The sequence below is a fragment of the Pseudomonas schmalbachii genome, from assembly GCF_017589465.1.
Lineage (GTDB): Bacteria > Pseudomonadota > Gammaproteobacteria > Pseudomonadales > Pseudomonadaceae > Pseudomonas > Pseudomonas schmalbachii.
Genome location: NZ_JAELYA010000006.1, coordinates 172,473 through 228,945 on the forward strand (window position 1 = coordinate 172,473; position 56,473 = coordinate 228,945).

Annotated in this window: 50 protein-coding genes and 1 pseudogene (2 of these 51 only partly in view); 32 read left to right on the plus strand and 19 right to left on the minus strand. The window is 66.5% G+C overall.

The features are described 5' to 3' along the window. Together JFY56_RS16340 and trmA are read left to right on the plus strand one after the other, a co-directional pair. A protein-coding gene (locus tag JFY56_RS16340) for an NCS2 family permease (protein WP_208314896.1) crosses the window boundary here: on the plus strand, positions 1–503 show its final stretch. 793 nt of this gene lie to the left of the window's left edge; the window shows 503 of its 1,296 coding nt (coding positions 794–1,296); its start codon lies off the left edge, out of view; it ends in the stop codon at positions 501–503. A gap of 188 nt (positions 504–691) precedes the next feature. Further along, positions 692–1,777: a tRNA (uridine(54)-C5)-methyltransferase TrmA gene (gene trmA, locus JFY56_RS16345; protein WP_208314897.1), complete on the plus strand. Its 1,086-nt coding sequence runs from the start codon at positions 692–694 to the stop codon at positions 1,775–1,777. Between the two features lie 221 nt (positions 1,778–1,998). On the opposite strand, the gene JFY56_RS16350 is transcribed toward trmA, so the two are convergent. Continuing rightward, positions 1,999–2,283 carry a DUF1883 domain-containing protein gene (locus JFY56_RS16350; RefSeq protein WP_208314898.1) on the minus strand — a complete coding sequence of 95 codons (285 nt, stop codon included), beginning with the start codon at positions 2,281–2,283 and terminating at the stop codon, positions 1,999–2,001. A 41-nt stretch (positions 2,284–2,324) separates the two neighbouring features. Continuing rightward, positions 2,325–3,845, minus strand: coding sequence for a nitric oxide reductase transcriptional regulator NorR (norR, locus tag JFY56_RS16355; protein WP_208314899.1), 1,521 nt, complete (start codon positions 3,843–3,845; stop codon positions 2,325–2,327). A gap of 154 nt (positions 3,846–3,999) precedes the next feature. Here norR and ytfE point away from each other — a divergent pair, with 154 nt between their 5' ends. Both ytfE and JFY56_RS16365 read left to right on the plus strand, forming a co-directional pair. Continuing rightward, on the plus strand, positions 4,000–4,686 hold the full coding sequence (ytfE, locus tag JFY56_RS16360; protein ID WP_208314900.1) for an iron-sulfur cluster repair protein YtfE: 687 nt from the start codon (positions 4,000–4,002) through the stop codon (positions 4,684–4,686). After that, positions 4,679–6,958, plus strand: coding sequence for a nitric-oxide reductase large subunit (locus JFY56_RS16365; protein ID WP_208314903.1), 2,280 nt, complete (start codon positions 4,679–4,681; stop codon positions 6,956–6,958). The genes ytfE and JFY56_RS16365 overlap by 8 nt, the downstream gene beginning before the upstream one ends. Positions 6,959–7,340: 382 nt before the next feature. Here JFY56_RS16365 and JFY56_RS16370 read toward each other — a convergent pair whose 3' ends face one another. Further along, the gene (locus JFY56_RS16370; protein WP_208314905.1) at positions 7,341–7,691 is read right to left on the minus strand and encodes a hypothetical protein; all 351 of its coding nucleotides are present in this window, start codon (positions 7,689–7,691) and stop codon (positions 7,341–7,343) included. Between the two features lie 177 nt (positions 7,692–7,868). Next, positions 7,869–8,321 (minus strand): DUF4345 family protein, encoded by a 453-nt coding sequence (locus JFY56_RS16375; RefSeq protein ID WP_208314907.1) that lies wholly within the window; start codon positions 8,319–8,321, stop codon positions 7,869–7,871. Between the two features lie 187 nt (positions 8,322–8,508). On the opposite strand from JFY56_RS16375, the gene JFY56_RS16380 reads away from it, so the two are divergent. Next, entirely contained in the window at positions 8,509–8,943 is a 435-nt protein-coding gene (locus tag JFY56_RS16380) for a DUF411 domain-containing protein (RefSeq protein WP_208314909.1), read from the plus strand. A gap of 147 nt (positions 8,944–9,090) precedes the next feature. Here JFY56_RS16380 and alaC read toward each other — a convergent pair whose 3' ends face one another. Further along, complete coding sequence (gene alaC, locus JFY56_RS16385) at positions 9,091–10,293, minus strand: alanine transaminase (protein WP_208314911.1); 1,203 nt, start codon at positions 10,291–10,293, stop codon at positions 9,091–9,093. Positions 10,294–10,525: 232 nt separating this feature from the next. On the opposite strand from alaC, the gene ypfJ reads away from it, so the two are divergent. Then, positions 10,526–11,431 (plus strand): KPN_02809 family neutral zinc metallopeptidase, encoded by a 906-nt coding sequence (gene ypfJ, locus JFY56_RS16390; RefSeq protein ID WP_208314913.1) that lies wholly within the window; start codon positions 10,526–10,528, stop codon positions 11,429–11,431. Positions 11,432–11,881: 450 nt separating this feature from the next. Here the strand turns inward: ypfJ and JFY56_RS16395 are convergent, their stop codons facing one another. Then, entirely contained in the window at positions 11,882–13,777 is a 1,896-nt protein-coding gene (locus tag JFY56_RS16395) for a propionyl-CoA synthetase (RefSeq protein ID WP_208314915.1), read from the minus strand. Positions 13,778–13,868: 91 nt separating this feature from the next. Between JFY56_RS16395 and JFY56_RS24435 the strand changes: the two are divergent. Continuing rightward, positions 13,869–14,118: pseudogene (locus JFY56_RS24435) on the plus strand (hypothetical protein); the annotation flags it as partial. Positions 14,119–14,156: 38 nt separating this feature from the next. After that, positions 14,157–14,351, plus strand: coding sequence for a hypothetical protein (locus JFY56_RS16400; protein ID WP_208314918.1), 195 nt, complete (start codon positions 14,157–14,159; stop codon positions 14,349–14,351). Between the two features lie 6 nt (positions 14,352–14,357). On the opposite strand, the gene JFY56_RS16405 is transcribed toward JFY56_RS16400, so the two are convergent. Next, a complete protein-coding gene (locus tag JFY56_RS16405; RefSeq protein ID WP_208314920.1) occupies positions 14,358–15,533 on the minus strand; it encodes a Bcr/CflA family multidrug efflux MFS transporter in 1,176 nt (391 codons plus the stop codon). 279 nt (positions 15,534–15,812) lie between these two features. Between JFY56_RS16405 and JFY56_RS16410 the strand changes: the two genes are divergently transcribed. The 3 genes from JFY56_RS16410 to JFY56_RS16420 are packed head-to-tail and all read left to right on the plus strand — an operon-like array spanning position 15,813 to position 17,560. Then, positions 15,813–16,157, plus strand: a complete 345-nt coding sequence (locus JFY56_RS16410) for a hypothetical protein (RefSeq protein WP_208314922.1) — start codon at positions 15,813–15,815, stop codon at positions 16,155–16,157. Beyond that, complete coding sequence (locus tag JFY56_RS16415; protein WP_208314924.1) at positions 16,144–17,133, plus strand: glycosyltransferase family 2 protein; 990 nt, start codon at positions 16,144–16,146, stop codon at positions 17,131–17,133. Before JFY56_RS16410 ends, JFY56_RS16415 begins: the two co-directional genes overlap by 14 nt. Continuing rightward, positions 17,123–17,560 (plus strand): GtrA family protein, encoded by a 438-nt coding sequence (locus tag JFY56_RS16420; RefSeq protein ID WP_208314926.1) that lies wholly within the window; start codon positions 17,123–17,125, stop codon positions 17,558–17,560. Before JFY56_RS16415 ends, JFY56_RS16420 begins: the two co-directional genes overlap by 11 nt. Before the next feature lie 22 nt (positions 17,561–17,582). Here the strand turns inward: JFY56_RS16420 and JFY56_RS16425 are convergent, their stop codons facing one another. Then, entirely contained in the window at positions 17,583–20,729 is a 3,147-nt protein-coding gene (locus JFY56_RS16425) for an efflux RND transporter permease subunit (protein WP_328824892.1), read from the minus strand. 16 nt (positions 20,730–20,745) lie between these two features. Next, positions 20,746–21,927 (minus strand): efflux RND transporter periplasmic adaptor subunit, encoded by a 1,182-nt coding sequence (locus tag JFY56_RS16430; RefSeq protein WP_208314928.1) that lies wholly within the window; start codon positions 21,925–21,927, stop codon positions 20,746–20,748. A 148-nt stretch (positions 21,928–22,075) separates the two neighbouring features. Between JFY56_RS16430 and JFY56_RS16435 the strand changes: the two genes are divergently transcribed. After that, positions 22,076–22,702: a TetR family transcriptional regulator gene (locus JFY56_RS16435; RefSeq protein WP_208314930.1), complete on the plus strand. Its 627-nt coding sequence runs from the start codon at positions 22,076–22,078 to the stop codon at positions 22,700–22,702. A gap of 154 nt (positions 22,703–22,856) precedes the next feature. Here JFY56_RS16435 and JFY56_RS16440 read toward each other — a convergent pair whose 3' ends face one another. Beyond that, complete coding sequence (locus JFY56_RS16440; protein WP_208314934.1) at positions 22,857–23,054, minus strand: heavy-metal-associated domain-containing protein; 198 nt, start codon at positions 23,052–23,054, stop codon at positions 22,857–22,859. A 160-nt stretch (positions 23,055–23,214) separates the two neighbouring features. Between JFY56_RS16440 and JFY56_RS16445 the strand changes: the two genes are divergently transcribed. Next, complete coding sequence (locus JFY56_RS16445; protein ID WP_208314935.1) at positions 23,215–25,599, plus strand: heavy metal translocating P-type ATPase; 2,385 nt, start codon at positions 23,215–23,217, stop codon at positions 25,597–25,599. A 107-nt stretch (positions 25,600–25,706) separates the two neighbouring features. Beyond that, entirely contained in the window at positions 25,707–26,108 is a 402-nt protein-coding gene (gene cueR, locus JFY56_RS16450) for a Cu(I)-responsive transcriptional regulator (protein ID WP_208314937.1), read from the plus strand. Between the two features lie 12 nt (positions 26,109–26,120). Here the strand turns inward: cueR and JFY56_RS16455 are convergent, their stop codons facing one another. Together JFY56_RS16455 and JFY56_RS16460 are read right to left on the minus strand one after the other, a co-directional pair. Continuing rightward, positions 26,121–27,020: a PA4780 family RIO1-like protein kinase gene (locus JFY56_RS16455; protein WP_208314939.1), complete on the minus strand. Its 900-nt coding sequence runs from the start codon at positions 27,018–27,020 to the stop codon at positions 26,121–26,123. A gap of 111 nt (positions 27,021–27,131) precedes the next feature. Next, the gene (locus JFY56_RS16460) at positions 27,132–27,323 is read right to left on the minus strand and encodes a hypothetical protein (protein WP_208314941.1); all 192 of its coding nucleotides are present in this window, start codon (positions 27,321–27,323) and stop codon (positions 27,132–27,134) included. A gap of 185 nt (positions 27,324–27,508) precedes the next feature. On the opposite strand from JFY56_RS16460, the gene ada reads away from it, so the two are divergent. The 15 genes from ada to prpD all read left to right on the plus strand — a co-directional run bounded on the left by ada (position 27,509) and on the right by prpD (position 46,025). Beyond that, on the plus strand, positions 27,509–28,555 hold the full coding sequence (gene ada / locus JFY56_RS16465) for a bifunctional DNA-binding transcriptional regulator/O6-methylguanine-DNA methyltransferase Ada (RefSeq protein ID WP_208314944.1): 1,047 nt from the start codon (positions 27,509–27,511) through the stop codon (positions 28,553–28,555). A gap of 61 nt (positions 28,556–28,616) precedes the next feature. Then, a complete protein-coding gene (locus tag JFY56_RS16470; protein WP_208314946.1) occupies positions 28,617–29,252 on the plus strand; it encodes a phosphatase PAP2 family protein in 636 nt (211 codons plus the stop codon). 518 nt (positions 29,253–29,770) lie between these two features. Further along, a complete protein-coding gene (locus JFY56_RS16475) occupies positions 29,771–30,679 on the plus strand; it encodes a glutamate/aspartate ABC transporter substrate-binding protein (protein WP_208314948.1) in 909 nt (302 codons plus the stop codon). A gap of 201 nt (positions 30,680–30,880) precedes the next feature. Next, complete coding sequence (locus tag JFY56_RS16480) at positions 30,881–31,627, plus strand: amino acid ABC transporter permease (RefSeq protein ID WP_208314950.1); 747 nt, start codon at positions 30,881–30,883, stop codon at positions 31,625–31,627. Beyond that, positions 31,624–32,292 (plus strand): amino acid ABC transporter permease, encoded by a 669-nt coding sequence (locus tag JFY56_RS16485; protein ID WP_208314952.1) that lies wholly within the window; start codon positions 31,624–31,626, stop codon positions 32,290–32,292. Before JFY56_RS16480 ends, JFY56_RS16485 begins: the two co-directional genes overlap by 4 nt. Next, positions 32,289–33,023 (plus strand): amino acid ABC transporter ATP-binding protein, encoded by a 735-nt coding sequence (locus tag JFY56_RS16490; RefSeq protein ID WP_208314954.1) that lies wholly within the window; start codon positions 32,289–32,291, stop codon positions 33,021–33,023. Before JFY56_RS16485 ends, JFY56_RS16490 begins: the two co-directional genes overlap by 4 nt. Before the next feature lie 188 nt (positions 33,024–33,211). Next, on the plus strand, positions 33,212–35,101 hold the full coding sequence (locus JFY56_RS16495; RefSeq protein WP_208314956.1) for a sensor histidine kinase: 1,890 nt from the start codon (positions 33,212–33,214) through the stop codon (positions 35,099–35,101). After that, positions 35,098–36,420: a two-component response regulator AauR gene (gene aauR / locus JFY56_RS16500; protein ID WP_208314957.1), complete on the plus strand. Its 1,323-nt coding sequence runs from the start codon at positions 35,098–35,100 to the stop codon at positions 36,418–36,420. The genes JFY56_RS16495 and aauR overlap by 4 nt, the downstream gene beginning before the upstream one ends. 313 nt (positions 36,421–36,733) lie before the next feature. After that, complete coding sequence (locus JFY56_RS16505) at positions 36,734–37,204, plus strand: hypothetical protein (protein WP_236032764.1); 471 nt, start codon at positions 36,734–36,736, stop codon at positions 37,202–37,204. A 350-nt stretch (positions 37,205–37,554) separates the two neighbouring features. After that, positions 37,555–38,259 (plus strand): GntR family transcriptional regulator, encoded by a 705-nt coding sequence (locus tag JFY56_RS16510; protein WP_208314959.1) that lies wholly within the window; start codon positions 37,555–37,557, stop codon positions 38,257–38,259. Next, entirely contained in the window at positions 38,256–39,140 is an 885-nt protein-coding gene (prpB, locus tag JFY56_RS16515; RefSeq protein ID WP_208314961.1) for a methylisocitrate lyase, read from the plus strand. Before JFY56_RS16510 ends, prpB begins: the two co-directional genes overlap by 4 nt. 81 nt (positions 39,141–39,221) lie before the next feature. Continuing rightward, positions 39,222–40,385, plus strand: coding sequence for a bifunctional 2-methylcitrate synthase/citrate synthase (gene prpC / locus JFY56_RS16520; protein ID WP_208314963.1), 1,164 nt, complete (start codon positions 39,222–39,224; stop codon positions 40,383–40,385). A 1-nt stretch (position 40,386) separates the two neighbouring features. After that, positions 40,387–43,008 (plus strand): Fe/S-dependent 2-methylisocitrate dehydratase AcnD, encoded by a 2,622-nt coding sequence (gene acnD, locus JFY56_RS16525; RefSeq protein ID WP_208314965.1) that lies wholly within the window; start codon positions 40,387–40,389, stop codon positions 43,006–43,008. Positions 43,009–43,225: 217 nt separating this feature from the next. Continuing rightward, entirely contained in the window at positions 43,226–44,413 is a 1,188-nt protein-coding gene (gene prpF, locus JFY56_RS16530; protein WP_208314967.1) for a 2-methylaconitate cis-trans isomerase PrpF, read from the plus strand. Between the two features lie 127 nt (positions 44,414–44,540). Continuing rightward, a complete protein-coding gene (gene prpD, locus JFY56_RS16535; protein WP_208314969.1) occupies positions 44,541–46,025 on the plus strand; it encodes a 2-methylcitrate dehydratase in 1,485 nt (494 codons plus the stop codon). 193 nt (positions 46,026–46,218) lie between these two features. Here prpD and JFY56_RS16540 read toward each other — a convergent pair whose 3' ends face one another. From JFY56_RS16540 to JFY56_RS16550, 3 genes are read right to left on the minus strand one after another with little or no spacing between them, the layout of a single operon-like run. Beyond that, positions 46,219–46,809 (minus strand): LON peptidase substrate-binding domain-containing protein, encoded by a 591-nt coding sequence (locus JFY56_RS16540; protein ID WP_208314977.1) that lies wholly within the window; start codon positions 46,807–46,809, stop codon positions 46,219–46,221. Positions 46,810–46,836: 27 nt separating this feature from the next. Beyond that, the gene (locus JFY56_RS16545) at positions 46,837–47,553 is read right to left on the minus strand and encodes an LrgB family protein (RefSeq protein WP_208314979.1); all 717 of its coding nucleotides are present in this window, start codon (positions 47,551–47,553) and stop codon (positions 46,837–46,839) included. Further along, positions 47,550–47,912, minus strand: a complete 363-nt coding sequence (locus JFY56_RS16550; protein WP_208314981.1) for a CidA/LrgA family protein — start codon at positions 47,910–47,912, stop codon at positions 47,550–47,552. The genes JFY56_RS16545 and JFY56_RS16550 overlap by 4 nt, the downstream gene beginning before the upstream one ends. A gap of 176 nt (positions 47,913–48,088) precedes the next feature. Here JFY56_RS16550 and JFY56_RS16555 point away from each other — a divergent pair, with 176 nt between their 5' ends. The 3 genes from JFY56_RS16555 to JFY56_RS16565 all read left to right on the plus strand — a co-directional run bounded on the left by JFY56_RS16555 (position 48,089) and on the right by JFY56_RS16565 (position 51,043). Next, the gene (locus JFY56_RS16555) at positions 48,089–48,544 is read left to right on the plus strand and encodes a MaoC family dehydratase (RefSeq protein WP_208314983.1); all 456 of its coding nucleotides are present in this window, start codon (positions 48,089–48,091) and stop codon (positions 48,542–48,544) included. Between the two features lie 95 nt (positions 48,545–48,639). Next, complete coding sequence (locus JFY56_RS16560; RefSeq protein ID WP_208314985.1) at positions 48,640–50,358, plus strand: C13 family peptidase; 1,719 nt, start codon at positions 48,640–48,642, stop codon at positions 50,356–50,358. 43 nt (positions 50,359–50,401) lie between these two features. Then, positions 50,402–51,043 (plus strand): Rossmann-fold NAD(P)-binding domain-containing protein, encoded by a 642-nt coding sequence (locus tag JFY56_RS16565; RefSeq protein WP_208314987.1) that lies wholly within the window; start codon positions 50,402–50,404, stop codon positions 51,041–51,043. Between the two features lie 37 nt (positions 51,044–51,080). Here JFY56_RS16565 and JFY56_RS16570 read toward each other — a convergent pair whose 3' ends face one another. The 4 genes from JFY56_RS16570 to mpl all read right to left on the minus strand — a co-directional run. After that, positions 51,081–54,410, minus strand: a complete 3,330-nt coding sequence (locus tag JFY56_RS16570; RefSeq protein ID WP_208314989.1) for an autotransporter family protein — start codon at positions 54,408–54,410, stop codon at positions 51,081–51,083. 117 nt (positions 54,411–54,527) lie between these two features. Beyond that, positions 54,528–54,815, minus strand: coding sequence for a YceK/YidQ family lipoprotein (locus tag JFY56_RS16575; RefSeq protein ID WP_208314991.1), 288 nt, complete (start codon positions 54,813–54,815; stop codon positions 54,528–54,530). 58 nt (positions 54,816–54,873) lie between these two features. Next, positions 54,874–55,503, minus strand: coding sequence for a flavin prenyltransferase UbiX (ubiX, locus tag JFY56_RS16580; protein ID WP_208314995.1), 630 nt, complete (start codon positions 55,501–55,503; stop codon positions 54,874–54,876). A gap of 3 nt (positions 55,504–55,506) precedes the next feature. Beyond that, positions 55,507–56,473 carry the 3' portion of a UDP-N-acetylmuramate:L-alanyl-gamma-D-glutamyl-meso-diaminopimelate ligase gene (gene mpl, locus JFY56_RS16585; protein WP_208314997.1) on the minus strand. Its footprint extends 386 nt past the window's final position, so 967 of the gene's 1,353 nt are visible here — the last part of the coding sequence; its start codon lies off the right edge, out of view — the gene reads right to left on this strand; it ends in the stop codon at positions 55,507–55,509.

Genomic DNA, 56,473 nt, shown 5'->3' on the forward strand with positions numbered 1-56,473 from the left:
GCGCCGGGCTGATGGGCAAGGACGGGCACATGCCGAAGATGGGTCGCGCGCTGATCGCCGACAGTACTGCGGCGATGTTCGGCTCGCTGCTCGGCACGTCTACCACCACCAGCTACATCGAATCGGCAGCGGGCGTCAGCGCCGGCGGCCGTACTGGCCTGACCGCCGTGGTGGTCGCCGTGCTGTTCCTGCTGGCGCTGTTCTTCGCCCCGCTGGCGGGCAACGTGCCGGCCTTCGCCACCGCTCCGGCGCTGTTCTTCGTCGCCGTGCTGATGGCCTCGGGCCTCGCCGAAATCGACTGGGACGACCTCACCGTCGCCGCGCCGGTCGTCGTTACCGCGCTGGCCATGCCGCTGACCTTCTCCATCGCCAACGGCATCGCCTTCGGCTTCATCGCCTGGACCGCCGCCAAGCTGCTGGCCGGCCGCTGGCGCGACCTGAACCCGGCGCTGGTGATCCTGTCCGTCCTGTTCGTCATCAAGCTGGGCTGGTTCAACGCCTGATTCCGCCGTCGACACTGCATGGGTATCGCTTCGCTCAACCCATCCTACGACTGGTTCAACGCCTGACCGACGAACTGTAGGTTGCGGCTGAGCCTGCGAAGCCCAACATTGCGTCATGCGTGTTGGGCTTCATTTCGTTCAGCACCAACCTACGGCTCCCTACTGCCTTCGACCGAGTTATCCGCCCCATGAGTAGTCCGCGTTTCGATCCCGCCCAATACGACGCCCAACTGCAGGACAAGGCCGAGCGCCTGCGCGCGCTGCTGGCGCCGTTCGATGCCCCCGAGCCGGAAGTCTTCGATTCGCCGCGCGAACACTACCGCCTGCGTGCCGAGTTCCGCCTGTGGCGCGAGGGCGAGGCGCGCCACTACGCGATGTTCGAGCAGGGCGACAAGCACACGCCGATCCTGCTCGACGACTTCCCCATCGCCAGCCAGCGCATCAACGAGCTGATGCCGCGCCTGAAGGCCGCCTGGGCCGATCCGGCGCTGGGGCACAAGCTGTTCCAGGTGGAGTTCCTCACCACCCTGGCCGGCGACGCGCTGATCACCCTCTGCTATCACCGTCCGCTGGACGATGCCTGGAAAGTCGTGGCGGAGAAGGTCGCGGCGGAGCTGGGCGTGAGCCTGGTCGGGCGTTCGCGCGGCAAGCGCATCGTCATCGGGCGCGACTATGTGAGCGAAGAACTGGTGGTGGCCGGTCGCAGCTTCCGCTATCGCCAGCCGGAAGGCGCCTTCACCCAGCCCAACGGCGCGGTGTGCCAGAAGATGCTCGCCTGGGCCTACGAATCGCTGGGCCAGCGCGACGACGACCTGCTGGAGCTGTATTGCGGCAACGGCAACTTCACCCTGCCGCTGGCCACCCGCGTGCACAAGGCGCTGGCCACCGAGATCAGCAAGACCTCGGTGAACGCCGCTCTGGCTAACCTGGCCGACAACGCCGTGGATAACGTCACCCTGGTGCGTCTCTCCGCCGAGGAGCTGACCCAGGCGCTCAACGAGGTGCGGCCGTTCCGCCGCCTGGCCGGCATCGACCTGAAGAGCTACCAGTTCGGCAGCGTGTTCGTCGACCCGCCGCGCGCCGGCATGGACCCGGACACCTGCGAGCTGACCCGCCGCTTCGACCGCATCCTCTATATCTCCTGCAACCCGGAAACCCTGGCGCAGAACATCGCCCAGCTGCACGACACCCACAAGGTCACCCGCAGCGCGCTGTTCGACCAGTTCCCCTACACCCACCACATGGAAGCGGGCGTGCTGCTGGAGCGGCGCTGAGGTATTCACGGCGGTTGGTGTAGACCGTAGGGTGGAAAACGACGAAGCGGATGGCCGCCCCGCCTTTCCACCATCGAGCGCGGTGCGACGGGGCGGTGGACAAGCTTCGCGTTGTCCACCCTACAAAACGCACCCGTGTTGCCTGTAGGAGCGAGCTCTGCTCGCGAAGTTTTTGAGTTGCCGGCGTTCGCGAGCAGAGCTCGCTCCTACAAAGGCTCGCGCTAGCGGCGGACGATCTTGATCGAGTGGGTCAGGTTGGGCTTGCGGGTGACGCTGATCGCACGGCGGGTCACGGTGTCGATGGTGATGTTCCAGAAACCGGTGCTGGGCGCCACGATCTTCGCCGGGAAGCGGTCGAAGGCGCCGCCGTGGTAGGAGTGGCGGCCGCCGTTCTTGAAGCTGCGGAAGTTGGCGTCGTTCATCAGGCGGATGTTGCACATGCGCGAGCACTCGATGATCACGAGGTCGCCTTCGTTCAGATGTTCGCGCTGGTGTATGAATTTCATCGCCTGCTCCCGCTAAATCAATAAGATAGCACGCCGCCGCGCTACTTCATGCGCAGCCGTCGGGCCAGCTTGTGCAGGTTGCTCGGGTCCAGGTCGAGCAGCCGCGCCGCATTGGCCCAGTTGTTCCCGGTCGCCGCCAGTGCCTGCTGGATGGCCTGCCGCTGGCAGTCGTCGACGCTGTCGCGCAAGGGCCGCAGGCCGACCGCCGGCATCTGCTCCGCCGACTCGCTATCGCGTGACTGGGCGGGCGCGCTGTCCAGATCGAGCAGTTCGGGCTCCAGGGTGAGGATTTCGGTGCGATTGGCGCCGCGGCTGAGCAGCTTCAGGGCCGCCCGGCTGATCACATGCTCCAGTTCGCGCACGTTACCCGGCCAGGAATAGGCCAGCAGCGCGCGCTCCGCCGCCGGAGACAGGCGCACGCTGCGCAGCCCGAGGCGGGCGCGGTTGAGTTCGAGGAAGTGCCCGGCCAGCAGCAGCACGTCGTTGTCGCGCTCGCGCAGCGGCGGGATCGGCACCGGGTAGACGGACAGGCGGTGATAGAGGTCGGCGCGGAAATGTCCGTCGCGGATGCCATCGGGCAGGTTGCGGTTGGTCGCGGCGATGATGCGCACGTCGACGTGACGCGGCTTGTCCTCGCCCAGGCGCTGGATCTCGCCGTTCTGCAGGGTGCGCAGCAGCTTGGCCTGCAGGCTCAGCGGCAGCTCGCCGACCTCGTCGAGGAACAGCGTGCCGCCGTTGGCCGCTTCGAAGCGTCCGCGACGGTCGGCGGTGGCGCCGGAGAAGGCGCCTTTCACGTGGCCGAACAGCTCGCTTTCCGCCAGCGATTCCGGCAGCGCGGCGCAGTTGACCTGCACCAGCGGCTTGTTGCGCCGCCGCGAATGCGCGTGCAGGCGGCGCGCGAACAGCTCCTTGCCCACGCCGGTCTCGCCGAGCAGCAGCACCGGCAGCTCCGAGTCGGCGACGATATCCAGCTCGCCGAGCAACTGGCGGATCACCTGGCTGTGGCCGAGGATGTCGCTGTCCTCCTCGGCCAGGTTGATGCCCTGCACGTCGCTGCGCGCCTGGCGCAGTCCACGGTTCTCCTGCTCCAGGCGGGTCATCCGCACCGCCGCCTCGACCAGCAGGGCGAAGCTCTGCAGCTCGCGCCGCGCCGCCTCGTCGAAGGTGCCGGCGTGCATGGCGTCGAGGGTCAGCGCGCCCCACAGCTGGCCTTCCACATAGAGGCTGATGCCCATGCAGTCGTGTACCGGCAGCGGCTCGCCGGCGTGATCCTCCAGCAATCCGTCGTAGGGGTCGGGCAGGCGGCTGTCCGGCTCGAACCAGGTGGGCTCGCGCGCCGCCATGATCGCCGCCAGCCGCGGATGCTGGGCGACCAGGAAGCGCCGGCCGAGAGCCTCGTGCACCAGCCCGGCAGCGGCCACCGGGCGCAGGGAATCGTCTTCCAGCCGCAGCAGCCCTACCGCGCCGCAATGGAAGTGTTCACGCAGGGCCTGCACCAGGCGCTGCAGGCGGACGGCGCTGGGCAGTTCCGCGCCCAGGTCGGCAAGAGAGAAGGCATACATATGGTCGAATCCACCCTTAACGGTAATTAGAACCCTATTCCTGCAGGGTAAAAAATACAATATAAAATATAAAATCCTTTATTTTCATATAGATACGAATGGCATAGGCGCTGCAAAGGTTCCTACAACCAACACCCCATACAAGGAACCTGCCATGAGCCTGACGTATCTCGATCGATCCCTGGGCGATCTCGCCTGTTCGATTCCGGGCGCGACCCGGATCTTCCATGGATACAAGCTCGACTTCTGCTGCGGCGGACAGAAGAGCCTGCGCGAAGCTGCGGCGCGCAAGGGCATCGACGCCGAGGCGGTCGCCGCCCAACTGGCCGCGCTGCAGGAAAACGGCAGCGACGCGCAGGACTGGCGCGCCGTGCCGGACGAGAAGCTCATCGCACACATCCTCGAGCGCTACCACGAGCGCCATCGCGACCAGTTGCCGGAGCTGATCCGCCTCGCCGCCCGCGTCGAGCACGTGCATGGCGATCGCAGCGACTGCCCGAACGGCCTCGCGGAGCACCTGCGGACCATGCAGCAGGAACTGGAAAGCCACATGCAGAAGGAGGAGCAGGTGCTCTTCCCGATGCTGCTCAACGGCTTCGGCCCCCGCGCCGGCGGGCCGATCTCGGTGATGCGCTTCGAGCACGACCAGCACGGCGACGCGCTGGAGCACCTGCTCGAACTGACCAACCAGATCACCCCGCCGCCCGGCGCCTGCAACACCTGGCAGGCGCTCTACCGCGGGCTGGACGAGCTGCGCAACGACCTGATGCAGCACATCCACCTGGAAAACAACATCCTCTTCGTACAGGCACTGAACCCGCAGGAGTCCAGCCATGGGTGAGTACCGCAAATACTGGTGGACCCTGATCGTGGTCCTCGGCATCACCTTCACCGTGCTCGGCTGGTTCGGCCGCGAGGTCTACCGTCAGGCGCCCCCGATCCCGCAACAGGTGCTCGACGCCAGCGGCCAGGTGCTGTTCACCGAGAGCGACATCCTCGACGGCCAGCAGGCCTGGCAGAGCGTCGGCGGCATGCAGCTAGGCTCGATCTGGGGCCACGGTGCCTACCAGGCGCCGGACTGGAGCGCCGACTGGCTGCACCGCGAGCTGACCGCCTGGCTCGATCTGGCCGCCCGCGAGGAATACGGCCCGCACTATGCCGAACTGGATGAAGCGACCCAGGCGCAGCTGCGCTTCCAGCTGAAGAAGGAGTATCGCGGCAACCAGGTGGACGACCAGAGCCGGCTCAAGCTCTCGGCCCGCCGCGTCGAAGCCATGCAGCAGACCGCCGCCTACTACGACAAGCTGTTCAGTGCCGCGCCGGAACTGCAGTCCAGCCGCGAAAGCTTCGCCATGAAGGAGGACACCCTGCCCGACCCGCAGCACCGGGTGCAGCTCGGCCAGTTCTTCTTCTGGACCGCCTGGGTCGCCGCCACCGAACGTCCTGGCAGCGACGCGACCTACACCAACAACTGGCCGCACGAGCCGCTGATCGGCAACCAGCCCACCGCGGAGAACATCCTCTGGTCCATCGCCAGCGTGGTCTTGCTGATCGCCGGCATCGGCTTCCTGGTCTGGGCCTGGGCCTTCCTGCGCAAGCACGACGAGGAGGAGCCGGCAGCGCCGGCCCACGATCCGCTGACCCTGGTCGCTCTGACGCCGTCGCAGAAGGCGCTCGGCAAGTACCTGTTCCTGGTCGTCGCGCTGTTCAGCTTCCAGGTCATGCTCGGCGGCTTCACCGCGCACTACACGGTGGAAGGCCAGAAGTTCTACGGCGTCGACCTGTCGCAGTGGTTCCCCTACGCCCTCGTGCGTACCTGGCACCTGCAGAGCGCGCTGTTCTGGATCGCCACCGGCTTCCTCGCCGCCGGCCTGTTCCTCGCGCCGCTGATCAACGGCGGCAAGGACCCGAAATACCAGAAACTCGGCGTCGACATCCTGTTCTGGGCGCTGGTCGTGGTGGTGGTCGGCTCGTTCACCGGCAACTACCTGGCGATCGCCCAGGTGATGCCGCCGGAGCTGAACTTCTGGCTCGGCCACCAGGGCTACGAGTACGTCGACCTCGGCCGCCTGTGGCAGATCGGCAAGTTCCTCGGCGTGGCCTTCTGGCTGGTACTGATGCTGCGCGGCGTGGTTCCCGCCCTGCGCAAGCCGGGCGACAAGAACCTGCTGGCGCTGCTCACCGCCTCGGTGGTGGCTATCGGCCTGTTCTACGGCGCCGGCCTGTTCTACGGCGCGCGCACGCACCTGTCGGTGATGGAGTACTGGCGCTGGTGGGTGGTGCACCTGTGGGTGGAAGGCTTCTTCGAAGTGTTCGCCACCACCGCGCTGGCCTTCATCTTCGTCACCATGGGGCTGGTCGGGAAACGCACCGCGTCCGCCGCATCGCTGGCTTCGGCCTCGCTGTTCATGCTCGGCGGCGTGCCGGGAACCTTCCACCACCTGTACTTCGCCGGCACCACCACGCCGGTGATGGCGGTGGGCGCCACCTTCAGTGCGCTGGAAGTGGTGCCGCTGATCGTGCTCGGCTACGAGGCCTGGGAAAACTGGCGTCTGAAGCAGCGCGCTCCGTGGATGGAACAGGTCAAGTGGCCGCTGATGTGCTTCGTCGCCGTGGCCTTCTGGAACATGTTCGGCGCCGGGGTGTTCGGCTTCATGATCAACCCGCCGGTGTCGCTGTACTACGTGCAGGGCCTGAACACCACGGCGGTGCATGCCCACGCGGCACTGTTCGGCGTCTACGGCTTCCTCGCCCTCGGCTTCACCCTGCTGGTGCTGCGCTACGTGCGGCCTGACGCGGCGTTCAGCGATCGGCTGATGCGCATTGGCTTCTGGGGCCTGAACGCCGGCCTGGTGCTGATGATCGCCACCAGCCTGCTGCCGATCGGCATCCTGCAGTTCCACGCCAGCGTCAGCGAAGGCATGTGGTATGCCCGCAGCGAAGCCTTCATGCAGCAGGACCTGCTGGAAACCCTGCGCTGGGTGCGTACCTTCGGCGACGTGGTATTCATCGGCGCCGCCCTGGCGATCGCCACGCAGGTGGTGAAGAACCTCTGGCAACCGCGCGAAACGGTTGGAGAACTGGTGGAGGTGCGCGTCCGCAGCGAACGCTGATCCCTGAAATGACGAAGCCGCGGCGTCCTGATGGACGCCGCGGCTTTTTCTTTTCATTTGGTGGTGGACGTAAAAGGCGACGTCCACCATGCTCGGGTTCGGTGCTCCCGCAGGAGCGCGCCATGCGCACAACATCGGCGCTGCCGGTCTTTCGCGGGCATGGCCCCAACCCCGCGTAGGTTGGTGCTGAACGCAGTGAAGCCCAACGATGGCGATGTTGGGCTTCGCGTTGCTCAGCACCAACCTACGGTGGGGCCCAGCCTCGTAGTTACCTAGGATGCAAGACAGTTGCTCCTACAGGGCTATCCCCTGCAGACGTCCCCGCGAGCACAAAAAAGCGAGGCCCCTTTCGGGGCCTCGCTTGTCTGGGTGAGAAAAAACCTCAGTTCGCCGCACGCAGGCGAATGCCGTCCTTCTCCACCGCCTGCCCTACCTGGAACTCCGCGTTCGGCGAACGCACGGTGCTCTCGCTGCCATCCGCCGCCTTGACCACATAGGCGTTCTGGCTCAGCCCCGTGGCCTCCTGCCCTGCCGATCCGGCCAACAGGCCGACACCCGCACCCACCAGCGCACCGAACGGCCCGCCCAGCCCGCCGCCGACCAGCAGGCCGACGCCCGCGCCAAAACCCGCGCCGACGGTGTTATCCGACTTTTCCGCAACCACCTGGTCGGCGCTCGCCGCCATGCTGGCCAGCAGCGCACCGCCCACAGCCAACAGCCTTGCACCTTTCATGGTTCTCTCCCTTGGCATTGAAATGACAACTCAGTCATTTCACTAACCATGCCAATGAGAGAAGCCTTAAATATCAGTTACTTAAGAAATATACCGGTCATTTTGACCACGTCGCCAAGGGTCATAAGAACCCTTTGCAGGTGATAAATACAACATTTCTTACAGAGACTTCGTGCATCACAAACCGTCGAAATCCGCCTCGCGCGGTTTCTCCGGCTCGGTCGGGACGGTCGTCTGTGGCCTGGCCTGGCGTTCCAGCCAGTACAGCGCGCCGATCGCCAGCAGCGAGATGACGCCCCGGTAGATCACCCCGAACAGCTGCGAGTCCGCTCCCATCCCGCCCTCGTTCCAGGCGATCAGCAGGCGCGACAGGCTGAGGGTGAGCTGGATCAGGATCACCAGGATCAGCGCCGGTCGCACCAGTTGGCTGCGGCGCAGGGCGAACAGCAGGAACAGCGCCAGGGCGAACTGGTGCCCGCCATAGAACACCCGCGCATCGCTGACCGACGACGGCTCCATCAGCAGCATGCCGCTGAGGTTGGCCATTTCGTAGGGGCGTATCCAGTAGAGCAGTCCCAGGCCGCCCCAGATCAGCGCCTGGGCCAGAAGGACGAGACGGGCGAAAAGCATCCGGATTCTCCTTGGGCCGGCGGCCCGGATTCCATGCGCGCTCGGCGCGGCGAACAATCAGGAACAGACCTGCACGATGCGCGACAAGTTCACCGGCGCGGCGTCACATGCCGAAACAGGCGGCCGATTGGGCCGCACAGCGCCCGGGCGTATCCTCGGCGGCATTTCCTTCATCAGGAGTCACGCCATGCGCACACTCGCCCTCCTTCCGCTGCTGTTCGCCGGTGCCGTCCAGGCCGCCGAACCGCTGACCATCGACGTCCATCGCGACGCCAACTGCGGCTGCTGCAAGGACTGGATCGGCCACCTCGAACAGAACGGCTTCAAGGTCAACGACCACGTCGAACCGGACATGAGCGCGGTCAAGACCCGCCTCGGCGTGCCGCACTCCATGGGTTCCTGTCATACCGGGGTGATCGACGGCAAGTTCGTCGAAGGCCACGTGCCGGCCGCCGACATCCTCAAGCTGCGCGAGCGCGCGGACCTGGTCGGCGCGGCGGTGCCAGGCATGCCGGCCGGCTCGCCGGGGATGGAGATGGGCAACCGGCACGATGCGTATCAGGTGGTGGGGTTGAGCAAGACCGGGGAAAAGGTGGTCTTGGCGAATTATCCGGCACACTGACATGTAGGTTGGCGCTGAACGCAGTGAAGCCCAACATCGCGTGACGTTGGGCTTCGCAAGCTCAGCGCCAACCTACCGGATCTGAAGCCCAACATCTGCCGCGTCTGGCACCGTTGGGCTTCACTGCGTTCAGCGCCAACCTACGGGCTACAGCAATCCATCGGCGCGGAACATCGCCTTGATTCCGCGCACTGCCTGGCGCAGGCGGTCGCGGTTTTCGATCAGGGCGAAGCGCACGTGGTCGTCGCCGTAGTCGCCGAAGCCGATGCCCGGCGACACCGAGACCTTGGCGTCCTGCAGCAGCTTCTTGGCGAATTCCAGCGACCCCATATGGGCATACGGCTCGGGAATCTTCGCCCAGATGTACATCGACGCCTTCGGGTTCTCGACCATCCAGCCCAGCTCATGCAGGCCCTTCACCAGCACGTCGCGACGCTTCTGGTACTGATCGGAAATGTCGCGCACGCACTGCTGGTCGCCTTCCAGCGCAGCGATGGCGGCCACCTGCAGCGGGGTGAAGGTGCCGTAGTCGTGGTAGCTCTTGATCCGCGCCAGGGCGCTGACCAGTTCCGGGTTGCCGACCATGAAGCCGATCCGCCAGCCAGCCATGTTGTAGCTCTTCGACAGGGTGAAGAACTCCACGGCAATGTCCTTGGCGCCCGGCACCTGCATGATCGACGGCGCCTTCCAGCCATCGAAGACGATGTCGGCATAGGCCAGGTCGTGCACCACCAGCACGTCGTACTGCTTGGCGAGTGCCACCACGCGCTCGAAGAAGTCCAGCTCGACGCACTGCGCGGTGGGGTTCGACGGGAAGCCGAGGATCATCATCTTCGGTTTCGGGATCGACTCGCGGATCGCCCGCTCCAGCTCGGCGAAGAAGTCGATGCCCGGCACCAGCGGCACCGAACGCACCTGCGCGCCGGCGATCACCGCGCCGTAGATGTGGATCGGGTAGCTCGGGTTCGGCACCAGGATGGTGTCGCCATGGTCGAGGGTGGCCAGCATCAGGTGCGCCAGGCCTTCCTTGGAACCGATGGTGACGATGGCTTCGCTTTCCGGGTCGATCTCCACGTCGTAGCGGTCGCGGTACCAGTGCGAGATGGCCCGGCGCAGACGCGGAATGCCGCGCGAAGTGGAGTAGCCGTGGGTATCCTCGCGCTGGGCGACGGTGCACAGCTTGTCGACGATATGCTGCGGAGTAGCGCCGTCGGGGTTGCCCATGCTCAGGTCGATGATGTCCTCGCCACGGCGGCGGGCGGCCATCTTCAGCTCGGCGGTGATGTTGAAAACGTAGGGGGGAAGACGATCGATGCGCGCAAAGCGGCGCGCGGAACGGCGTTCAGACATGGAGTCCTCTGATGAACGTAAGCGCCCGGAACCGTCCGAGCGACGCCGGCCACTGCTGTGGCCTGGATAGCGCTGACGCTATCCTGTGCCCGAACATATAGATCGCCCGCAGCCATGTCGAGTCCCCGGCGCGGCATTTTTTCGGCGCATCGCGCGCGGAGTGACGACTGGGCTGGCGGCCCGGCCCGCTGCGGACGACACTGAATTACCCTTTTCCAAAGGAGATGCCGCCATGCTGTGGCGCAAAGGAAGACAAAGCGACAACGTAGTGGACGCCCGTGGCCAGACCGGCGCCGGTGGCGGCCTCGGCGGACGCGGCATGCGCGTCGGCGGCCGTGGCCTGGGGCTCGGCGGCATCGCCATCGTGGTGATCGTCGGCCTGCTGATGGGCCAGGACCCGATGCAGATCCTCGGCTCCCTGACCGGCCAGATGGGCAGCACTGGCCAGGCGCCGACCACCACCCAGACCCAGGGACGCCCGGCCACCGGCAGCGACCCGGAGGTGGAGTTCGTCCGGGCGATCCTCGGCGACACCGAGGACACCTGGGGCGAAATCTTCGCCACCAGCAAGGTCCAGTACGAACAGCCGAAGCTGATCCTGTTCAACGGCGGGGTGAACTCGGCCTGCGGCTTCGCCTCCTCGGCGGTCGGCCCGTTCTATTGCCCCGGCGACCATCGGGTCTATCTCGACCTCGCCTTCTTCCGCGAGATGGAGCAGAAATTCTCCGCCGCCGGCGACTTCGCCCAGGCCTACGTGATCGCCCATGAAGTCGGCCACCACGTGCAGAACCTGCTGGGCATCAACAAGCGCGTCGAGACCGCCCGCCAGCGCGGCATGCGCATGGAAGGCGCCAACGGCCTGCTGGTGCGCCAGGAGCTGCAGGCGGACTGCTTCGCCGGCGTCTGGGCCAACCACGCCCAGCGGCGCCTGAACTGGCTGGAACCGGGCGACGTGGAGGAAGCGCTGAACGCCGCCAACTCCATCGGCGACGACACCCTGCAGCGCCAGTCGCGCGGCACGGTGATGCCGGACTCGTTCACCCACGGCAGCTCGGAACAGCGCGTGCGCTGGTTCCGCATGGGCTTCGAGAGCGGGCTGCCGGGCAAGTGCGATACGTTCAAGGCGCAGACGCTTTGATCGCGACTTCGTTTCTGTAGGAGCCAGGGAGACGCCTGGTTCTTGCTGGCGCTCGATGCGTGCCAACCGGGAAGTTGGTGCCGTCTGCAATCCCGGATCGCGGGCATGGCCCGCTCCTACGGTTCGCTCGTGCAGAACGTAGGGTGGAAAACGGCGAAACGGATGGCCGCCCCGCCTTTCCACCATCAGGCAAGCGCGGTGCGGCGGGACGGTGGACAAGCTTCGCGTTGTCCACCGTACAAAAAGCACGCTCGATCGCAAGACAGTTGCTCCTACGGGCTGCAATGCCCACCGTAGGTTGGCGCTGAGCAACGCGAAGCCCAACATCGCCATCGTTGGGCTTCACTGCGTTCAGCACCAACCTACGCGGGTTCTGTCCCAGACAGGTAGGGCGGGTGCAACCTGCCAATCCGGAGGGAGCAGCATGGCGGGTTTCACCCGCCCTACGGACTAGCTCGCCTTCGCCAGCCCCACCCTCTCCAGCCGCTCGGCGATCTCACCGAGAATCGCCGGGTCGTCGATGGTCGATGGCGGCGTGTATTGCTCGCCGTCGGCGATCTTGCGCAGTACCGCGCGGAGGATCTTGCCGGAGCGAGTCTTCGGCAGGCGCTTGACCACCAGCACGCGCTGGAAGCAGGCCAGCGCGCCGATGCGGTCGCGGACCAGGGCGACCAGCGCCTTCTGCAGTTCCTCCTCGCCAACCCGCGCGTCGTCCTTGAGCACCACCAGCCCCAGCGGCACATGGCCCTTCAGGCTGTCCTGCACGGCGATCACCGCGCATTCGGCCACGGCCTCGTGCAGCGCCAGCAGTTCCTCCATCTCGCCGGTGGAGAGGCGGTGGCCGGAGACGTTAATCACGTCGTCGGTGCGGCCCATGATGTAGACGAAGCCGTCCTCGTCGATGTAGCCGCCGTCGCCGGTGTGGTAGTAGCCGGGGAACGCGCGCAGGTAGGACTGCAGGTAGCGCGGGTGGTCGTTCCACAGGGTCTGCGCGCAGCCGGGCGGCAGCGGCAGGGCGATGACGATGGAGCCTTGCTGGTTCGGGCCGAGCGGGTGGCCTTCGTCGTCCAGCACCTGGACGTTGTAGCCGGGCACCGGGCGGTTGGTCGAGCCGGCGCGCATGGCGTGGCCGTCGAGGCCGGTGCAGGGCGCGGTGACCGGCCAGCCGGTCTCGGTCTGCCACCAGTGGTCGTAGACCGGTTTGCCGGTCAGTTCCTCCAGCCAGCGCTGGGTGCTGCTGTCGAGCTTCTCGCCGGCGAGGAACAGGCAGCGCAGCGAGCTCAGGTCATGCTGGCGGCACAGTTCGCCGTTCGGGTCTTCCTTGCGGATCGCGCGGAACGCGGTGGGTGCGCAGAACAGCGCGTTGATCCGGTGCTCCTCGATCATCCGCCAGTAGCTGCCGGCGTCCGGCGTGCGCACCGGCTTGCCCTCGTAGAACACCGTGGTGCAGCCGTTCATCAACGGGCCGTAGACGATCAGCGAGTGGCCGACCACCCAGCCGACGTCGGATACGCCCCACCAGATGTCGCCGGCCTGCATGCCGAAGATATTGCGCAGGGTGAAGTTCAGCGCCACTGCGTGGCCGCCGTTGTCGCGCACGATGCCCTTGGGCTTACCGGTGGTGCCGGAGGTGTACATGATGTACAGCGGATCGCCGCTGGCCAGCTCCACCGGCTCGACCGGCTGCGCACGGGCCACCGTCTCGCGCCAGTCGAGGTCGCGGCCGGCCTGCAGTTCGGCCATCGCCTGCGGACGCTGCAGCACCAGCACATGCTCCGGCTTGTGCTGCGCCAGTTCCAGCGCCTTGTCCACCAGCGGCTTGTATTCGATAACCCGCTCGAACTCCAGGCCGCAGGAAGCGGTGAGCACCAGTTTCGGCCTGGCATCGTCGATGCGCAGCGCCAGCTCGTAGGGCGCGAAGCCGCCGAACACCACCGAGTGCACCGCGCCGATCCGCGCGCAGGCGAGCATCGCCATCGCCGCCTGCGGAACCATCGGCATGTAGATGATCACCCCGTCGCCCTTCTCCACCCCCTGCGCGCGCAGGGCGCCGGCCAGGCGCGCCACTTCGTCGCGCAGCTGGGCGTAGGTGAAGTGCTGCTGGCTGCCGGTCACCGGTGAGTCGTAGATCAGGGCGGTCTGCTCGCCGCGGCCCAGTTCGATCTGCCGGTCGAGGGCGAGGTAGCAGGTGTTCAGCCGGCCATCGGCGAACCAGCGATGGCTGCCGTCCGGAAGGGCTTCGAGAGAGGTCTGCGGGGCGCGGTACCAGTCCACCGTTGCGGCCTGTTCGGCCCAGAAGCTGGCGGGGTCCGCGATGGAACGGTCGTAGCACTGCCGGTAATGCATTATCTGACCCTCGAAAATTGTTTTTATAGGGAGGTCGAACAACGATTATGGACGGGACAAGCCAGTCCGCCATCACCCTTTGGTATACCCTGGCCCGACGCCGATCCGGCACTTCCCGCACCTGAAGATCGAGCACGCCTGCCAGTTGCCGGGACAGCATCGCCCAGGCCGGCGAAGCGCCCGGCCATGACGACGGCGATTACTTTTCAAGACTTTTCAGCAAGGTCATGGGGATATCGCCCAGCGCCTGCCGGCGGCGTCTGGGACAGGGCAAGGGCGGCGCCCGAGCCGATTGTCGGCCCTCCCGCACGGAGCGGCCGCGTCCGTCGAGGCGGGACTAAACTTTGAGCTCCCGCCACCCTGCACAGGATGCCGAACCATGATCATCGCCGTCCGTCCAGTCGACAGTTCGAAGGGCGCCCAGTGGCAGGTCTGCCTCGACCAGCAGGCCATCACCTTCCGCAGCGAGCAGGAAGCCCGCCACTTCGTCGCCACCCTCGAAGCGCGCCTGCAGGCACCCCACGAGTTGCCGCACCACGAGCTGCCGCGCTACGAACCGGAGCTGCGGCCATGAGGCGGCTCACACCGTGCGTTCGGCAATCTGCCCGGTGAACCAGCCGAACAGCGTCGCGGTCACGCCGCACAGGGCGATCACCATCGCCATGGGCAGCGCCGTGCCGTCGTGCAGCACGCCCACCATTGCCGATGCACCCGCCGCCACGCTGAACTGCAGGCTGCCCATCAACGCCGAGGCGCTGCCGGCATGCCGGCCCTGCTTCGCCAGCGCACAGGCCGCCGAGTTGGGCATGAGGAAACCGAGGCTGGCGATGCAGCCGAACAGCGGCAGCAGCAGCGGCCACAATTCCGCCGGCCGGCTCAGGCTGACGGCCAGCAGCGCCACCGCGCAGGCCAGGTAGAGCCACACCGCGCGCCGCAGCCAGAAGCCCGGCCCGCGGTAGCGCAGCAGCCGGCTGTTGACCTGCCCCATGAGGACGAAGCCCGCCGCGTTGCTGCCGAACACCCAGCCGTAATGTTCCGGCGGCACGCCGTAGAGCTGGATCAGCACGAAGGGCGAGCCGGCGATGTAGGCGAACATCCCGGCGATGGCCACCCCGCCGGTCAGCGCGTAGCAGAGGAAGGAGCGGTCGCGGAACAGCCGCAGGTACTGCCCCAGCGCTCCGCGCAGCGGCGGACGCGGGCCGGCCGGAATGGTCTCCGGCAGCCACAGGGCGATGGCCAGCCCGGCCACCGCGCTGAACAGGGTCAGGCAGTAGAAGATCGACTGCCAGCCGGAAATCTCCAGCAGCACCCCGCCGGCCAGCGGCGCAAGAATCGGCGCCAGCCCCATCACCAGCATCAGCTGCGAGAAGGCCCGGGCGGCGGCGACCGGATCGCACAGGTCGCGCACCACCGCCCGCGACACCACCATCCCGGCGCAACCGCCAAGCGCCTGGACGAAGCGCGCGGCGACCAGCCAGTGCAGGCTCGGCGCGAACGCGCAGGCCAGCGACGCCACGGTGAAGATGCTCACCCCCACCAGCAGCGGCACACGCCGGCCGAAACGGTCGGCGAGCGGCCCATAGAGCAGTTGGCCGATGGCCAGGCCGGCGAAGTACACCGAGAGGCTGAGCTGCACCTGCTCGACATCGGTGCCGAAGACATTGGCCAGGGTCGGGAAACTGGGCAGATAGAAGTCGACGGCCATCGGGCCGAAGGCGCTGAGCGCACCGAGGATCAGCAGGATGCGGAGAGTCATTGATCACCTGGATTGCCGGCCGGACGTGCAGTCGGCAATGTCTGCGAAGCATTGGTAGCTGGCTAACGAAAGTGGCAAAGCATAGCAATTCGCCGGCGCCGGGATGCGCGAAAAAGCTGATCGGTTGGATCGAAAAACAGGTAATCCAGTGCACAGCCGGGCTGGATCTCTCGCGCCTGCCGGACAACTAGCGGAAAGGCCCCCGAACAATAGAGGAAATTTCCCAGGCAATGAGCAAGGAAAATCCCCCCGATTGCCCCGACAGACCAACCTCCTGCCATGCCTGCCGCGACCACGCCCCCGTTCCGACATCCAGCCTTCCTCCCGGTCCTCGGGTGCGTTCTCCTCGCCCTGCTGGCAAGCAAGGGCAATGTACTGCTACCCGGATATTCCGCCGACGACTGGCGTTATCCGGCGGCGCTGAAGTCCAGCATGTCCGACCACGGCCACTCGGCCTTCCTCACCCCCTGGGCCATACAGGGGCTGTTCCGCGAAGCGACCGGACACGAACTGGAATGGGTCTATCCCGGGGACGCCGGGCCGGCGCTCTGCCGGGACGCGCCGCCATGGCCCGCAAAAGGTTCGCTCCGGCGCCAGGACGAGGTGATCTATGTCTGCCTCTAGACGCCGGCCGCCGTTCATCTCGCTTGTCGTGCCCTGCTACAACGAAAGCGCCGTGCTGCCGCTGTTCCACGAAACCCTGACGCAAAAGATGGGTGAACTGGACTGCGTCGGCTACGAGATCGTCTTCGTCAACGACGGCAGCCGCGACACGACGCTGGACTACCTGCGCACGCTGGCCACCCTTGATCCGCGCGTGGTGGTGATCGACCTGGCGCGCAATTTCGGCAAGGAAGCGGCACTGACCGCCGGGCTGGACGAGGCGCGCGGCGATGTGGTGATCCCCATGGACGCCGATCTGCAGGACCCGCCCGGGCTGCTGGCGACCTTCCTGCAGAACTGGCGCGACGGCTATGACGTGGTGCTGGCGCGGCGTTGCGACAGGAGCTCCGACAGCTGGCTGAAGCGCACCACGGCTCGCGCCTTCTACAACCTGCACAATCGGCTGGCGGACATTCCGCTGCCACAGGATGTCGGGGACTTCCGGCTGATGGACCGCCATGTGGTCGACGCGCTGAAAGACCTGCCCGAACGCCGGCGCTTCATGAAAGGCCTGTTCGCCTGGGTCGGCCACCGCACCACCATCGTCGACTACACGCGGGACGCGCGGGCCGCCGGCTCCAGCAAGTTCTCCGGCTGGAAGCTGTGGAACCTGGCGCTGGAGGGCATCACCAGCTTTAGCACGCTGCCGCTGCGCGTGTGGACCTATCTCGGCGCGCTGATAGCCCTGCTTTCCATGTCCTATGCCGGCTTCATCGTTGCGCGAACCCTGCTGTTCGGCGTCGACCTGCCCGGGTACGCGTCGTTGCTCACTTCGATCCTGCTGCTGTCCGGCATCCAGCTGATCGGCATCGGCGTGGTGGGCGAGTATGTCGGGCGCATCTATATGGAATCGAAGCAGCGCCCCATCTACCTGGTAGGCGCCCGCTACGGCAGAGGTTCGCTACAGAGTCCGGAAAGTCGTCCGCATGAGGTCTGAACAGCCGTCGCCGGCACGCCGCTTCCTGCTCTTCGCCATCGGCGGCGGGCTAGGTTTCGTGGTCGACAGCCTGGTTCTGCACGGACTTCTGCATCTGGGAGCGAACCTCTACACAGGCCGGCTGCTGTCGTTCCTGTGCGCGGTACTGGCGACCTGGCTGTTCAACCGCAACCGGACCTTCCGGGAGCGCCGGTCGAACCACGGGCTGCTGGGCGAAGCACTGCGCTACCTGCTGGCGATGAGCGCCGGCGGCGCGCTCAATCTGTCCTGCTACGCCCTGTTGGTGCATTACTGGGAGTTGGCCCGCAACTGGCCTGTGCTGGCGGTAGCGGTCGGCTGCCTGGCGGGCATGCTGGTGAATTTCGCCAGTTCCAGCCTGTGGGTGTTCCGAGGCATCGCGGCAGGCGAACCGGGCCGGGATCGTTGAACCCCGGCCCGGCCGCTGCGGATCAATGCTGCGCCGGCTCCACCTCCTCCGTCTTGGCCTTGCGCTTGCCAAGCCTGTCGGAGGCCGACTCCACCAGCATGTAGAACATCGGGATGAGGAAGGTCGCCAGCACGGTCGCCGCGAGCATCCCGCCGATCACCCCGGTGCCGATCGAATGGCGGCTCGCCGAACCGGCGCCGGCGCTGATCGCCAGCGGCACGCAACCGAGGATGAAGGCCAGCGAGGTCATCACGATCGGCCGGAAGCGCAGCTTGGCCGCCTCCAGCGCCGCCTCGAACGGTCCGATACCCTTCTCTTCGCGGATCATCACGGCGAACTCGATGATCAGGATGGCGTTCTTCGCCGCCAGGCCGATCAGGGTCACCAGGCCGACCTGGAAGTACACGTCGTTGTCCAGCCCGCGCAGCCAGATCGCCAGGATCGCGCCGAACACCGCGAAGGGCACCGCGGTGACCACCGCGAGCGGCAGCGTCCAGCGCTCGTACTGGGCGGCGAGGATGAGGAACACCAGGATCAGGCCGAAGACGAACGCCGTACTGCCTGAGCCCTGGGTCTGCAGTTCCTGGTAGGCGGAACCGATCCAGGCCAGCGCGTAGTCCTCGCCGAGCGTTTCGTTGGCCACTTCCTGCATCGCCGCCAGCGCCTGGCCGGAGCTGTAGCCGGGCGCCGGGCCGCCGATCAGCTTGGCCGCCGGGAACACGTTGAAGCGGGAATACAGGGCCGGGCCAAGAATGCGCTGCACGGTGACCAGCGAGGACAGCGGCACCAGCTCGCCGCTGGCCGAACGGACGAAGACCTGGCTCAGGTCTTCCGGCTTGCGGCGGAAGTCCGGTTCGGATTCCAGGGTCACCTGCCAGGTGCGCCCGTACAGCGAGAAGTCGTTGACGTAGTAGCTGCCGAAGGTCGACTGCATCGCCGTGAACACATCGTTGATCGAAACGCCGATGGAGCGCGCCTTGGTGCGGTCGAGGTTGATGTAGTACTGCGGCACGTTGGCGTTGAAGGTACTGTTCACCCCGGCCAGTTCGGGGCGCTTGGCCGCCGCGGCGAGGAACTTCTGGACGGTCTCGCCCAGTTGCTGGATGGTGCCGCCGCTACGGTCCTGGATATACGACTCGAAGCCGCCGGTGGTACTCATGCCGGTGATCGGCGGCGGGTTGAACGACATCACCACGCCATCCTGCTGCACCGCGCCCATGGCCATGAAGGTATGGGTCAGGTTGCGCGCGTCCAGCTCGGGCGTGGTGCGCTCCTTCCAGTCCTTCAATGGCACGAAGGCAACGCCGGCGTTGCTGATCACGCTGTTGGTGAGGATGTCGAGTCCGGCGAACGTCACGACGTCGCGAACCGCCGGGTGCTCCATCAACTTCTTGTCCAGCTCCGAGGTCAGGTCGGTGGTACGGGTGACCGACGCGGCAGGCGGCAGGAAATAGGCATTGATCACATAGCCCTGGTCTTCGTCCGGAACCAGCGAGCTCGGCACCCGGCCGAACAGGACCACCATGATGCCGATCATGCCGGCGAACAATGCCAGGCCGATCCCCACGCGCTTGAGGAAGAACTGCACGCCCGCGCCATAGCCGGCGGTGGCCTTGTCGAACATGCGGTTGAACCAGCGGAACGGCGCCAGAGGCTCCTTGTGCCCGGGCTTGAGGATCAGCGCGCACAGCGCCGGCGACAGCGTCAACGCGACGATCCCGGAGATCACCACCGATACCGCAATGGTGATCGCGAACTGCTTGTACATCTGCCCGGCCAGACCACCGAGGAAGCCGACCGGGATGAACACCGCACAGAGCACCAGCACGATGGCGATGATCGGGCCGGTCACCTCCTCCATCGCCTTGATCGCCGCCTCCCGTGGCGACAGCTTCTCGGTGCTCATCACCCGTTCGACGTTTTCCAGCACCACGATGGCGTCGTCCACCACGATGCCGATCGCCAGCACCATGCCGAACAGCGTCAGCAGGTTGATCGAGAAGCCGAGCAGGTACATGCCGGCGAACGTGCCGACCAGCGAGACAGGAATGGCCAGGATCGGAATCAGCGTGGCGCGCAGGTTCTGCAGGAAGATGAAGACCACCAGCATCACCAGCACCAGCGCCTCGAAGAAGGTGTGCACCACCTCCTCGATGGAGACCTCCACGAACACCGTGGTGTCGTAGGGAATCTTGTAGGTGATGCCCGACGGGAATTTCTTCGCCAGCCGTTCCATGGTGTCGCGCACCGCCTGGGCGGTATCCAGCGCGTTGGCGCCGGGCTGCAGGTAGATGCCGAACGCGGCGTTCTGCTGGCCGTTCAGCGTGGTGACCATCGAGTAGTCCTGGGCGCCCAGCTCGATGCGTGCCACGTCCTTCAGCAACAGGCTGGCGCCGGTGGCGTCGCTGCGCAGGATGACGCTCTCGAACTCCTTGGGATCGCTGAAGCGGCCCTGGGTGGTCACCGTATAGGTGAAGTCCTGCGGCTGCTTCAGCGGTTGCTGGCCGAAGCTGCCGGCGGCGAACTGCGAGTTCTGCTCGCGGATCGCGTTGACCACGTCGGTCGGCGTCAGGTTGTACTGCGCCAGCTTGTCCGGACGCAGCCAGATGCGCATGGCGTAGTCCTTGGCGCCGAACTGGCTGGCATCGCCCACACCGGGGATACGCTTCAGTTCGTCGATGATATTCACCAGCGCATAGTTGCTGATGAACACCGGATCGCGGGAGTTGTCCGGCGAGTAGAGGGTGACCATCTGCAGGATGTCGGAGGACTTCTTCTCCACCTTCACGCCCTGCCGGCGCACTTCCTCCGGCAGCTTGGCCAGCGCCGCCTGTACCCGGTTGTTGACGTTGATGGTGGCCTGGTCCGGATCGGTGCCCACCTGGAAATACACGGTGAGGTTCATGGCACCGCTGGTGTCGGAGTTGGACAGCTGGTAGATCATGCCCTCGACGCCGTTGATCTCCTGTTCCAGCGGCGCCGCCACGGTCTCGGCGATCACCTGCGAGCTGGCGCCCGGGTACATGGCGGTCACGGCCACCTGCGGCGGAAGGATTTCCGGATACTGCGCCACCGGCAGGGCACGCAGCGCCGCCAGCCCGCCAAGCAGGATGACGATGGAAATCACCATGGCGAAGATGGGGCGGTCGATGAAGAAGCGCGAAATCACGATAGGCGCTCCTTGATCACGGATTGGCCGAAGTGGCAGGTGCGACGGTTTCGGCCGGCGTCTCGACGATCTTCACCGGCTGGTCCGGACGGACCTTCGGCAAGCCATCGACGATCACCCGGTCACCCGCGTCGATGCCGGAGTCGATCACCCAGCGTCCGCCTACCATCAACGGTGCGGCCACCTGACGCACGCGGGCGAAGCCATCCTTGTCCACCACATAGACGAACGTGCCGCGCGGCCCCTGGGCCAGGGCGCGTTCCGGGATGGTGATGCCGTCCTTGCGGGTCAGGCCCTTGACCGTCACCCGCACGAACTGCCCGGGAATCAGTTGCCGGTCGGGATTGGGCACCACCGCCCGCGCGTTCACGGTGCCGGTGCCGGAGTTGACGAAACTGTCGGTGAAGTCCACCACGCCATTGATGGAGTATTGGGTTCCGTCACCGAAACGGATCTCGGTACTCAGCTTGCCATCCGGGGGCAACTGCAACCTGCCACTCTTCACCCCCTCGTTCAGTTGCGTCACGTCCGTATCGGGCACGGCGAAGTTGACATACACCGGATCGAGCTGGGTCAGCTTGGTCAGCAGGCTGGAGTTCGGGTCGCTGGCCGCCACCAGGCTGCCTTCCGAGCGGGTTTCCTTGCTGGCGACACCGGAAATCGGCGCGATCACCGTGGTGTAGTTGAGGTCGATCTGCTTGGAGTCGACGTTGGCCTTGGCCGCCTGGACATCCGCCTTGGCCTGCTCGAACGCGGAGATGTAGCGGTCCAGTTCGCTTTCGCTGGCGAAGCCCTTCTTCTGCAGTTCGCGGATACGCTTGAGGTCGCGGTCGGTCTGCCGGTAGCGCGCCTGCGTCTGCGCCAGCGAACCCTTGGCCTGGGCCAGCGCCGCCTGGTACGGACGCGGGTCGATGAGGAACAGCTGCTGGCCCTGCTTGACCGGCCGCCCTTCCTCATAGAAGCGCTTCTGCAGGATGCCGCTGACCTGTGCACGCACTTCCACCTCGCGGAAACCCGCCGTGCGCGCCGAGTATTCGAGTGACAGCGGAATGGAAGCCTTCTGCACCGTTTCCACGGTCACCGAGGGTGCGGGACGCGCCGCCCCGGCTGGCTCCTCCGCAGCCTGCACAGTGGAAACGAACACCGCAGATAAGCCGAAAATTGCAAGCGCAACCGGCAAGCGACGGAAGAACGGCATGTAACCTCTCCATGGAAAATTCAGACGGCAGGGAAAGTGAGCAACGCTGGGCTTCTAGTGGCCCACGACAGTAAAGCACTGTTCATGCATCAAAATCAGTACACTCGCCCGTCAAGTACAGAGCCTAGTCCGTATAACAACGAGTGCCATGCGACGAACAAAAGAAGATTCCGAAAAAACCCGTCAGCGGATTCTGGATTCGGCGGAACATCTGTTCCTGGAGAGAGGCGTGTCGAATACCAGCCTCGAACAGATCGCCAAGGCCGCGGGGGTGACGCGCGGCGCGGTGTACTGGCACTTCCAGAACAAGGCTCACCTGTTCAACGACCTGCTCAACCAGGTCCGCCTGCCGCCGGAACAACTGACGCTGCGTCTTTCCGGATGCGGCGGGCACGATCCGGTGCAGTCACTGTTCGACCTGTGCGTGGAAGTGGTGGAAAACCTCGCCCGCGATGAGCAGCGCCGGCGGGTGTTCACCATCCTCCTGCAGCGCTGCGAATTCACCGATGAGCTGCGCGACGCCGAGCAGCGCCACTCATCCTTCATTCGCCAGTTCATCGACCTCTGCGAGCAACTGTTCGCCCGCGAACCCTGCCGCGAACGCCTGATGCCGGGCGTCACCCCGCGCCTCGCCTCGCGGGCGGTGCACGGCATGATCCTCGGCCTGTTCAGCGACTGGCTGCGCGACCCGGATCTGTTCGACCCATTGCAGGAAACCGCACAGCTCTTCGATCCCCTGTTCCGCGGCCTGATCCGCGATTGGGGCGCTGCGTAAATTGAACGGCTGCGGATGTGGCGGGTTGCACCCGCCCTACCCTGTTCTTCGTAGGATGGAGCACCCCATAGCGACGTAGGTTGGCGCTGAGCGCAGCGAAGCCCAACATCCGCCAAGCTGTCGCACCGTTGGGCTTCGCAAGCTCAGCGCCAACCTACAAAAGCTCCGCCTCGTAGCCTTCCTCGCGGATCGCCTCCAGCACCGACTGATCCTCCAGCCGGCTGGCCACCCGCACCTCGCCGCTGCCCAGGTCCACCTGCACGTCCGCCGCCGCGTCGCGGGCCTGTACGGCCTGGGTGATGGCGCGCACGCAGTGGCCGCAGCTCATGCCTTTTACCTTGAATGCTTGCATCTCGGTCGCTCCTGTTGGCTTATCGATGGCGGGAGTGTCGACCTTGCCATCGTGGCAAGGTCAAGCCCTGATGATCCAGGACAAGCGAGCGCGTCGGAGGGCTTGACCTTACCCTTATGTCAAGGTTGATCCTGTTGGCGAATCAAGGAGGAAATCGTCCATGAGCAGCGCCAACCCAATCGAACTGAACCTGCCGGTCGCCGGCATGACCTGCGCCAGTTGCGCCGGCCGCGTCGAGCGTGCCCTGCGCAAGGTGCCCGGCGTGGTCGACGCCAGCGTCAACCTGGCCAGCGAGCAGGCCCGCGTGCAGGTCGCCGGCCCGGACAGCCTGCCTGCGCTGGTCGCCGCCGTGGAACAGGCCGGCTATCAGGTGCCCAGCCATAGCCTGGAACTGGCTATCGACGGCATGACCTGCGCCAGTTGCGTCGGCCGCGTCGAGCGCGCCCTGCGCAAGGTGCCGGGGGTGCGCGAGGTGAGCGTCAACCTCGCCAGCGAGCGGGCGCATCTCGATCTGCTCGGCCAGGTCGAGCCGGCCGAACTGGTCGCTGCCGTGGAAAAGGCCGGCTACCAGGCCCGCCCGATCGATCTCGAACATCCCGTCGCCGATCCCGCCGAAGCCCGACTGGCCCGTGAGCGCTGGCTGCTGGTGCTGGCCATCGCCCTCGCCCTGCCGCTGGTGCTGCCGATGTTCGCCGAATGGTTCGGCATGCACTGGATGCTGCCGGCCTGGGTGCAATTCCTTCTCGCCACGCCGGTGCAGTTCGTCCTCGGCGCGCGCTTCTATGTTTCCGCGTGGAAGGCGGTGAAATCCGGCAGCGGCAACATGGACCTGCTGGTCGCCCTCGGCACCAGCGCCGGCTACGGCCTGAGCCTCTACCTCTGGCTGACCGCCGCGCCCGGCGCCATGCCACACCTGTACTTCGAAGCCAGCGCGGTGATCATCGCGCTGATCCTGCTCGGCAAATACCTGGAAAGCCGCGCCAAACGGCAGACCGCCGCCGCCATCCGCGCCCTCGAAGCGCTGCGTCCGGAACGCGCCACCCGTCTGCGCGACGGCCGCGAAGAGGATGTCGCCATCGCCGAACTGCGCCTGGGCGACGAGGTGCTGGTGCGCCCCGGCGAGCGTTTCCCGGTGGACGGCGAAGTCCTCGACGGACAGAGCCATGCCGACGAGGCGCTGATCACCGGCGAGAGCCTGCCGGTACCCAAGGCGCCGGGCGACAAGGTCACCGGCGGCGCGATCAACGGCGAAGGCGTACTGCGCATCCGCACCACCGCGCTGGGCGGCGAAACCGTGCTGGCACGGATCATCCGCCTGGTGGAAGACGCCCAGGCGGCCAAGGCGCCGATCCAGAAGCTGGTGGACCGGGTCAGCAACGTGTTCGTGCCGGTGGTGGTCGGCATCGCCCTGATCACCCTGGTCGGCTGGCTGCTGGCCGGCGCCGGGCTGGAGCAGGCGCTGATCAACGCCGTCGCCGTGCTGGTGATCGCCTGCCCGTGCGCCCTCGGCCTGGCCACGCCGACCGCGATCATGGCCGGCACCGGCGTCGCCGCGCGGTACGGCATCCTGATCAAGGACGCCGAGGCGCTGGAAGTCGCCCATGCGGTCGGCGCAGTGGCCTTCGACAAGACCGGCACCCTCACCTCCGGCGAGCCGCGCATCACCAACATGACCAGCATGGATGGCGACAACTCCGCCGCCCTGGCCCTGGCGGGCGCCCTGCAGCGCGGCAGCGAGCACCCGCTGGCCAGGGCGGTGCTGGATGCCTGCGCCGAACGCCAGCTTGACCCAGCCGCCGCAAGCGAAAGCCAGGCCCTGGCCGGACGCGGCATCCAGGGACGGATCGACGGCCGCCTGCTGGCCCTCGGCAACCGCCGCCTGCTCGACGAGCAGGGTCTGCAGCCGGGCCGAATGGAATCCACCGCAACAGACTGGGAAAACCAGGGCCGCACCCTGTCCTGGCTGATCGAGATCGGGCCGCAGCCGCGCATACTCGCCCTCTTCGCCTTCGGCGACACCCTCAAGCCGGGCGCGGCCGAGGCCGTGGAGGAACTGCGCCGGCGCGGCATCGCCAGCCACCTGATCACCGGCGACAACCGCGGCAGCGCGCGGGTGGTGGCCGAAGCCCTGGGGCTGGACGATGTGCACGCCGAAGTGCTGCCCGGCGACAAGGCCACGGTGGTCGGTGCGCTGAAACAGCACGGCGTGGTGGCGATGGTCGGCGACGGTATCAACGACGCCCCGGCGCTGGCCGCCGCCGACGTCGGCATCGCCATGGGTGGCGGCACCGACGTGGCCATGCACGCCGCCGGCATCACCCTGATGCGCGGCGACCCGCGCCTGGTGCCGGCGGCGCTGGATATCTCGCGACGCACCTACGCGAAGATCCGCCAGAACCTGTTCTGGGCCTTCATCTATAACCTGGTCGGCATTCCGCTGGCCGCCTTCGGCCTGCTCAACCCGATGGTCGCCGGCGCCGCGATGGCGGCGTCGAGCGTCAGCGTGGTGAGCAATGCGCTATTGCTCAAGCGCTGGCACCCGTAGGTTGGCGCTGAGCGCAGCGAAGCCCAACATCGGCCCGGCATTGCACCGTTGGGCTTCGCGGGCTCAGCCCAACCTACGTGGCAGCAATCCCACCCTGAGGAAATGCAATGAACATCGGCGAAGCAGCGAAGAACAGCGGGCTTTCCGCGAAGATGATCCGCTACTACGAATCCATCGGTCTGCTCGCACCCGCCGGCCGCAGCGCCAGCGGCTACCGCCACTACAGCGAGCAGGACCTGCATCGCCTGGCGTTCATCCGCCGCGCGCGGGACTTCGGTTTCTCGCTGGAGGAAGTCGGCCGCCTGCTCGCCCTCTGGCAGGACCGCCAGCGCGCCAGCGCCGACGTGAAAGCGCTGGCCGGCCAGCATATCGACGAACTCAACCGGCGCATCGCCGAACTCACCAGCCTGCGCGACACCCTGCAGGAACTGTTCGACCACTGCCACGGCGACCACCGCCCGGATTGCCCGATTCTGAAGGATCTGGAGTCGGGCAAGTGCTGCAGTTGATCCGAACCTGCGTTACGCCTGCATCCACGGCGGCGTAGGCGGCTCGGCGGTCTGTTGCTGCGGGTTTTCCGCCTCGGCGCGGCCGGCCTCGCGGCGTTCCTGCTCGCGCAGGGCCTCGGCGATCTCGCGTAGTACGGAGTCCACGTCCGCCTCGTCCTCCGGATCGTCGAAGTGGCCGGTCAGCGGGGTATCCGGCTGCAGCTTGCCGTCTTCGTACAGCGCCCACATTTCCTTGGCATAGCGGGTGTACTTGAGCTCCGGGGCGAAGCGGCCGAAATAGGCGGCCATGTTGCCGACATCGCGCTCCAGCATGCGGAAGGCGTGGTTGTTGCCGGCCGCGTCCACCGCTTGCGGCAGGTCGATGATCACCGGGCCGTCCGGGCCGAGCAGCACGTTGAATTCGGACAGGTCGCCGTGCACCAGGCCAGTGCAGAGCATCAGGACGATCTGGCGGATCAGGAAGGCGTGGTACTCGCGCGCCTGCTCCGGCTCCAGCACCACGTCGTTGAGGCGCGGCGCGGCGTCGCCGTATTCGTCCGCCACCAGCTCCATGAGCAGCACGCCATCGAGGAAGTCATACGGCTTGGGTACCCGCACGCCAGCATTGGCGAGGCGGAACAGCGCGGCCACTTCGGCGTTCTGCCAGGCCTCTTCCTGCTCCCGGCGGCCGTATTTCGAGCCCTTGGCCATGGCCCGCGCCTGGCGGCTGTTGCGCACCTTGCGGCCTTCCTGGTACTCGGCGGCCTGGCGGAAGCTGCGCTTGTTGGCTTCCTTGTAGACCTTGGCGCAGCGCAGTGTGTCGCCACAACGCACTACATAAACGGCTGCTTCCTTGCCACTCATCAGGGGCCGCAACACTTCGTCGACCATTCCGTCTTCGATCAGCGGCTCAATACGTTTGGGTGCCTTCATCGGGTATATCGTGTTTCCTCAATCCGGCCGGAGCGACCGCAACCGTTCCTTATACGGCAATCGGCCCGTGGCGCCCAGCATCCGGCCGATCTGCCGACGGACGTAACCGCTTCAGGGCCGGTGCGGCGACAGCTCGATATTCTCCGCCACCGCCTCTTCCAGCCGCTGCAACTCCAGTTCCAGCACTTCATCGTCGTCGGCGTGGCGCTCGGCGATGAGGGCGAAGTCGTCGGCCACTTCGGCGAACGCCTCGACCACCTGCGGATCGAACTGGCTGCCGCTGCCGGCGAGGATGCGCAGCACCGCCTCGGCGTGCGGCTGCGGGGTGTGGTAGATGCGCCGGGCAAGCGGATAGATCTGAACTCGGCGAACCTCCCCTAAGCGTAGTCCGCCACGGACCGCGAGTTTGAAAACGCGATGCGGATTGCCGGGGCCTGCCGCCGCGCCGACAATTTCCCCATCGACCACTGTTGTGCTGGAGAACCGCCATGGATGCCGACCGCTGCTGGCAGGCCGTCTGCGAACGCGATGCGAACTTCGATGGGCGCTTCGTGTTCAGCGTGCGCTCCACCGGCATCTATTGCCGCCCGAGCTGCCCGGCGCGGCGGCCGAACCGCGCCAATGTGCAATTCCATGCCGATCCGGGTGCCGCCGAGGCCGCCGGCTTCCGCCCGTGCAAGCGCTGCTCGCCGCAGGGCGCCAGCCCGAAGGAGCAGCTCGATGCGCTGGTCGCCGCCGCCTGCGAGCTGCTCGACGCCGCCGGCAAACCGCCGACCCTCGGCGAGCTGGCCGCGCGCATCGGCTTGTCGCCGTCGCACCTGGCGCGCGCCTTCAAGACCCGCACTGGCCTGACGCCCCGCGCCTGGGCCGAGGCGCGCCGCCAGCAGCGCCTGGCCGCCGCGCTGCCGCAGTCGCGCTCGGTGCTGGATGCGGCGCTGGAGGCCGGTTACTCCGGCACCCGCGCGCTGTACGAAGGCGCGTCCAGCGTCAGTCCCGCGCGTCTGCGGCAGAAAGGCGCCGGCGAACGCCTGCGCTATGCCATCGCCCCCTGCCCGCTGGGCCGCGTGCTGCTCGCCGCCACCGACAGGGGCGTCTGCGCCCTGCTCTTCGGCGATGACGAAGCGCAGCTGGAGAACGAACTGGAGCAGCGCTTCAGCGCCGCCGAACGCCTGCGCGACGATGACGGGCTGGGTGACTGGCTGGGCCGGGTGCTGACCCAGCTGGACGAACCGGCGCAAACCGCCGGCCTGCCGCTGGACCTGCACGGCAGCGCCTTCCAGCTGCGCGTCTGGCGCGCCCTGACCGGGATTCCCAGCGGGCAGACGCGCCGCTACGGCGAGCTGGCCGAGCAGTTGCGCAGCCATCCGCGCGCCATCGCCCGCGCCTGCGCCAGTAACGCCGTCGGCCTGCTGGTGCCCTGCCACCGGGTGGTCGGCGCCGACGGCTCGACCGGCGGCTATCGCTGGGGCGTGCCGCGCAAGGTGGAGCTGCTGCGCCGCGAAGGGGCCGCCAGTCGGGATGGCGAGGACGGTTGACGGCCGCCCGTCGGCGTCTGTGTTAAGGTCTTCGCCCTTTCAAGGACTGCCCTACCGCCCCATGGATATCTGGAACGCCATCACCCGCCTCGGCGACAGCTCGCTGCTGCTGCCGGTCGCCGTATTCATCTTCTTCTGGCTGCTGCTGCGCCGCGAAAAGGCCAAGGCCGGCGCCTGGCTGCTGCTGTTTGGCCTGGCGGCGAGCCTGGTGGTGGCGTCGAAGCTGGCCTTCATGGGCTGGGGGATCGGCATCCCCGAGTGGGATTTCACCGGTATCTCCGGGCACAGCATGATGGCCGCCAGCGTGCTGCCGGTGCTCGCCGCCCTGCTGTCGCGTTCCCGCCGCCTGGCGCTGGTGCTGGCCGGATTCGGCGCGCTGCTGGCGGTGCTGGTGGGCGTATCCCGCGTCGCCATCGGCGTGCACTCCCCCGCCGAGGTCTACGCCGGCCTGGCGGTCGGCCTGGCCGCCAGCGCCAGTTGCCTGGCCCTGGTGCGCGGCTCCCTGCCGCAACTGCCGCCGCTGCTGCTCGGCCTGGTGCTGACGCTGTCCGCCGCGCAGGCGCTGACCGGCACCCGCGCGCCGACCCACCAGATGCTCGAACGCATCGCCGCCGAGCTCGCCGGCCGCGAGCATCCGTTCAAGCGCGGCCAGTGGGCGAACCCCGCGCCAGCCGTACCGACCCGGCCGGACGTGTAAACGATTGTGTCAGCCCCTGGCGTGAAGCGGCTGGGCTGGTCGACCTGCCCCGGGAGCTCCACGAGACGGCGCGGTTGATGCTGTATCGGAATGTAATGTGCAGACGGATTGAGAGCATCGCGGGCATGGCCCGCTTACGGTCGGACGCGGGGCGTATTCCTGTAGGAGCGAGCTCTGCTCGCGAAGCTTTTGCGGGGCCGATGTTCGCGAGCAGAGCTCGCTCCTACAAAAACATCATCGGCGGCAAGACACGGTTGACCATCGACTGTAGGGCCATGCCCGCGAATGTCGTTCGGATTTCCGAACGAACCAACAGCCGAAAATCCGAACGACCGAACGAAGCCGCTCTTCTCCACGCCCGAAAAAACAAATTTATTCTTTTAAATTCAATAACTTAAATAAATAACAGAATACTGGCACAGTCCCTGCTCTATCTACCTCGAACATGCACCGGACAGGGGTGAGACACGCCCGGTGCAGGACTGAACAACAAACAGAAACCAGTCGAGGTAGATTTCATGCGTTTCGCTCCCCGAGTGCTGGGTGCCGCCATCGTTGCCGCCCTGATCGCCGCTCCCGCCGTCGCCGAAGAACTCACCGGTACCCTGAAGAAGATCAAGGAAACCGGCACCATCACCCTCGGTCACCGCGACGCCTCCATTCCCTTCTCCTACCTCGCGACCGATCCGCGCCAGCCGGAGGGCTACTCCCACGATCTGCAGCTGAAGGTGGTCGATGCCGTGAAGCAGCAGCTCGGCCTGCCGGAGTTGAAGGTCCGCTACAACCTGGTCACCTCGCAGACCCGCATCCCGCTGGTACAGAACGGCACCGTCGACATCGAGTGCGGTTCCACCACCAACAACGTCGAGCGCCAGAAGCAGGTCGACTTCTCCGTCGGCATCTTCGAGGTGGGCACCCGCCTGCTGACCAGGAAGACTTCCGGCGTCGCCGACTTCGCCGACCTGAAAGGCAAGAACGTGGTGACCACCGCCGGCACCACGTCCGAGCGCCTGCTCAAGTCGATGAACGCCGAGCAGAAGATGGGCATGAACATCATCAGCGCCAAGGACCACGGCGAGTCCTTCCTGATGCTCGAATCCGGCCGCGCCGTCGCCTTCATGATGGACGACGCCCTGCTCTACGGCGAAATGGCCAAGGCCAAGAAGCCGGACGACTGGGTCGTGGTCGGCAAGCCGCAGTCCTTCGAGATCTACGGCTGCATGGTGCGCAAGGGTGACGAGGCGTTCAAGAAAGTGGTCGACAAGGCCATCGCCGACACCTTCGCCTCGGGCGAGATCAACGGCATCTACGACAAGTGGTTCATGCAGCCGGTCCCGCCGAAGAGCCTGAACCTCAACTTCCCGATGAGCGACGAGCTGAAGAAGCTGATCGCCACGCCTACCGACAAGTCTGCCGAGCAGATCTGACGGTGCACCGTCCCGGCTCCACAAGAGCCGGGGCGGGACCGTAGGGCGGGTGCAACCCGCCACCGCCGGTCGATCTGGCGGGTTGCACCCGCCCTACTCCTTCCTCCCTGCCGATCCCGGAAACATCCGCCACAAGCGGATGAGGGCCACCGTTCGCCCGCTTCCGGCCTCGAATACCGATTACCTGAGGGGAAACCCGACATGAACTACAACTGGGACTGGGGCGTGTTCTTCAAGTCCACCGGGATCGGCGACGAGCGCTACCTCGACTGGTTCGTCACCGGCCTGGGCTGGACCATCGCCGTGGCGCTGGCCGCCTGGATCGTCGCCCTCGCGCTCGGCGCCGTGCTGGGCGTGATGCGCACCGTGCCGAACCGCTGGGTGTCCGGCATCGCCACCACCTACGTGGAAATCTTCCGCAACGTGCCGCTGCTGGTGCAACTGTTCCTCTGGTACTTCCTGGTCCCCGACCTGCTGCCGCAACCGGCGCAGGACTGGTTCAAGCTGGGCCTGGCGCCGGAAACCTCGGCCTACATCAGCGTGGTGGTGTGCCTTGGCCTGTTCACCGCCGCGCGCGTCTGCGAGCAGGTGCGCACCGGCATCCAGGCGCTGCCCAGGGGCCAGCTCTCGGCGGCCCGCGCCATGGGCTTCCGCCTGCCGCAGATCTACCGCTACGTCCTGCTGCCGCAGGCGTTCCGCATCATCATCCCGCCGCTGACGTCCGAGTTCCTCAACATCTTCAAGAACTCCTCGGTGGCCTCGCTGATCGGCCTGATGGAGCTGCTCGCGCAGACCAAGCAGACCGCCGAGTTCAGCGCCAACCTGTTCGAGGCCTTCACCCTGGCCACGCTGATCTACTTCACCCTGAACATGAGCCTGATGCTGTTCATGCGCCTGGTCGAGAAGAAGGTCGCCGTGCCCGGCCTGATTTCCGTGGGAGGCAAATGATGGACTTCAGCCAGATCGTCCCAGCGCTGCCGGGCCTGTGGGACGGCATGCTCACCACCCTGCAGCTGCTCGCCCTCGGCGTGTTCGGCGGGGTCGCGCTGGGCACCGTGCTCGCCCTGATGCGCCTGTCGCACAACCGCACGCTGTCGAACCTCGCGGGCCTGTACGTCAACTACTTCCGCTCGATCCCGCTGCTGCTGGTGATCACCTGGTTCTACTTCGCGGTGCCGTTCCTGCTGCGCGCCATCACCGGCGAGGACACCCCGGTCGGCGCGTTCACCAGTTGCCTGGTGGCCTTCATGATGTTCGAGGCGGCGTACTTCTGCGAGATCGTCCGCGCCGGCATCCAGGCCATACCCAAGGGCCAGATGGGCGCCGCGCAGGCGCTGGGCATGACCTACGGCCAGTGCATGCGCCTGATCATCCTGCCGCAGGCGTTCCGCAAGATGACTCCGCTGCTGCTGCAGCAGAGCATCATCCTGTTCCAGGACACCTCCCTCGTTTACACCGTCGGCCTGATGGACTTCCTCAACGCATCGCGCTCGCGCGGCGACATCACCGGCCTGCCCCATGAGTTCCTGATCTTCGCCGGACTCGTCTACTTCACCATCAGCTTCTCCGCGTCCTTCGCGGTCAAGCGTTTGCAGAAAGGCCTAGCCCTATGATCTCGATCCAGAACGTCAGCAAATGGTACGGCGACTTCCAGGTCCTCACCGAGTGCACGACCCAGGTCGCCAAGGGTGAAGTGGTGGTGGTCTGCGGCCCGTCCGGTTCCGGCAAATCCACCCTGATCAAGTGCGTGAACGCGCTGGAGCCGTTCCAGCAGGGCGACATCGTGGTCGACCAGACCTCCATCGCCAGCCCGAAGACCGACCTGCCGAAGCTGCGCTCGCGGGTGGGCATGGTGTTCCAGCACTTCGAGCTGTTCCCGCACCTGTCGATCACCGACAACCTGACCATCGCGCAGATCAAGGTGCTCGGCCGCGGCAAGGAAGAAGCCACCGAGAAAGGACTGGCCCTGCTCGACCGTGTCGGCCTCAAAGCCCACGCGCACAAGCACCCCGGCCAGCTTTCCGGCGGCCAGCAGCAACGCGTCGCCATCGCCCGCGCGCTGGCGATGGACCCGGTGGTGATGCTGTTCGACGAGCCGACCTCGGCGCTCGACCCGGAGATGGTCAACGAGGTGCTCGACGTGATGGTCCAGCTCGCCCAGGAAGGCATGACCATGATGTGCGTGACCCACGAGATGGGCTTCGCGCGCAAGGTCGCCGACCGCGTGATCTTCATGGACCGCGGGCAGATCGTCGAGGACTGCCACAAGGACGAGTTCTTCGGCGACATCAACGCACGGTCGGACCGCGCACAGCAGTTCCTGGCGAAGATCCTCTCGCATTGACTCCGTCCTCGTAGGGCGGGTGCAACCCGCCGCAATGCCGCCACGGACCGGCGGGTTGCACCCGCCCTACGAAGCTGACGTCTACCCGACCTGCACTCTGTAGGAGCGAGCTTGCTCGCGAACCCCGCCCCACGGATGTTCCCCGTCGCTTGCCCGGCCGCCGGGCTGGCCCGTCCCCGGTGACTGTGATGCAATGCCGCAATTCCCCCGTGCCGCCATCGCTGACCGTGAAGCCGAGCCGCCTGCGCAACCTGCTGCTGCCAATCCTGCTGATCCTGCTGACCCTGGGCTTCGGCTATGGCGGCTATCTGGTCAGCCTCGGCGCCGGCACCCGCACGTTGATCGACAACGGCGAACGCCAGCTGGAGCTGCACGCTCGCGGGGTGGAAAGCGAGATCGACCGCTACACCTACCTGCCCAGCCTGCTTGAGCTGGAAAGCGGCGTCAGCCATCTGCTCCTCGAACCGAGCGCGGCCCGCCGCGAGCGGGTCAACGCCTACCTCGAAGGACTCAACCGGCGCAGCGGCAGCCGCGCCATTTATCTGCTCGACACCTCCGGCCGGGTGGTCGCCACCAGCAACTGGCAGGACGCCGACAGCTATCTCGGCGAAGACCTGTCCTTCCGCGCCTATTTCCAGGACGCCGTGCGCGGCAAGCCCGGGCGCTTCTACGGCATCGGCAGCACCACCGGCGAACCCGGCTACTACCTGGCGCACGGGCTGGTGCATGGCGGACGCATCGTCGGCGTGGCGGTGGTCAAGGTGCGCCTCGACGCCATCGAGCAACGCTGGGAGAAGGCCCGCCTGCATGCCTTCGTCAGCGACGAGAACGGCATCATCATCCTCTCCAGCGATCCGGCCCTGCGCCTGAAGGCGGTGCGTCCGCTCAGCGCCGACGACAAGGAGCGCCTGGCGCGCAGCATGCAGTACTACTGGTGGGCGCTGGACGAATGGCAGCCGCTGGCGCGCGAAGCGCTGGCGGAAAACATCGAGACCCTGACCTTCCCCGCCAGCGAAGCCGGGCATCGCGACGCGGTCAGCTACCTGTCGCAGACCCGCAAGCTGGCCGACACGCCGTGGAACTTCACCCTGTTCACCCCGCTCGCCGAGTTGCGCCGCGAAGCCATGATCCACGGCATCCTCGCCGCCGTCGGCTTCGCCCTGCTGGCGTTCCTGCTGATCGCCTGGAACGAACGGCGCAAGGTGCTCGCCACCCGCCTCGCCGCCCGCGAGGCGCTGGAGCAGGCGAACAACGAACTGGAGCGCCGGATCGCCGAGCGCACCGCCGACCTGCGTGCCAGCAACCAGCACCTGCGCGGGCAGATCCGCGAACGCCGGCAGGCCGAGGAAACCCTGCGCAAGGCCCAGGACCGACTGGTGCAGGCCGGCAAGCTGGCGGTGATCGGGCAGATGTCCACCAGCATCGCCCACGAACTCAACCAGCCGCTGGCGGCGCTGCGCACCCTCTCCGGCAACACCGTGCGCTTCCTCCAGCGCGGCAATCTCAACGTAGCCAGCAGCAACCTCGAAGCGATCAACGAGATGGTCGACCGCATGGGCCGCATCACCGCCAGCCTGCGCGCCTTCGCCCGGCGCGCCGACGATCACGGCCAGGCGCGGCTGGGCAAGGCGGTGGACGCTGCCCTGCTGGTGCTGCAGGTACGCCTGAAGAACGTGCCGCTGACCCTGCACCGCGACCATGCCGACGTCTGCCTGGCCATCGACCAGACGCGCCTCGAACAGATCCTGGTCAACCTGATCGCCAACGCCCTCGACGCCATGAGCGCCCAGGACGACCGCCAGCTCTGGCTCAGCGGCCGCGAGGAAGCCGGCCAGTACCACCTGACCGTGCGCGACAACGGCCCGGGCATTCCGCCGGACGCCCGCGTGCACCTGTTCGAACCCTTCTTCACCACCAAGCCCGGCGAACACGGACTCGGCCTTGGCCTTACCCTCTCGGCCAGCCTCGCCACCGCCGCCGGCGGCAGCCTCGGCGTGGCCCATCCGGAAGGCGGCGGTACCGCCTTCGAACTGATCCTGCCGCTGTTGCCGGCCCCTGCCGCGAGTAACGCCTCATGAGCGAAGCGCTGCGCGTCCTGATCGTCGAGGACGACCCGCACATCCTGCTGGGCTGCCAGCAGGCCCTGAGCCTGGAAGACATCGACAGCGACGGCGTCGCCAGCGCCGAGGAAGCGCTGAAGCGGATCGACGCCGACTTCCCCGGCATCGTCGTCAGCGACATCCGCCTGCCCGGCATGGACGGGCTGCAACTGCTGGCGAAGCTGAAGGAAAAGGACCCGAGCCTGCCGGTGGTGCTGATCACCGGCCACGGCGACATCGCCATGGCGGTGCAGGCCATGCGTGACGGCGCCTACGACTTCATGGAAAAACCCTTCTCGCCGGAACGCCTGGTCGACACCGCCCGCCGCGCCCTCGCCCAGCGCGGGCTGAGCCGTGAGGTCAGCCACCTGCGCCGCCAACTGGCCGGTCGCCAGGCGCTGGAAAGCCGGCTGATCGGCCGTTCGCCGCAGATGCAGGCGCTGCGCGAACTGATCGCCAACGTTGCCGACACCTCGGCCAACGTGCTGATCGAAGGCGAAACCGGCACCGGCAAGGAACTGGTCGCGCAATGCCTGCACGACTACAGCCGGCGCCAGCCCAGAGCCTTCGTCGCGCTGAACTGCGGCGGCCTGCCGGAAAGCCTGATCGACAGCGAAATCTTCGGCCACGAGGCCCACGCCTTCACCGGCGCCGGCAAGCGGCGGATCGGCAAGATCGAGCATGCCGACGGCGGCACGCTGTTCCTCGACGAGATCGAGAGCATGCCGCTGAACCTGCAGGTCAAGCTGCTGCGGGTGCTGCAGGAGCACACGCTGGAGCGCCTCGGCTCGAACCAGTTGATCCCGGTGGACTGCCGGGTGATCGCCGCGACCAAGTCCGACCTCGCCGCCATGGGCCGCGACGGCAGCTTCCGCAGCGACCTCTACTACCGGCTCAACGTGGTCACCCTGCAACTGCCGCCGCTGCGCGAACGGCGCGAGGACATCCTCATGCTGTTCGAGCATTTCCTGCAGCAGTCATCCCTGCGCTTCGACCGCCCGGCGCCGCAGATCGACAACGCCACCGCCGCCAGCCTGATGGCCCACGACTGGCCGGGCAACGTGCGCGAACTGCGCAACGTCGCCGAACGTTTCGCCCTCGGCCTGCCGGTGCTGGGCAAGAGCGGCCTCGGCCCGGACGCCAGCGAACCGCGCTTCGTGGAGGCGGTGGAAGCCTTCGAGCGCAGCCTGCTGATGACGGCGCTGGAACGCCACGGCGGCAACCTCAGCCAGGCCAGCCTGGCGCTGGGGATGGCCAAGACGACGCTGTTCGACAAGGTGAAGAAGTATGGGTTGTAGTGGAGGGTTCCAAAGAGCCCCTCACCCCAGCCCTCTCCCAGAGGGAGAGGGGGCACCACGGCAGAACGCGGAGCTCCGAGTTTCCCGGCGACTTCGAACAGTCCCCTCTCCCTCTGGGAGAGGGTTAGGGTGAGGGCGCCACGCAACCAGGAACACCCAGGTAATCGCCAACACCCCCGGTTTTCCCGCAGGAGCGGGCCATGCCCGCGAATCGCGCGCATGGCGCGCTCCTACATGGGCCTCAACGCCGGCCATTGCCCTCGCCCCGCCCAACCCGGAAACTAGTCCCCCTCACCATACCCCGGAGGCCATCATGGCCAGCAAAGACCACCCCGCCGCCCGCGAGGCCTTCTGGCAGCAGCTCTGCGCAGACAGCAACCTCGACCCGCAGAAGCGCCTGGCCGCGCGCAAGGCCATCCTCGCCCATGCCGACGCCCAGGACTGCAGCCTCTACCGCCCCGACGAGAACGATCCGGATGCGGAGGAAATGGACCTCGGCGACGCCCGGATCGTCGTCACCGGCCCGTTCCAGGCGCCCGCCGAATGGAGCGCCGAGGAACGCGAGGAGTATTTCGGCGATGCCGATCCCGCGTCCTTCGTCAGTGCCTTCATCGAATGCGAGGCGGAGCCCGGTTCGCGCGAGTTCTTCCAGCCGGATGTCGGCGACTACGTGGCGGTCATGCCGACCCCGGATGCCGTGGTGATGTACTACCTGCACGACTGGTACGAGGACGACAACGGCCGCGACTGCGTGCTGATCCTCGACGACCAGGACCTCGACTGACTCCCTTCCCGTAGGGCGGGCGCAGCCCGCCTTGCCGATGTGGCGGGTTGCACCCGCCCTACGATCCATTGCCTCGGCAATGGATTGTCGACACTTCCCCCGCCCCTACCTCTGAAGAGGCCGCAATACCGTCCGGTTGTGGTATTGCCCGGTCATCCCTGAGCGCCGATTCTCGGTAATCCTGCTCCACCGGGCCGCGCGGCCCACCGACCACCTGTCGCATGAATGCAGACGCATACGGCATAAATCGGCCCTCTATTAGACGATTGTCGACAATCCTCCAAAACTTCATTGACCTTACGCTTTGTGGTGGGTAAATTTCGCCCCACAACGAGAACATTGTCGACACCATGAACGAACTCATTACCCTGCCCACCTCCCCGGAGGACGAAAGCGAGACCCTTGCGGAGCACGTCTTCCGCAAGATCCAGTCCGCCATCGTCAAGGGTGAGATCGCCCCCGGCAGCAAGATCTCCGAGCCGGAACTGGCGCGCACCTACGGCATCAGCCGCGGTCCGCTGCGCGAGGCGATCCACCGTCTGGAAGGCCAGAAGCTGCTGGTGCGCGTGCCGCACGTGGGCGCACGGGTGGTGTCGCTGAGTCTCGCAGAGCTGGTCGAGCTCTATGAAATCCGCGAATCCCTCGAAGGCATGGCCTGCCGGCTGGCCGCCGAGCGCATGAGCCAGGCGGAAATCGACGAGCTGCGCCGGGTGCTCGATACCCACGAGCGCGACGAGGCCTTCCAGGCCGGCCGCGGCTACTACCAGCAGGAAGGCGACTACGACTTCCACTACCGGATCATCCAGGGCAGCGGCAACACGACCTTGACCCGCATGCTCTGCAACGAGCTGTACCAGCTGGTGCGCATGTACCGGCTGCAGTACTCGGCAACGCCCAACCGGCCGCGCCAGGCCTTCAACGAGCACCACCGCATTCTCGACGCCATCGCCGATCGCGATGGAGAGATGGCCGAGCTGTTGATGCGCCGTCACATCGGCGCCTCGCGGCGCATCATCCAAAGCCAGATAGCCCAGAACAAACGAGGTGAAGCATGACCTACAAGACCCCCGGCCAGCGTTTCCGCGATGCCCTCGCCGAGGAATCCCCGCTGCAGGTAATTGGCGCGATCAACGCCAACCACGCCCTGCTGGCCAAACGTGCCGGCTTCAAGGCCATCTACCTGTCCGGTGGCGGTGTGGCCGCTGGCTCCCTGGGCCTGCCGGATCTGGGTATCAACACCCTGGATGACGTGCTCACCGACGTACGCCGCATCACCGACGTCTGCGACCTGCCGCTGCTGGTCGACATCGACACCGGCTTCGGTCCGAGCGCCTTCAACATCGAGCGTACCGTCAAGAACCTGATCAAGGCCGGCGCCGCCGCTGCCCACATCGAAGACCAGGTCGGCGCCAAGCGTTGCGGCCACCGTCCGGGCAAGGAAATCGTCTCCACCGAGGAGATGGTTGACCGCGTGAAAGCCGCCGCCGATGCCAAGACCGACCCGAACTTCTTCCTGATCGCCCGTACCGACGCCATCCAGGCCGAAGGTGTGGACGCGGCCATCGAGCGCTGCCTGCGCTACGTCGAGGCCGGCGCCGACTGCATCTTCGCCGAGGCCGCCTACGACCTGCCGACCTACGAGCGCTTCGTCAAGGAAGTGAACGTACCGATCCTGGCCAACATCACCGAGTTCGGCGCCACCCCGCTGTTCTCCCGTGAAGAACTGGCCTCCGTCGGCGTCGCCATCCAGCTGTACCCGCTGTCCGCCTTCCGCGCCGCCAACAAGGCTGCCGAGGCCGTGTACACCTCGATCCGCCAGAACGGCCACCAGCGCGACGTCATCGAGATCATGCAGACCCGCGCGGAGCTGTACGACCGCATCGGCTACCACGCCTTCGAGAACAAACTCGACGCGCTGTTCGCCGCCAAGAAGTAACCGGCACGCGGGCCGGCTCGAATCCCGGGCCGGTCTGCGTAGAAGAAGCACAATCCAACCGGATCAATTGAGGAGATAGTCATGACTGCTTCCGTAGAAACCACCACTCCTGGCTTCAAGCCGAAGAAATCCGTCGCCCTGAGCGGCACCGCCGCCGGCAACACCGCACTCTGCACCGTCGGCCGTACCGGTAACGACCTGCACTACCGTGGCTATGACGTTCTCGACTTCGCCAACCGCTGCGAATTCGAAGAAATCGCCCACCTGCTGGTCCACGGCAAACTGCCGAACGTTGCCGAACTGGCTGGCTACAAGGCCAAACTGAAAGCCCTGCGCGGCATCCCGGCCTCCCTCAAGGCTTCCCTTGAGCAACTGCCGCCGTCCGCTCACCCGATGGACGTGATGCGCACCGCCGTGTCCGTACTGGGCTGCGTTTCGCCGGAGAAGGAAGACCACAACCACCCGGGCGCCCGCGACATCGCCGACAAGCTGATGGCCTCCCTGGGTTCGGCCCTGCTGTACTGGTACCACTTCAGCCACAACGGCAAGCGCATCGACGTGGAAACCGACGATGACTCCATCGGCGGCCACTTCCTGCACCTGCTGCACGGCGAGAAGCCGCGCGAGTCGTGGGTTCGCGCCATGCACACCTCGCTGAACCTGTACGCCGAGCACGAGTTCAACGCCTCCACCTTCACCTCCCGCGTGATCGCTGGCACCGGCTCCGACATGTTCTCCTGCATCGCCGGCGCCATTGGCGCGCTGCGTGGTCCGAAGCACGGCGGCGCCAACGAAGTGGCCTTCGAGATCCAGAAGCGCTACGACAATCCGGACGAAGCTGAAGCCGACATCCGCGCCCGCGTCGAGAAGAAGGAAGTCGTCATCGGCTTCGGTCACCCGGTCTACACCGTTGCCGACCCGCGCAACAAGGTGATCAAGGAAGTCGCTCGCGAGCTGTCCAACGAGCAGTCCAACACCAAGATGTTCGACATCGCCGAGCGTCTGGAAACCATCATGTGGGACATCAAGAAGATGTTCCCGAACCTCGACTGGTTCAGCGCCGTCAGCTACCACATGATGGGCGTGCCCACCGCCATGTTCACCCCGCTGTTCGTGATCGCCCGTACCGCCGGCTGGTCCTCCCACGTCATCGAGCAGCGCATCGACGGCAAGATCATCCGCCCGAGCGCCAACTACGTCGGCCCGGAAGACCTGAAGTTCGTAGAACTCAAGGACCGCAAATAAGATGAACAGCAATTACCGTAAAAGCCTGCCCGGCACACAGCTGGACTACTTCGACGCCCGCGCGGCCGTCGAAGAGATCCAGTCTGGTGCCTGGGAAAAACTGCCGTACACCTCGCGCGTGCTCGCCGAGCAGCTGGTGCGCCGCTGCGACCCGGCGGACCTGACCGCTTCGCTGGAACAGCTGGTCTACCGCAAGCGCGACCTGGACTTCCCCTGGTACCCGGCACGCGTGGTCTGCCACGACATCCTCGGCCAGACTGCGCTGGTCGACCTGGCCGGCCTGCGCGACGCCATCGCCGACCAGGGCGGTGATCCGTCCAAGGTCAACCCGGTGGTTCCGACCCAGCTGATCGTCGACCACTCGCTGGCCGTGGAAGCCCCGGGCTTCGACCCGGACGCCTTCGAGAAGAACCGCGCCATCGAGGACCGTCGTAACGAGGACCGCTTCCACTTCATCGAGTGGACCAAGACCGCGTTCAAGAACGTCGACGTGATCCCGGCCGGCAACGGCATCATGCACCAGATCAACCTGGAGAAAATGAGCCCGGTGATCCAGGCGCGTGGCGGCGTGGCCTACCCCGACACCTGCGTCGGCACCGACTCGCACACTCCGCACGTCGATGCGCTGGGTGTGATCGCCATCGGCGTAGGTGGTCTGGAAGCGGAAACCGTGATGCTCGGCCATCCGTCCATGATGCGTCTGCCCGACATCGTCGGCGTCGAGCTGACCGGCAAGCGCCAGCCTGGCATCACCGCCACCGACATCGTCCTGGCCCTGACCGAGTTCCTGCGCAAGGAACGCGTGGTGGGTGCCTACGTCGAGTTCTTCGGCGAGGGTGCTGACAGCCTGTCCATCGGCGACCGCGCGACCATCTCCAACATGTGCCCGGAATACGGCGCCACCGCCTCGATGTTCTACATCGACGGTCAGACCATCGACTACCTCAAGCTCACTGGCCGCGAGCCGGAGCAGGTTGCGCTGGTGGAGAACTACGCGAAGACCGTCGGTCTGTGGGCGGACAGCCTGAAGACCGCCGAGTACGAGCGCGTGCTGAGCTTCGACCTGGGCAGCGTGGTACGCAACCTGGCCGGTCCGTCCAACCCGCACCGCCGCCTGCCGACTTCGGCGCTGGCCGAGCGCGGCATCGCCGACGAAGCCAAGCTGCAAGCCGGCAAGGCCGAGGAAGCTTCGGGCCTGATGCCCGATGGCGCGGTGATCATCGCGGCCATCACCAGCTGCACCAACACTTCCAACCCGCGCAACGTGGTCGCCGCCGGTCTGCTGGCGAAGAAGGCCAACGAGCTGGGCCTGGTGCGCAAGCCGTGGGTGAAGACCTCCTTCGCCCCGGGCTCCAAGGTCGCCAAGCTGTACCTGGAAGAAGCCGGCCTGCTGCCGGAACTGGAGAAGCTGGGCTTCGGCATCGTCGGCTACGCCTGCACCACCTGCAACGGCATGTCCGGCGCGCTGGACCCGGTGATTCAGCAGGAAATCATCGACCGCGACCTGTACGCCACCGCCGTACTGTCGGGCAACCGCAACTTCGATGGCCGTATCCACCCGTACGCCAAGCAGGCCTTCCTGGCCTCGCCGCCGCTGGTGGTCGCCTACGCCCTCGCCGGTACCGTGCGCTTCGACATCGAGCAGGACGTGCTGGGCACCGACAAGAACGGCAACCCGATCACCCTGAAGGACCTGTGGCCGTCCGACGAAGAGATCGACGCCATCGTCGCCTCCAGCGTGAAGCCGGAGCAGTTCCGCCAGATCTACATCCCGATGTTCGATCTGGGCAGTGTGCAGGAAGCGGAAAGCCCGCTGTACGACTGGCGTCCGATGTCCACCTACATCCGCCGTCCGCCGTACTGGGAAGGCGCGCTGGCTGGTGAGCGCACGCTGAAAGGCATGCTGCCGCTGGCGATCCTGCCGGACAACATCACTACCGACCACCTGTCGCCGTCCAACGCGATCCAGATGAGCTCGGCAGCCGGTGAATACCTGCACAAGATGGGCGTGCCGGAGGAGGACTTCAACTCCTACGCGACCCACCGCGGCGACCACCTGACTGCACAGCGCGCTACCTTCGCCAACAAGGAACTGGTCAATGAAATGGCCATTGTTGACGGCGCAGTGAAGAAGGGTTCGCTGGCGCGCGTCGAGCCGGAAGGCAAGGTCATGCGCATGTGGGAAGCCATCGAAACCTACATGAACCGCAAGCAGAACCTGATCATCGTCGCCGGCGCCGACTACGGCCAGGGCTCGTCCCGTGACTGGGCGGCCAAGGGCGTGCGTCTGGCTGGCGTGGAAGTGATCGTCGCCGAAGGCTTCGAGCGCATCCACCGCACCAACCTGGTCGGCATGGGCGTTCTGCCGGTCGAGTTCAAGCCGGGCACCACCCGCCTGACCCTCGGCCTCGACGGCACCGAGACCTACGACATCGAAGGCGAGCTGTCGCCGCGCTGCGACCTGACCCTGGTGGTCAATCGCCGCAACGGTGAAGTGGTCCGCGTCCCGGTCACCTGCCGCCTGGACACCGCCGCCGATGTCAGCGTGTACAACGCCGGTGGCGTGCTGCAGCGCTTTGCCAAGGACTTCCTGAAGTCCTCGGCCGAAGCCGCGACCGCGTAAGTGAAAAACCCGCCGCGGGGTGGAAACATCCCGCGGCGGTCCGGATCGTAGGTTGGCGCTGAGCGCAGCGAAGCCCAACTAATGCCGCGCAGCATGGGTATCGCTGCGCTCAACCCATCCTACGACCTCCGGTACCCTGTAGGAGCCAGCTTGCTGGCGATCCCCAGGCTGGCTCCTACAGGCTACCGAAACCCCGTTTGCCGCGAAGGAAATAGACATGAGCCACGTACCCCAGATCAAAGTACCCGCCACCTACATCCGCGGCGGCACCAGCAAGGGCGTGTTCTTCCGCCTGCAGGACCTGCCCGAGCGCTGCCAGGTGCCGGGTGAAGCCCGCGACAAGCTGTTCATGCGCGTGATCGGCAGTCCCGATCCGTACTCGGCGCACATCGACGGCATGGGCGGCGCCACCTCCAGCACCAGCAAGTGCGTGATCCTGTCCAAGAGCAGCCAGCCCGACCACGACGTCGACTACCTTTACGGCCAGATCTCCATCGACAAGGCCTTCGTCGACTGGAGCGGCAACTGCGGCAACCTGTCCACCGCCGCCGGCGCCTTCGCCCTGCATGCCGGCCTGGTCGATCCGTCGCGCATCCCGGAAAACGGCACCTGCGTGGTCCGCATCTGGCAAGCCAACATCCAGAAAACCATCATCGCCCACGTACCGGTCACCAACGGCCAGGTCCAGGAAACCGGCGACTTCGAGCTGGACGGCGTGACCTTCCCGTCCGCCGAGATCGTACTGGAATTCCTCGACCCGTCCGATGACGGCGAAGACGGCGGCTCGATGTTCCCCACCGGCAACCTGGTCGACGACCTGGACGTGCCGGGCGTCGGCATCCTCAAGGCGACCATGATCAGCGCCGGCATCCCGACCGTATTCGTCGAGGCCGAAGCCATCGGCTACACCGGCGCCGAGCTGCGCGAAGCGGTCAACACCGACGCCGATGCACTCGCCCGCCTGGAAGCGATCCGCGTCGCCGGCGCCCTGCGCATGGGCCTGATCAAGAAGCCCGAAGAAGCTCTCACCCGCCAGCACACCCCGAAAGTCGCCTTCGTCGCGCCGCCGAAGGACTACGTCACCTCCAGCGGCAAGCAAGTGAAGGCCGGCGAGATCGACCTGCTGGTTCGCGCGCTGTCCATGGGCAAGATGCACCACGCCATGATGGGCACCGCCGCCGTGGCCATCGGCTCCGCCGCCGCCGTACCGGGCACCCTGGTGAACCTCGCCGCCGGTGGCGGTGAGCGCAACGCCGTACGCTTCGGCCACCCGTCCGGCACCCTGCGCGTCGGCGCCGAGGCCGCCCAGGTCAACGGCGAATGGACCGCCACCAAGGCCATCATGAGCCGCAGTGCGCGCATCCTGATGGAAGGCTTCGTGCGCGTGCCGGGCGACGCTTTCTGATGCCCCGGGGGCGGGCTGCATTGGCCCGCCCCCGTTCTCCATACCAGTACGCCCCACACTAAAATAAGATCGAAAGACCCCGGATTAGGCTGATCACGTTTCTCCCACCCAATGAACGGAGTACGCGATGAGTTCCAATGTCGATCTGAACAACCGCCCTGATTACGATCAGGTCCTGCAGGACATCACCGACTACGTATTCAATTACCGCATTGAATCGGTCGAAGCCCTGGATACCGCCCGCAACTGCCTGATGGACACCCTCGGCTGCGGTCTGCTGGCCCTGCGTTTCCCGGAGTGCACCAAGCACCTCGGGCCCATCGTCGAAGGAACCGTGGTGCCGCATGGCGCGCGTGTCCCCGGCACCAGTTTCCGCCTCGACCCGGTCAAGGCCGCCTGGGATATCGGCGCCATGGTGCGCTGGCTGGACTTCAACGACACCTGGCTGGCCGCCGAATGGGGCCACCCTTCGGACAATCTCGGCGGCATCCTCGCCGTGGCCGACCACCTGTCGCAGAAGCGCGTCGCCAACGGCGAAGCGCCACTCACCATGCGCACGGTGCTGGACGCCATGGTCATGGCCCACGAGATACAGGGCGTATTTGCCCTGGAGAACTCCTTCAACCGCGTCGGCCTGGACCATGTGTTCCTGGTCAAGCTGGCCAGCACCGCCGTCTGCGCCCGGTTGATGGGCGCCAGCCGCGAGCAAGTGCTCTCGGCCCTCTCCCACGCCTTCGTCGACGGCCAGTCCCTGCGCACCTACCGCCACGCGCCGAACGCCGGCTCGCGCAAGTCCTGGGCGGCGGGCGATGCCTCCAGCCGTGGCGTACGCCTGGCGGATATCGCCCTGCGCGGCGAGATGGGTATTCCCGGCGCGCTGACGGCGCCGCAATGGGGCTTCTACGACGTGTCGTTCAGCCACACCAACAAGGACCTCGCCACCAAGCCGGCCGACCAGCGCCGCTTCAGCTTCCCCCAGGGCTTCGGCAGCTACGTGATGGAGAACATCCTGTTCAAGATCAGCTTCCCCGCCGAGTTCCACGCGCAAACCGCCGCCGAGGCCGCGGTGATCCTGCATCCGCTGGTGAAGGACCGTCTCGCCGAAATCGACCGCATCGTCATCACCACCCAGGAATCGGCGATCCGCATCATTTCCAAGGTCGGCCCGCTGACCAATCCCGCCGACCGCGACCACTGCATCCAGTACATGACCGCCGTGCCGCTGATCTTCGGCAACCTGGTGGCCGAGCACTACGAAGACGCCTTCCACACCGCCCACCCGCTGATCGACGAGCTGCGCAGGAAGATGGAGATCGTCGAGGACGAGCGCTACACCCGCGAATACCTGGAGGCGGACAAGCGCTCCATCGCCAACGCGGTGCAGGTGTTCTTCAAGGACGGCAGCAGCACGGACAAGGTCGCGGTGGAATACCCCATCGGCCACCGCCGCCGTCGCGCCGAGGGGATTCCGCTGCTGGAGGAGAAGTTCAAGGCCAACCTGGCAACCCGCTTCCCGCCCCAGCGCTGCGCGCAGATCTTCGCCCTGTGCAAGGACCAGGCGAAGCTGGAAGCCACGGCGGTGAACCGGTTCATGGATCTGTTCGTGATCTGAATGGACGACACTGACTGCAGGATGGGTTGAGCGAAGCGATACCCATGCGGGAATTGGCGATGGGTATCGCGTTGCTCAACCCATCCTACGGGCTGCGCTCCTGTAGGTTGGCGCTGAGCGCAGCGAAGCCCAACAACTGGTTGGCAGCGGCACCGTTGGGCTTCGCAAGCTCAGCGCCAACCTACGAAAGCCGTCACGCAGTCAGATCGCCCTGCAACTGCTCCAGCAATACCTGTATCCGCGCCAGGCGCACGGTGGGGTCGTCCATTTCCAGCAGTACCTGCTTCTGCGCGAGGCCGAACGGCAGCAGGTAGGCCAGTTGGCAGGCGAGGTCCTGCTGGCCCTTCACTTCCCCGCCCATTTCCAGCGAGGCGACCATCGGGTGCAGCGACAGCGCGCCGAGCAGTGTCGCCAGGTCGTCGTGCTCGACGGTCAGGGGTTTCTCCGGCTGATCGTCCAGCCACTCCACTTCGGCCACGGTGAGCTGGTCGGGCTGTACCTGCGCGGAACTCACCCGGAAGCGCCGGCCGCCTTCCACGCGGATGCCGAGCATGCCGTTCGGCCGCTGCTGCCAGTCGCGGATGCGCGCCTCGCAGCCGGTGCGGGCGAACTCGCCCGGTGCGCTGCCGACTTCGTCGCCCTCGACGATGGCCACCACGCCGAAGCCGCTGTCGGTCTTCATGCAGCGGCCGATCATGTCCACATAGCGCGCCTCGAAGATCTGCAGATCGAGCCGGCAACCGGGGAACAGCACGGTGTTGAGGGGGAATAGCGGGAGTGTCATATGGAATCCTCAACCAACCGACGGGCCCTATGCGATGAGTGCTACTGCCAACGGTAGCAGGACGGCTGTAGCCACGCCCATCAGGCTCATCGCCAGCGCGGCGAAGGCGCCGCACTCCTCGCTCTCCTGCAGGGCCCGCGAGGTGCCCACCGCGTGGGCGGTCATGCCCAGCGCCATGCCCTGCGCCGCCGCATGGTGGACGCCGATGCGGCGCAGCAGTTCCGGGCCGAGCATCGCCCCGAGCACCCCGGTGATCAGCACGAACACCGCCGCCAGCGCCGCCACGCCGCCGATCTGGCTGGCCACCAGCATGGCGATCGGCGAGGTCACCGACTTCGGCGCCAGGCTCATCAGCAGCGTGTGTTCGACGCCGAAGGCCCAGGCCAGGCCGAAACCGGCCAGGGTCGCTACCAGCCCCGCGACCACCAGCGTCACCATGGTCGGCCAGAACAACTGGCGAATGCGCTTGAGGTTGAGGAACAGCGGCACCGCCAGCGCCACCGTGGCCGGGCCGAGCAGCACGGTCAGCACGCTCACGCTGACGCTGTATTCCCTGTAATCGATGCCGGCGACCAGCAATAGCGGAATCACCGCCGCCATCGATACCAGCACCGGCTGCAGGAACACCCAGCGCGTCCGCTCGTACGCCGCCAGGGCGAGCTGGTAGGCGCCGAGAGTGATGCCGATGCAGAACAGCGGATGGTGCACGATCGCCTGCCAGGCGCCTTGCCAGTCGAGCATCATGCGTCCTCCTTGTGCCGGCGCTGGCGGTCGATGAGCGTCTGCATCAGCCAGCCGGCGAACAGGAAGGACACCACCAGCGACAGCACCAGTGCGCCGGCCAGCGGCCAGAAGTCGGCGAGCAACTGGCGGCCATAGACCATCACCCCCACCGCCGGCGGCACCAGCAGCAACGGCAGGTAGCGCAGCAGCGACATCGCCGCCTCGTTGATCGGCGCGCCGACTTCGCCACGCACCAGGAGGAAGACGAACAGCAGCACCAGCCCTATGATCGGCCCGGGAATCATGTGCAGAACCAGGACATTCAGACCCGTGCCGAGCAGTTGGAACAGCACCAGCCAGGTCAGGCCGCGTAAAAGCATGGGATACCTCCAGCAAGACGAGCGCGCATTATGCCCAGCCCGCCCATGACTATGGCGCCATATTCGGCTAAAGAATGACTGCATTAGCGGTCATTGACCGCAAATGGCTTCCATGATGATCTAGCGCCCGGCCGCCCGCCGGCTGTACCAGATGAACCCACTCCAATGGAGAAGTTATGCCGTTCGTTCCCGCTAGCACCCTCAAGGATTACATAGGCAAGGATCTGGGCCACTCCGAGTGGATCACCATCGACCAGCAGCGCATCAACCAGTTCGCCGAGTGCACCGAGGACCATCAGTTCATCCATGTCGATCCGGAAAAGGCGAAGCAGACTCCGTTCGGCGGCACCATCGCCCACGGTTTCCTCTCCCTGTCGCTGATCCCGAAACTCTCCGAAGGCCTGCTGGTGCTGCCGGAAAACGCCAGGATGGTCGTCAACTACGGCCTCGACAGCGTGCGTTTCATCCAGCCGGTGCCGGTGAACTCCCGCGTACGCCTGCAGGTCTCGGTGCTCGACGTCACCGAGAAGAACCCCGGCCAGTGGCTGATCAAGTCCCGCTGCACACTGGAAATCGAAGGCCAGGCCAAGCCCGCCTACATCGCCGAATCGCTCAGCCTCAGCTTCGTCTGACCGCTGCGCGCCGCCCGGCCCACGCAAAAAAGCCCGCAGCCGCGGGCTTTTTTGCGTCACACTGAGGCTTCGTCCGTTCGTTGCCGACGCCTGCCATGCCTCATCGTTTCCTCCCGCTGCTCCTCGTCGCCCTGCTGACCGCCTGTGGCGAAGGCGAGCCGCTGACCCCGCCGGACGCCCGCCTGCCGGACGGTGCGCGCTACCGTGGCGAGCTGGTCGACGGCCGCCTGCAGGGCGAAGGCCGGCTGGACTACGACAACGGCGCCTGGTATCGCGGCCAGTTCGACAAGGGCCTGCTCAGCGGCCAGGGCGAATGGCACGGCGCCGACGGCGCGCACTACACCGGCGAGTTCCGCGACGGCCTGTTCGAAGGCAGCGGACGCCTCCAATACAGCGACGGCAGCTTCTACCAGGGCCAGTTCCGCAAGGGCGAATTCGACGGCGAGGGCCGCCTGGAACAGGGCAGCACCCGCTACAGCGGCGGCTTCAGGAAGGGCAACTTCGACGGCCTCGGCGCGCTCCAACTAGCCGACGGCAGCCGCCACCAGGGCGCCTTCTCCCGCGGCGAGGCGAATGGTGAAGGGGTGCGCGACGACGGTCTCGGCAACCGCTTCAGCGGCACCTTCAAGAAGGGCCGGCTGCAGGGCGAAGGCACCTTCCGCGACGACGCCGGCGACCATTACAGCGGCGAGTTCCGCAACGACCAGTTCGACGGCCGCGGACGCTTCGAGAACGCCGACGGCGACGTCTGGCTCGGCCGCTTCCGCGAGGGTGCGCTGAGCGGGCCGGGGGAATTCCTCGGTGCCGACGGCAGCCGCTACAAGGGCCGCTTCTTCAACTGGCAATTCGACGGCGAAGGCACCCTCACCCAGGCGGACGGCCGCGTCTACCAGGGCGGCTTCGTGCGCGGCAAATTCTCCGGCCCGGGCACCCTCAGCCACAACGACGGCCGCATCGAGAAAGGCACCTGGAGCGCCGGGCGGCGCCTGCGCGACGAGAATGGCAAGAGCCTGCCCAACCCGCTGGAAGTCGGCCTGCTCGAACAGGGCGCGCTGCTCGAACGGATGCTCGACGCGATCCCCGCCTCGACGCCGCGCAGCGAGCTGTATGCATTGAGCGTCGGCGGCGACGGCCGGCAGAGCGTGTTCCTGCGCGAGGCCGACTACGTCTCCAACCTGCTCGCCAAGCGTTTCGGTGCGCGCGGCGTGGTGCGCCTGGTCAACCACCGCGACCACCTCGCCGACCGCCCGCTGGCCACCCGCGAAAGCCTGGCCCGCGCGGTGCGCGCCCTGGCCGAACGCAGCGGTCCGGAAGACCTGGTGTTCATCTACCTGACCAGCCACGGCTCCCACGATCACCAGTTCGTCCTCGACGTGCCGGGCATCCGCGTCGACGACCTGCCGGCTAGCGAACTGGCGACGCTGCTGGAGCCTCTCAGGGAGCGCTACAAGGTGCTGGTCATATCGGCCTGCTACAGTGGTGGATTCATCCCCCCGCTGAAGGATGACAAAACCCTGATCATGACCGCCGCACGCAGCGACCGGGTGTCCTTCGGCTGCTCCGAAGAGGCCGATTTCACCTACTTCGGCCGCGCCCTGTTCGCCGAGGCACTGAGCCGCACGGACGACCTGCAGCAGGCCTTCGACCTGGCCAGCGAGGCGGTCGCCCGGCGTGAACAGGAAGAGGATTTCGAGGCCTCGGAGCCCCAGCTGTGGGCGCCTCCGGCCGTTCTCGCGCGCTGGAAGGCGATGCGCGCCGAGCAGGCATTGTCGCCGGTCCAGCCGCATGCGGGCAGCGTGCAGGCGAAACAATAGGCTGACAACTAAGCTCTAACTGTGTGTCAGGAGAGAAACACAGATGCCTTCAACCCCCACTCACGTACTTCTCGCCGGCGCAACCGGACTGACCGGCGAACACCTGCTCGACCGCATGCTCAACGAGCCGACGGTCAAGCGCGTACTGGCACCGGCCCGGCGGCCGCTGGCGGAGCATCCGCGCCTGGAGAACCCCATTGGCACCCTGGAGGTCCTCCTTCCGCACCTGACCCCGCCGATCGACACGGTCTTCTGCTGCCTCGGTACCACGGTCAAGGATGCCGGCTCGGTCGAGGCATTCCTCGCGGTGGACTACGAGGTGCCGGTTTCCCTGGGCAAGCGCGCCCTGGAGCTGGGCGCCCGGCATTACGTGGTGGTCAGCGCCGTGGACGCCGACAGCAAGTCGTCGACCTACTACAACCGGATCAAAGGCGAGATGGAAGATGCGCTGCGCGAACAGGGCTGGCCGCAACTGACCATCGCCCGCCCGTCGCAGTTGCTCGGCCAGCGCGCGGATATCCGCCTCTCCGAACTGCTCGCGGCGCCCCTGCACCGCATCCTGCCGGGCAAGTTGCACGGCATCGAGGCCTGCGCCCTCGCCCGCGCGCTCTGGCGCCTGGCGCTGGAACAGGGCAGCGGCGTGCGCATCGTGGAAGCGGCGGAGCTGAGACGGCTGGGCAAGTGATCCGGCCGGCGGACAATCCTGTCCACCGGCGCTCGCTTCAGAACGCGAACTTCGCTCCCAGCATCCCTTCGTAGCCGTGGCTATCGCCGTCGAAGTCCTGCTGGTAGCCGGCGGAAACGTAGAAGGTGGTGCGTGCGTTGGCCTGGTAGTCCACGCCGATATTCACCTCGCCCCAGCTGCCGCCGATGTCGCCCTTGAAGGGCACGAAGCCATTGGCCGACGAGAACTCGGTCTTCGGCTCGCCCTTGAAGTCGTGCCACACGCTCGGCCGTATCCAGGCGCTGGTGCGCCGGGTCTGACCGTCGCTGCCGACCGTGGCCCAGTCCTTGGCTACCCGCACGCCGAAGCGGGCAATCAGTGAATCGACATCCTCGAAGCGCACCTCGGCGGCGATGTCGTCGCTGTCGTCGAGGTCGATGTAGCTGTAGATCAGCTGCATCTGCGGCTCGACCAGCAGATCCCGCTCGAAGGCGAACGGATAGCCGGCCTCCAGCGAGGCGCTGTAGCCCCAGCCGTCGGTTTCCAGCTTGGAGAGCCGGGTCGGCTGGGCCTCGATATCGAAGCGATTGAGCTGCAGCACGCCATCGACATACCAGCCGCCGGCGCCGAAATGCGTCCAGTATCCGCCGACGCTGTAGGCACGCAGGGTGTCGTCGCCAGCGGCGCGGCCATCAGTGTGGTCGATGCCGCCGTCGATGTTGCCGATGGCCAGCGAGAACCCCGCCTGATTGCGGCTGCCGTCGCTGCCTTCCTGGCGGAAGAGGTCGAGACCGACCTGGAAGCCGTGCAGGTCGTAGTTGTATCCGGGCGAATCGGTGAACGGGCCGCTGCCGCTGTCGCGCTCACCGCTGCGATAGATCAGCCGGCCCCAGCCGAGCGATGGACCGTAGGTGTTTTCCTGTTGCTCCGGCAGGGCCTCGCCTGCCGACCGGCGCTCCTCCCCCACCCGCTCATGCAGGGTGTCGACGATGGCCCGGCTGTAGACCAGCCCCAGCGCCGGAATCGCCGAATACAACGCCGTCTCCTTGCGGAAGTTCGGCACTGGTGGCGCGGGCGGGTCCGGCGGAACGGGCGGAACGGGCGGAACGGGCGGAACGGGCGGTTGTGGCGGAACAGGCGGCTGCGGTGGAACCGGAACCTGGCTGGAACGCAGGAACCAGGCCTCGCCATCGCTGCCGTCGAGACTGCCCCATTGCAGGGTGTACTCGTAGGGGCCGGCGACCACTTCGTTGCCCAGGCTGAAGGCCGTCGCCGCGGTGGTGCCGCCATTCACCGCATCCACCACGAGGATGCCGTTGCCGGTGGTCAGCGCGCCGCGCCCCAGCACGCCGGCCGCGTTCGCCGCATTGCGGATACGCAGCTGGCTGCTGCCGCTGGCCGTGCCGCCGTCGATCACCAGCCTGTCCGAAGGCGAGCCGTCGCCTTCGAGGAAGGTGTTCAGGACGATGGCGCCATCGCCCGTGTAGCTGTTCACCGTGAGGGTCTTGTGCACGCCGCCGACCGGCGCGGCGAAGTCGATCAGGCTGGGGTCGTTGTTCAGGCTGGTCAGCCTGGAATCGCCGGTGAGGTTCCAGACGCTGTCCACCAGGGTCAGGTTCGTCGTGCTGCCGTCCTCGGTGAGCGCCGCGCCGGTCAGGGTGGAGTTGCTGGCGGTCAGGTTGAGGGTGCCATTGCCGGTGACCTGGGTCAGCGCCGCCCCGCCACTCAGCGACGATCCGCCCAGGCTGGCATCGAGGGTGGTGCCGTCGACGCCGATACCGGCGCCCAGCACGGAGCTGAGCGTGCTGTTCTGGACGGTGGCGCTGCTGGCACCCGGATCGAAGAGGGTGGAATGCAGCGCGTTGGCGCCGGCGCCCTGCACCGTGACCGAACTGTCGATCAGGGTGACGAAGTTGGCGCCGCGCACCAGCGCACCGTGCGCGCGCTCGCCGGCGGTGCTGATCGTCACCCCGGTGGCGGTGAGGGAGGCCCCTACACGCGGGGAGACTGCCTCCAGCGCCGTATCTTCCGGACCAGACACATCCGGATGCAGCGCGGCCTCATCCGGCAGAGCGGTGGGATCGGCAATCTGCGCTGCCGGTATGCTGGTCACGAACAATCCCACCGCTGCCTCTCCGCTGGTGGCGATACTGCCGCCATCGAGGGTCAGCTGCGCGCCGTCCTGGGACGTGGCACCCCCGCTGAAAGAACCATGGGTGGTGATGCTGACATCACTCGCCTGCAGCGAGGCTGTGTTGATAGAGACCAGTCCATAGCCGCGCTCCCCGAAGGTGGTCACCGAACCGCCCGTCATCGTCAGAGCGGAAGGCCCGGCCATTACGCCTACTCCGACGGACCGCGCACCGTTGGCTTTGAATCCGGAGGTTTCGATGTCCACATCGCTCGCAACGAGAGCTCCGCCCTTCTTCCCGCTGACCCCGCCTACCGCGAGCAGCCCATCGGCCTTGGAGTCCTGAGTGGTTATGGAACCACCGGTGAAGGCGATGGTGCCGTTCTGCTGGGCGAGTACCGCTGATGCATCGATGCCCTGGGTGGCGATGGTCACATCGTTCAGGACGATGGAGGCAGGCGCATTGGTGCGCACACCGATGGCCCCCTGGCCGTTGGTGTCGATCGCCACGTCGGTCGCGGTGATGCTCGACAGGGTGGTTGCCGATCCGGACGCGTACAGCCCGCGGGAGTCCTTGCCAGTTGCACTGACGGTGCCGCCCTGCAGGATGATCGCGGCACCGCTTTGCGCCAGCACGGCCGCCCGATCGGCCACACCGCCGAGCGTGGCGATGCGGCCGCCGGTATTGTCGAAGCTGCCGGAGGCACCATTTCGAGCCCACAGGCCATGCTCGGAAGCGCTGATAACGCCGGCATTGCTGCCAGCGACGGCGCCGCCGGTGAAGAGCACGCCATGTCGTCCGCTGGTACTGCCGGTCGCCCCCTGGATGAAGGTACCGCCGAGAAGGAAGTTCGCCCCGACGTTGGTGCCCCGCAGTACCCCATCGTTGCGCAGTGTCGCACCCGCGAAGTTCAGCGATACGCCATCGCTGGTGCCGGTGGTACCGCTGACGATGCTGGCACCGGCCATGTTGGTCAGGTTCCAGTTGCGCGTGTTGTTGCCCTGTACGCCATTACCCAATGGGGGAGCCACGGCGGTTCCGCTCACCAGTTGGAAGTCCGTCGCCGTGGAATCGACGTTCTGCAATTGCACCGTGGCGCCACAGTTGACCGTGACGGTCGTGCTCGGAGAGCTGCGGCAGGACAGGTCGACGGCCTGTACCGCCGCGGGCCAGGACACCAGCATGGCGGACCCGGCGAGCAGGCTGCGGATCGCCTGTGCCAGTGGATGCGGTTGCAGTGCGGGACGGCTGGACATGCGGACCTCCTTGGCTGAAAGAGGAAGCCAGCCCGGCGGCGTCCGATGACAGGGTTTCGCCGGGAATGGCTACCTACCCTGCAAGACTGTAGCGGGATATCCCGGATGTCGCCCTGGCTAGTACCCGCCCCACACCTGCAGGCCGATGCCCAGTTCGGCGGCCACCGAGAACGGCAGCAGCAGGGTATCCAGCAGTGCGCTGGCGGGCAGGTCGAGGCCCGGATAAGCCGGCGCCTCGGCGCCGAAGCGGTCCTTCGGACAGCAGCCGCCGTTCAGCGAATACCAGTCCAGCCGGGTGCCCGCGTAGATCAGCGGGGCGCCGGGCTTGTTCGCATCGAGGGTCTTCACCGTGGCGCAGCCGCTCAACATCACCGCCAGTGCGGCGAATCCGTAGGAGCGGGCCATGCCCGCGAAATTCCTGCGCCGTTGCGGGTCGCGGGCATGGCCCGCTCCTACGGGGTGTTCATTCATCGCTGACAATGTGGTGCTCGCCCCAGCGCGGCAGCATGTCCTGCGGAACGCCCAGCAGGTTGAGGATGCGCGCGACGACGAAGTCGACCAGGTCGTCTACCGTCTGCGGCTGGTGGTAGAAGCCCGGCGACGCCGGCAGGATCACCGCGCCGAGGTTGGACAGCCTGAGCATGTTCTCCAGGTGGATGCTGGAGTACGGCGCCTCGCGCGGCACCAGGATCAACTGGCGGCGCTCCTTCAGCGCCACGTCGGCGGCGCGTTCGATCAGGTTGTTGCAGGCGCCGGTGGCAATTGCCGACAGCGTGCCGGTGGAACACGGCACCACCACCATCGCCGCCGGCGCGCCGGAGCCGGAGGCCACCGGGGCCATCCAGTCTTCCTTGCCGTAGACGCGAATCTGCCCCGGCGCGGCGCCGGTGTATTCGCTGAGGAAGGCCTGCATCGCCTGCGGCTTGCCCGGCAGGGTCACGTCGGTCTCGGTGGCCATCACCAGTTGCGCCGCCTTGGAGATCAGGAAGTGCACCTCGCGGTCTTCCTGCACCAGGCAGTCGAGCAGGCGCAGACCGTACTGCGCACCCGAGGCGCCGGTCATGGCCAGCGTGATACGTTCTGCGCCCGCCATGCCTCAGCCCTCCAGCGCCTTGGCCAGCTTGCCGTGCAGGCCGCCGAAACCGCCGTTGCTCATGATCACCACCTGGGTGCCCGGCGCGGCCTGCGCCCTGACCCGCTCGATGATCGCCTCCAGCGAATCGCAGACCTGCGACGGCACCGTGCACAGCGCGGCGGTGGCGGCGAGGTCCCAGCCGAGATTCGGCGGCGCGTACCAGTACACCTGGTCGGCCTGCACCACGCTGTCCGGCAGGCCGTCGCGGTGCGCGCCGAGCTTCATGGAATTGGAGCGCGGCTCGATGATCGCGATCACCGGCGCATCGCCGACGCTTTTGCGCAGGCCGTCGAGGGTGGTGGCGATGGCGGTCGGGTGGTGGGCGAAGTCGTCGTAGATGGTCACGCCGTTCACCTCGGCGACCTTCTCCATGCGCCGCTTCACGCTCTTGAAGCTGGACAGCCCGGCGACGCCCAGTTCCGGCGCCACACCGACATGCCGAGCCGCCGCCAGGCAGGCCAATGCGTTGGCGACGTTGTGCTGGCCGGTCAGCTCCCACTGCACGGTGCCCTGCACCTGGCCGTCGAACGACACCTCGAAGTGCGAGCCGTCGTCCGCCAGCAGGCGCGCCTGCCACTGGCCGCCCGCGCCGGTGGTCTGCACCGGAGTCCAGCAGCCCATGCCGAGCACGCGCTTGAGCGCTTCCTCGCTCTCGGGATGGATGATCAGGCCCTCGCCGGGAATGGTCCGCACCAGATGGTGGAACTGCCGCTCGATGGCGGCGAGGTCGGGGAAGATGTCCGCGTGGTCGAATTCCAGGTTGTTCAGGATCGCCGTGCGCGGGCGGTAGTGGACGAACTTCGAGCGCTTGTCGAAGAAGGCGCTGTCGTACTCGTCGGCCTCGACCACGAAGAACGGCGTGCCGCCGAGGCGCGCGGAGATGCCGAAGTTCTGCGGCACGCCGCCGATCAGGAAGCCCGGGCTCATG

Coding starts and splice junctions, on each gene's coding strand:
- prpD (WP_208314969.1), top strand. CDS start 44,541: ATGAGTTCCAATGTCGATCTGAACAACCGCCCTGATTACGATCAGGTC.
- JFY56_RS16560 (WP_208314985.1), top strand. CDS start 48,640: ATGCCTCATCGTTTCCTCCCGCTGCTCCTCGTCGCCCTGCTGACCGCC.
- JFY56_RS16485 (WP_208314952.1), top strand. CDS start 31,624: ATGATGGACTTCAGCCAGATCGTCCCAGCGCTGCCGGGCCTGTGGGAC.
- prpB (WP_208314961.1), top strand. CDS start 38,256: ATGACCTACAAGACCCCCGGCCAGCGTTTCCGCGATGCCCTCGCCGAG.
- ada (WP_208314944.1), top strand. CDS start 27,509: ATGGATGCCGACCGCTGCTGGCAGGCCGTCTGCGAACGCGATGCGAAC.
- JFY56_RS16445 (WP_208314935.1), top strand. CDS start 23,215: ATGAGCAGCGCCAACCCAATCGAACTGAACCTGCCGGTCGCCGGCATG.
- JFY56_RS16410 (WP_208314922.1), top strand. CDS start 15,813: ATGCCTGCCGCGACCACGCCCCCGTTCCGACATCCAGCCTTCCTCCCG.
- JFY56_RS16430 (WP_208314928.1), bottom strand. CDS start 21,927: ATGCCGTTCTTCCGTCGCTTGCCGGTTGCGCTTGCAATTTTCGGCTTA.
- JFY56_RS16420 (WP_208314926.1), top strand. CDS start 17,123: ATGAGGTCTGAACAGCCGTCGCCGGCACGCCGCTTCCTGCTCTTCGCC.
- JFY56_RS16545 (WP_208314979.1), bottom strand. CDS start 47,553: ATGATGCTCGACTGGCAAGGCGCCTGGCAGGCGATCGTGCACCATCCG.
- JFY56_RS16415 (WP_208314924.1), top strand. CDS start 16,144: ATGTCTGCCTCTAGACGCCGGCCGCCGTTCATCTCGCTTGTCGTGCCC.
- JFY56_RS16405 (WP_208314920.1), bottom strand. CDS start 15,533: ATGACTCTCCGCATCCTGCTGATCCTCGGTGCGCTCAGCGCCTTCGGC.
- JFY56_RS16350 (WP_208314898.1), bottom strand. CDS start 2,283: ATGAAATTCATACACCAGCGCGAACATCTGAACGAAGGCGACCTCGTG.
- JFY56_RS16510 (WP_208314959.1), top strand. CDS start 37,555: ATGAACGAACTCATTACCCTGCCCACCTCCCCGGAGGACGAAAGCGAG.
- JFY56_RS16375 (WP_208314907.1), bottom strand. CDS start 8,321: ATGCTTTTCGCCCGTCTCGTCCTTCTGGCCCAGGCGCTGATCTGGGGC.
- JFY56_RS16505 (WP_236032764.1), top strand. CDS start 36,734: ATGGCCAGCAAAGACCACCCCGCCGCCCGCGAGGCCTTCTGGCAGCAG.
- acnD (WP_208314965.1), top strand. CDS start 40,387: ATGAACAGCAATTACCGTAAAAGCCTGCCCGGCACACAGCTGGACTAC.
- JFY56_RS16455 (WP_208314939.1), bottom strand. CDS start 27,020: ATGAAGGCACCCAAACGTATTGAGCCGCTGATCGAAGACGGAATGGTC.
- prpC (WP_208314963.1), top strand. CDS start 39,222: ATGACTGCTTCCGTAGAAACCACCACTCCTGGCTTCAAGCCGAAGAAA.
- JFY56_RS16570 (WP_208314989.1), bottom strand. CDS start 54,410: ATGTCCAGCCGTCCCGCACTGCAACCGCATCCACTGGCACAGGCGATC.
- norR (WP_208314899.1), bottom strand. CDS start 3,845: ATGTATGCCTTCTCTCTTGCCGACCTGGGCGCGGAACTGCCCAGCGCC.
- JFY56_RS16395 (WP_208314915.1), bottom strand. CDS start 13,777: ATGCATTACCGGCAGTGCTACGACCGTTCCATCGCGGACCCCGCCAGC.
- trmA (WP_208314897.1), top strand. CDS start 692: ATGAGTAGTCCGCGTTTCGATCCCGCCCAATACGACGCCCAACTGCAG.
- JFY56_RS16555 (WP_208314983.1), top strand. CDS start 48,089: ATGCCGTTCGTTCCCGCTAGCACCCTCAAGGATTACATAGGCAAGGAT.
- JFY56_RS16550 (WP_208314981.1), bottom strand. CDS start 47,912: ATGCTTTTACGCGGCCTGACCTGGCTGGTGCTGTTCCAACTGCTCGGC.
- JFY56_RS16480 (WP_208314950.1), top strand. CDS start 30,881: ATGAACTACAACTGGGACTGGGGCGTGTTCTTCAAGTCCACCGGGATC.
- ubiX (WP_208314995.1), bottom strand. CDS start 55,503: ATGGCGGGCGCAGAACGTATCACGCTGGCCATGACCGGCGCCTCGGGT.
- JFY56_RS16470 (WP_208314946.1), top strand. CDS start 28,617: ATGGATATCTGGAACGCCATCACCCGCCTCGGCGACAGCTCGCTGCTG.
- ypfJ (WP_208314913.1), top strand. CDS start 10,526: ATGCTGTGGCGCAAAGGAAGACAAAGCGACAACGTAGTGGACGCCCGT.
- cueR (WP_208314937.1), top strand. CDS start 25,707: ATGAACATCGGCGAAGCAGCGAAGAACAGCGGGCTTTCCGCGAAGATG.
- JFY56_RS16490 (WP_208314954.1), top strand. CDS start 32,289: ATGATCTCGATCCAGAACGTCAGCAAATGGTACGGCGACTTCCAGGTC.
- JFY56_RS16540 (WP_208314977.1), bottom strand. CDS start 46,809: ATGACACTCCCGCTATTCCCCCTCAACACCGTGCTGTTCCCCGGTTGC.
- JFY56_RS16400 (WP_208314918.1), top strand. CDS start 14,157: ATGATCATCGCCGTCCGTCCAGTCGACAGTTCGAAGGGCGCCCAGTGG.
- JFY56_RS16575 (WP_208314991.1), bottom strand. CDS start 54,815: ATGGCCCGCTCCTACGGATTCGCCGCACTGGCGGTGATGTTGAGCGGC.
- JFY56_RS16380 (WP_208314909.1), top strand. CDS start 8,509: ATGCGCACACTCGCCCTCCTTCCGCTGCTGTTCGCCGGTGCCGTCCAG.
- JFY56_RS16565 (WP_208314987.1), top strand. CDS start 50,402: ATGCCTTCAACCCCCACTCACGTACTTCTCGCCGGCGCAACCGGACTG.
- JFY56_RS16440 (WP_208314934.1), bottom strand. CDS start 23,054: ATGCAAGCATTCAAGGTAAAAGGCATGAGCTGCGGCCACTGCGTGCGC.
- JFY56_RS16435 (WP_208314930.1), top strand. CDS start 22,076: ATGCGACGAACAAAAGAAGATTCCGAAAAAACCCGTCAGCGGATTCTG.
- ytfE (WP_208314900.1), top strand. CDS start 4,000: ATGAGCCTGACGTATCTCGATCGATCCCTGGGCGATCTCGCCTGTTCG.
- JFY56_RS16365 (WP_208314903.1), top strand. CDS start 4,679: ATGGGTGAGTACCGCAAATACTGGTGGACCCTGATCGTGGTCCTCGGC.
- JFY56_RS16495 (WP_208314956.1), top strand. CDS start 33,212: ATGCAATGCCGCAATTCCCCCGTGCCGCCATCGCTGACCGTGAAGCCG.
- aauR (WP_208314957.1), top strand. CDS start 35,098: ATGAGCGAAGCGCTGCGCGTCCTGATCGTCGAGGACGACCCGCACATC.
- JFY56_RS16370 (WP_208314905.1), bottom strand. CDS start 7,691: ATGAAAGGTGCAAGGCTGTTGGCTGTGGGCGGTGCGCTGCTGGCCAGC.
- alaC (WP_208314911.1), bottom strand. CDS start 10,293: ATGTCTGAACGCCGTTCCGCGCGCCGCTTTGCGCGCATCGATCGTCTT.
- JFY56_RS16475 (WP_208314948.1), top strand. CDS start 29,771: ATGCGTTTCGCTCCCCGAGTGCTGGGTGCCGCCATCGTTGCCGCCCTG.
- prpF (WP_208314967.1), top strand. CDS start 43,226: ATGAGCCACGTACCCCAGATCAAAGTACCCGCCACCTACATCCGCGGC.